The organism is Pseudoalteromonas 'SMAR' (assembly GCF_048515945.1).
Taxonomy (GTDB): domain Bacteria; phylum Pseudomonadota; class Gammaproteobacteria; order Enterobacterales; family Alteromonadaceae; genus Pseudoalteromonas.
This window is the reverse complement of sequence record NZ_JBLWMW010000018.1, coordinates 1-57,671: the sequence shown is the minus strand read 5'-3', so window position 1 is coordinate 57,671 and position 57,671 is coordinate 1. Positions and strand designations below refer to the sequence as shown.

Sequence of the window (57,671 nt, the reverse complement as noted above, 5' to 3'; positions counted from 1 at the left end):
CAAGCACTTGATTTAGAAAGACTTAATAAATTTTCATTTAGTTGTAAAAATATCGAAACATTAACTAAACTTAAATTTACTTTCTACTTCTCCCTACAGTCTTAGAAGGTGTTTTTAGTTAGCGCACGGCTCAGCTATGAGCCTTCCCTAGGCCCAGAGTTTAGCAGGTAAGCTCTGGGCACTTTTTTATCTAAACTTCGACATTCAGTAACCGCTATTATGTTGCCGCTTCTAACTCGGTAATGATTGCGAACGCCTGACTATTGCTGTCACCACATACGTCTTTCATGGCTTTAAACTGCAAACACACCTTAGGTCGCTCTGGTTTACCAAATAAACGACATAAATTATTGTCATTAAGTTGAACACAACGAACACCAGCGGGCTTACCATCGGGCATACCGGGTATCGGCGTGGAAATACTTGGTGCGATGCAACAGGCACCACAGCCTAATCTACAGTCCATAATTACTCTAATTAGGTGCTTTTACGCTAGTGTAACGAAAAAACATGGCAGCGTAAAAGAACATAATCGGAACGGATGTTTCAAACCAAGCCGTTATGCAAAGCTTTGTTACAACTTGCCTTGGCTTTTAAACACCTCGACATAACTATTCGCGTATCCTTACCCTATCAACAATTAAGTTTCGTCGACTTAAGTTAGAAAATCATTCAACAGGAAGGATTTGCACGTGGCTAGTAAAAAACAAATTATTCTCCCCATTGCGGTATTGAGTGTTGGCATCGCAGCAGCCGTTGCAATGTCTGCAATGAAAAAACCACCTGAAGTTAAACCTGAAGAGGTAGTTCACCCTCTGGTGCAGGTAAAAAGCGTCGAGGTCAAACCCATTCGTCTTGATGTCTCTTCATACGGTGTGGTTAAACCTAAGTACAGCACTGAGTTAGTAGCACAAGTAAGTGGTCAAGTTATTTCGTTGTCAGATAAGTTCGTTAAAGGTGGCTTTGTCAATGAAGGCGAAGTGCTGGCACGCATCGACCCCAATGATTACGAAGCAGCGTTAATTGAAGCCGAAGCGTCCTTAGCTCAAGCCAGCTCGGATTTAGAAATCGAGCAAGCACAAGCTAAGGTAGCCAAGGCACAGTGGCAGCAAATCACCGAAAGTGCCATTGAAAAAATTCCTTCCGAGCTTTACTTACGCAAACCCCAATTAGCCGAAAAGCTAGCTCGGTTTAAAGCAGCGCAAGCCGCCGTTAAGCGCGCTAAGCGAAACCTGGAAAGAACCTACATTCGAGCCCCGTACGATGCCATTGTTGCGTCACGTGAGATCAGTTTAGGCAGCGTGGTAAATCCTGGCAATGGCTTTGGCACCCTCAACTCAGTGTCGGTGGCTGAAGTACGACTGCCCGTAGCTGACAAAGAGCTACAATATTTACCACAACAAGGGGTGGGTACTAAAGTAACCCTAAGCGCCGAAGTGGCAGGTAAAGCCGTTAGCTGGCAAGGCACTGTGGTGCGCAGTGAGGGCGTAATTGATGAGAGAAGCCGCATGACTTACTTGGTGGCGCAGGTCAAATCACCGTATCAAGATGCTGCCAAAGCACTACGCTTTGGCGCTTACATCAACGCCAACATTCAAGGCAAGCTGATCGCCAATGCAGCAGTGGTTCCGCAGCACTTAGTTAAAAACGGCCGCATCGCCACTTTGGATGATAATCAGCAATTGAACTACCAAGAGCTTAATGTCATTCGCCAATATGACGGTCATGTGGTGGTTGATCAAGGCTTGGAGTCGGGCCAACAATTGATCACTTCCGCTCTGGATTATCCATCACAGGGTATGCAACTAAGACTGGACTCAGAATCCACGTCGCAAGCAACGACTCAGTTAGCACTTAAAGAGGAATAAGGGTATGCAAACACGAGAAAAAGGCTTAATTGCTTGGTTTGCACGTAACCCCGTTGCTGCAAACCTATTAATGATATTCATTATTGTCGGTGGCTTACTGACTGCGTTTTCTATTCGCAAACAGATGTTCCCACAATACAACAGTAATTGGATCAGTGTTCAAGCCGTCTACCCAGGTGCAGCACCGCAAGAGGTAGAAGAAGGCATTACGATTAAGATCGAGGAGTCCATGGAAGGCCTCGAAGGGATCAAAAGGCTGATCACCTATTCCAACCGTGGATACTCACAGACTTGGATTGAAGTTGAAGAAAAGTACGACACCAAGGAAGTATTAGACGAAGTTAAGATGCAAGTGGACGCAGTCTCCACGTTCCCATCGGGTATGGAGCGCCCAGTGGTTCGTCATGAAAAAGCCACCCAAGAAGTCATGTGGCTGTCGTTAAATGGCGATCTCAACCCCTATGACTTAAAAGAGCTTGGCAATCGCATTCATGAAGAAATGCTGTCGTTGCCAGGCGTCAACTTAGTGCGCTTTGACGGCGGCTTAGATTATGAAATTAGCGTTGAAATTAGCCCAGATAAAATGCGCGAGTATGGCCTTAGTTTCCGAGATGTTGCCAGCGCGGTACAGAGCTTTTCAGCCAATATGTCTGCCGGTCAGATCCGTTCAGAAAATGGCTATATTTCAATGCGGGTGGAAAACCAAGCCTACCGTGGTGATGAGTTCCGCCATTTACCATTGTTGACCTTAGCCGATGGCGCACAAATCCGTTTAGGCGATGTTGCTACCATTCGAGATGGCTTTGAAGAAGGACTGCAATATTCCAAGTACAACGGCAAGAACTCTTTGGTGTTTGAAGTCAGTGCCTCCAGAGATCAAGACATCACCAAAGTCGCCAACGTCATTAAAGGCTACCTAGACAGTAAAGCCGATACCCTACCGCAAGGCGTACAGTTAGAACCCTTTATTGATCTTACCTACTACTTAAATGGTCGCCTTAATATGATGTTAGAAAACATGATATGGGGTGGTATTTTAGTGATGTTAATGCTGGCCATGTTCTTACGGGTAAGATTGGCATTCTGGGTGATGATGGGCTTACCAGTGAGCTTTTTAGGTGCCTTTCTGATGATGCCGGTGGGCTTTTTAGATGTCACCATTAATTTGGCTTCACTGTTTGCCTTTATCCTAGTGCTGGGGATCGTCGTCGACGATGCCATTGTGGTGGGGGAATCCGCTCACAGTGAAATAGAAAAACACGGTCATAGCCTAGATAATGTTGTGCGCGGAGTGAAACGCGTTGCCGTACCCGCCACTTTTGGCGTGTTAACAACGGTAGCGGCATTTTTACCGCAAACCTTTGCAACTGGGCCAACAGCGGCTTTCTCTAAAGCCATTGGTGGTGTCATTATTCTGTGTTTGCTGTTTTCTTTGGTCGAGTCAAAACTGGTATTACCGGCGCACTTGGCGGCCATGAAAAATAAACCGAGCAACCCGAAAAACCCATTCCACCGCTTGCGTGAGAAAATGGATGGCGCATTGCAATCTTTTGTGGAAAACCAATATCGGCCATTTATCGCTCGCTGTCTTCACTATCGTTATACCGTGATCGTCGGCTTTTTAACTATTTTGATTGTCAGCGGCGGAATGTTCGCAGGCGGCTTGGTGAAGTTTGTTGCCAACCCGAAAATTCCCCATGATTTCCCGCGCATTGCCATTGAGATGAACTTGTCCTCGTCTGAGAATGCCACTCTGGAGTCGATTCAAAAAGTCGAACAAATGGTGCTCGATGTTGATAAGCAAATTGAACAACAATATGGCCAAAAAATGGTTCGCGACTACATGGTTAATATGAATGGCCGTACCAATGCCAATATCATGGTGATCTTAGTCGAACCAGATTTACGTCCAATCGATACCTTTGCCTTAAGTGCCATGTGGCGAGAGCAAATGCCACTATTACCAGGCGTTAAGTCGCTCAACATCCAAGACAGTATTTCTAATAATGGACGCGATGATGGCGATATTAGCTTTAGGCTAGAGGGCAAAGATAAAGCGGAATTACGTGAAGTGGCCGCGCATTTAAAAGAGAAACTAGCAAGCCTTGAGGGAGTTGGTGACATTAATGATTCAATGCAGTCAGCAACGGATGAAGTACAACTGGAACTAAAACCGCTTGCTTACAGCCTTGGTTTAACCCTAGCGGACGTTGCTTCGCAAGTGAATTTCAGCTACTACGGGTTGGAAGCACAACGTATCTTGCGTGACGGTGAAGAAATCAAAGTGATGATCCGCTACCCACAAGATCACCGCGATAGCATCAGTGATATTCAAGATGTGCGCATTGTTACGCCACAGGGCGCAGAAGTGCCGCTAGTCGAAGTGGCCGATGTTAAACTGGTGGATGGCGTCAATCGCATTCGTCGTGAAAACGCAAAACGCACCTTAAATGTATGGGCAGCAGTCAACACCGATGTCGCTCAGCCATTTGAAATTGCCAAACAAATTCGTGATGAATATTTACCAAGCCTATTAAAGAACTATCCTGGGGTACAAAGTGCCATTGCCGGGCGAGTACAAGAAGAGATGGATAGCGTGGCTGAGCAAATCCGTGACTTTGCCTTGTCATTAATGATCATCTTTGCCCTACTGGCTATTCCTTTGCGCTCTTATTCACAACCATTACTGATCATGTCGGTGATCCCATTTGGTGTGGTCGGTGCGGTATTCGGACACATGGTGCTTGGCATGACCATGAGCAGCCTATCTTTCTTCGGTATTATTGCCGTGGCTGGTGTGGTGGTCAATGACTCACTAGTGATGGTTGACTTCGTCAACAAAGCAAGAGCACAAGGTGTCAGCATTAAAGATGCCGCAGTAGAGGCCGGTTGTAAGCGCTTCAGAGCGATTTTACTTACTTCACTAACCACCTTTATCGGTTTGGTGCCCATCATCTTAGAAACCAGTCTGCAGGCGCAGATTGTTATCCCGATGGCTGTTTCTTTGGCCTTTGGTGTGCTGTTTGCCACGGTGATCACCTTGGTACTGATCCCATGCCAGTACGTGGCCTTAGAAGATGTTAAACACCTTGGTCGCAAATGGTTTAAAAAAGGTGAAAGCGAGCAGCCAACTGAGGTGGTAACCAGCAATTCAATTAAGTAATTAAGTAATTAAGTTACTAGCCCTAGTAAAAAGCTCGGCCTTGCAAGGTCCGAGCTTTTTTTTATGTTGTCACCTTTACTTTTTCCGGTTCGGGCAAAGGTATTGTGAAAACCAATACCGCTACTGGCGGTAATGATCAAAGAAGTGCTTAATGCGCTCCATAGCCGGTGCCAAATCATCTTTGTGAGGTAAAAACACCAAACGGAAGTGGTCGGCACTAGGCCAATTAAAAGCACGACCATGAACGAATAAGATCTTTTCTTCTTTTAGCAGGTCAAGCACCATGCGTTCGTCGTTTTTAATATTAAAGCGTTTGGTATCCACCTTAGGGAAAGCATAAAGTGCCCCTTTGGGTTTGACACAACTGATCCCCTCAATGGCATTTAAACCTTGATAAGCAATGTCTCGCTGTTGATATAAACGTCCGCCGGGCTCAATCAACTGATCAATTGACTGAATGCCTCCCAGGGCCTGTTGTATCGCAAACTGCGCTGGGACATTAGCACAAAGCCGCATTGAGGCCAGCATTTCCAGCCCGGTGATTAAATCCAGCATGGCTGATTGCTTACCGCTCAGTACCATCCAGCCCATTCGAATGCCTGCGGCACGATAGGTCTTGGCTAAACCATTAAAGGTGATCACTGGGATATCGTCACAAAGGCTGGCGATTGAGAAATGCTCAGCGCCATCATAAAGAATTTTTTCGTAGATTTCGTCGCTAAGCAGTAAAAGCTGATGTTCTCGAGCAATATCAATTAAGGCCTCTAAGAGCGCTTTATCGTACACCGCTCCGGTTGGGTTATTGGGGTTAATTAACACCAAGGCTTTGGTCTTACTGGTGATCTTACTTTTAATGTCTTCTAAATCAGGAAACCAATCTTGCTGCTCGTCACACAAATAATGCACAGGATTGCCGCCAGAAAGCTTAACCGCAGCAGTCCAAAGTGGATAATCTGGCGCAGGGATCAACACTTCATCACCATCATTTAACAACGCCTGAGTGGTCATTTGAATCAGCTCACTGACGCCATTACCGATGAAGATATTATCAACACTGATATTGGGAAAAGCTTTTTGCTGGTAATATTGATACACCGCGACCCGCGCAGAATATAACCCCTTAGAGTCACAATAACCTTGTGCTGAATAGAGGTTCTTAATGATGTCACGGTGCATATCTTCAGGCATATCGAAGCCAAATGCCGCTGGATTACCAACATTTAACTTCAGCACTTTCATGCCTTCGTCTTCCATTTTTTTCGCTTGCTCTAACACTGGGCCACGAATATCGTAGCTCACCCCATTTAATTTATTACTTTTTGTTATTTGTAGCATTTCACCCCCTCATTCATGCTCCCAGCATAGCTTACATCTAAGGCGAATTACTAGCGCTAATCTTGACCACATTTGCGTAAACACAACTCAGCACAACTGCTATCAGCAACTGCGCTAAGTTGAAAAAAATTAATCTAACTTGGGGTGTAAAAAACTGGCAGGAAATTAATGACAGAGCTGGCTAAAGCGTATGCAGACGGGGTTAAGCCGCTAGCCATTGTTGCAGTCTAGTTTTGGAGCCTGCAACTTGGTGTGCCAGCTTATCAAGGGCTTCTGTGGTGGCGGCTTCATCGCCCGAAGTAAGGCCATGTTCGATAGTCCGGGCCACCTCGCTCAAGCTTTTAGCGCCAAACTGTAGAGCATTGGACTTTAAGCTATGAGCATGACGAATTGCGGCTTCTTTGTCTTTGTTTAAATTCAGCATCAATTCTGATTCCAAGCGCTCAAACTCAGAGCAACAGAAAATCACGGTTTCCTCGAACTGCTCCCCAAGTAACATTTTCATGTTCTCAAGTGCTTCTTCATCAATTTCGATGTACATAACTGTCCTTATGGCTTTGCGCTACATTAATGCTAGTAAAGTCACCAGCAAGTGCAAAGTAATATGCTGGCATATATGATAATATGCAGCGAAATGAATAAAATTACCAGTGTTATGAAGCGTCCGGTTTGTCCATCTTGTGATTTTCCTGTTACGACTTGTGTCTGTAGTTACCTAAGCCAACCCCTTAATAACCACATTGAAGTGGTGATTTTGCAGCACCCCAGCGAAACCAAAGTAGCAAAAAACACCGCAAAATTACTGACGTTACAGTTACAGCACATTCAGCTAGTCGTCGGTGAAACCGCCGCAGATTTTAGCGCTGTGCAAAGCTACCTTGCTAACCGCAAGGCGGCGTTACTTTACCCCAATAAACACGCACAAACACTCGCTGCAGGCGCGGCTGAAAAGCTCGAGCTGGATACCATTATTATCTTGGATGGCACCTGGAAAAAAGCCACTCGGCTGTATCAAAGTAATCACTGGCTGCATGATTTACCCAGCTTTAGCTTCGCGACTCATGATCAAAGTCTCTACACCATTCGTAAATCTAAGCATGAGTTTAGTTTATCCACATTAGAGGCCTGTGCACGCTTTTTAGAGCTGGTCGAAGGCTGTGATGTCACCTCGTTATTGACGCTACAGCAAGGCATGGTGGAACAACAAATGAAATTTATGACACCCGATGTCCGTAGCCGCTATCAAAATAAATAATGAAGCTTCCGAGAATACAACGCGGCTTTAAACGCCATGGGCCAGACTACCGCTTTGGCGACCAAGTGGATTTTGCCGAAATAAAATACACTTTTGGTTTTAAAACCATGACCATAGGTCATTGGGTGAAGCCAGAAGAAAAACACATTTCTGCCAATTTAATTTATGATGCGCTGGCCGATTTGGCTCAAATACTGCAGCTGCCACCCACAACCATTGGCCTACGCAACACCCTAAACTTTGCCTTTGGCAGTGGCGGCCAGCCTGGTGTGCAAGCCCACTATTGTGCCAGCTCCAATACCTTAGCATTAGCAAAAAACGCCGGCGGTGGCGCTCTAGCCCATGAATGGTGGCACGCCTTTGATCACTATATTTGTCAGCACCTGATTACCAAACCCAGTCATGGCTTTGCTTCCGCGGCCTGGCTTAGAGCTAAACAGGTAAAGCCTCACGCACTAAATCGTTTGCTGGATAACTATTTTAGTAACACCTTTTTACAGCCCGATAGACAACGACCCAGTGACTTTTTTAGCGTGGCAAAAGTAGCCGATCAAGCCAATAAGCAAATTTACTACGCCATGCCCGAAGAGCTCAGCGCACGGATGTTTGAAGCGATCATTGCCTATCATGGCGATATTTCCAATGACTTTCTGGCCTCGGGAATTAAACACTCGGAGCTTGAACGCTTGGGGCTTTATCCCAGCCAAAAGCACTTGGCACGTTGTGCAGCCCCCTTGCTGGGGTACTTTAACGAACTAGGAAAGATTTTATATCATCAGAATCACTGACCTTGGTCAGCCAGCTAATATATTCATTAAAGGGCAATGGCCGCGAAATAAAATACCCTTGGGCGTAATCACAGCCATAGGCTTGTAAACGAATATAGCTATTAACGTCTTCCACCCCTTCAGCCACGACTTTAGAGCCAAGGTTATGGGCCATATCGCAAGTCGCCTTACAGATGGTCTGATTGCTTTTAGAGGTTTCAATATCCATGACAAAGCTTTTGTCTATTTTCAATTCATCGAAACCAAGCTTACTCAAATAAGCAAGCGAGGAATACCCGGTGCCAAAATCATCAATGGCCACCTTTACGCCAATGGAGCGATAGTCGTCCAACACCCCTTTTAGCTCAGCTTCTTTGCCTATGGTTACCGACTCGGTGATTTCTATCATGATTTGCGATGGCGCTAAGGATAACTCATTAATGAGGGTGATCAATTGCACTGAAAGCTCTCTGCGGTTTAAGTCACGACCGGAAATATTTATCGAAATAACGTGATCGGGCATCACTTGAGTGATCTGCGCTTGGTAATGCAAGGCCTGCTCTAACACCCATTCGGTTATTTCAAAAATCTGGCCTGAGGACTCAGCGATGGGAATAAACTCATCCGGAGGAATATACCCAAAATCAGGGTGCAGCCAGCGCAATAACGCCTCTGAACCAAAGACTTTGCCTGTCGTAAGGTTCACTTGTGGCTGAAAAAACAAACTAAATTGATTCTGCTCAATGGCCCCTTTTAAGTGCGAACTCAGTTGCAACTGACGCTCGGAAGACATTGAGTTTTCAACGTCAAATAAATGCCAGCGTTGACCATTTTGCGATTTGGTACTGAGAGCCTGCAGTGCTCGTTGCACTAATTTTTCAGTCGTTTTAGCATGCATAGGGTGATTGGCTACCCCAACTTCAAGGCTATCTACTATTTTGGTGTCTTTAAAACCCACTCCTTCTTCAAATACTGAACAAAGAATACAGACATATTGCTCGACCTGACTCACTTCAATCTTACCATCGAGGATAATGGCAAATACATCCTCTTCTAAGCGATAAATCTCTGTGTCGACCGGATTGGCGATCGCCGCGTTACCATAAGTATTGATTTGCTGAGAGACCTTTTTGAACAATTTGTTGATGTATTGATTGGCAAAGCTCAGGCCAAAGTTCAGTTTGATGGTAGGCAGTATCAGCGGTTTAAATAACAGTAAAGTATGCGCTTTATTTTTAAGCTCCAGCTCTTCCAGTGCCGTTAACAGGGCAAACTTATTGGGCAACTCAGTGTCTTTATCCACTCGAGTATATTTAATAAAGTTCCTGCGACTTTCACTGTCGTGCCAAACCACAAACCCTAACAATAACACCAAGTGCGATGACACCAATAGATGTGTCAAAGAAGTGGACAACAGCATGGTTCTGGTTAATTGTCCCACGGCAAAAAGCCCCATCAGAAGCAGAATTGGCATCCACACTACCCCACAAAACCACACTTCTTTGCGATTGCCTTGCTGTTGTTGCAACAACACAGCCATGGCAACGGCCAGCGCCACCAAAACCAATACCGCTTGCACTGCAAACGCGAGCTGACCGGCACTGAACACAATGACTGCGGCCACCAACAAGTAACCATAAGCCATGCTTTGCGTCATGGTGTTGATGGTGCCAGTTAATCGTCGTCGAACTAAAAAGTGATAGAAAAATAATAAACAACAACCCAGCGCCGCAGCCAATAAACTGCTGCTGTACTGCATAATCGCGAGACTGGTTTGATAGCTAAAGAAAACGTCTGTCAAGCCTTGATGAATAATATAAAACCCGCCTAATGACAAGATGTAGCCTGCAATCGAGAGTAGGCTTGCTCTTTTTGACAATAGCCCAGTGGCGAACATGTAAACGCTCAACAGCAATAACACCCCAGAAAACACCCCACTGGCAAACAGACGGTTGTCGACTTGACTATGATAGTTAGCGTAGGAAGTAAGCGAGATCTGCGACTGCGATCGATACGGAGAAGTGATCTTGATGTATACGTGTTGCAGTCGCTTCGGCTCGTGTACGATTAAGTGGGGTGAGAAGTGACGTAGCGATGTGGAGACGTGTTCGCCATCCAACGGGGATAAGCTTCCTGCGCTATCGCGGTGATAAAACGCAACCTGACCTAATAATGGCCGCTCCACAGTAAGGACAACGTCTTCGTTTAATCTGGTCTCATTGATGTTGGCTTTTAGCCAAACTGCTTGCGCTTTGGGCACGTAAAACTGGCTTTCAAGGGGCGCAAATTGTGCATTACTTAACTCCCCGTACGCAATAGCAAATGTCGCCACAGGGGTATTTATCTGTTGTGTTTTATTATCATCACTGGCAACACCTGGAAAGACCATGGCAAGTAAAGCACCAGCTAAAAAGACTGCTATTAGCGCCTGCCTTGCTACGCTCAGCCACATACCCTATCTCCTTGAGTATCGCACCTTACCACTAACACTAACAGGTTAATGGCATTCGCTATTATTTACCTAAAAAACAAACAAGCCCAAATCGGCTTGCTGTTTAAATAATACATTCTCAAGTATGGTTGCTATGTGAATAAAACACAACTCGCTGGCTGTTTCATGATGTAACAGGAGATTGGACAGGGTGTTCGCGGACAATAGAGAAAACTCGCCAACCTAGTCGTTGACGAGCATGGTGTTTAACTGTCGTCGCTAATTCGAGAAGCGATGGCGCCGCTTTGATCTTTGTATTTGGCGTCTTTGCGTTCGTTGTAAGGAAACTCAGCGACACTGGTCATGGTTTCAAAACTCATCGCACCAATTTTCATGTTTGGTCTCAGTGCCAATGGCAGCTTTCCAGAATTATAAAATTCCAACACGATATTGCCCGACCAACCTGGGTCGATACGATGCGCCGTGACATGCACCATTAGACCCAAACGAGCCAATGACGAACGACCATCCAACCACCCGACTAAATCGGCAGGTAAGGTGACTTTTTCATAGGTCATGGCTAACGCCAGTTCACCGGGATGAAGAAAAAAAGCTTGGCCTTCATCTAACACAATCTCATCACTCATGATGGATTCCATGGCGGCATTGATTTGCTCTTTCGGGCCACTTAAATCAACGTAGGGTGCTGCGTGGTCTTGAAACACGCGAAACTTATTACCTAGCCTAAGGTCCACCGTCACGCCAGAAATCATTTCTGGCTTTGGCGTCGGCTCTATTACGATTCGTTGCTGCTCTATTGCTTCTCGAATATGGGTATCCGATAATCTCATTGTTAATCTTCCGTCATCACAACCTCAACACCCGATGTTGAGTCTGATTGATAATATAACATACTGGCCACCAGTTGGGCACAATCGACATAATGATCCGCCACCTGATGGGCAGCATTTGCGTCCCCGGATTGCTGCGTGGCGATAATATTGTCACCCGACTCGGTGGCGTTGCGAATGCTGTCGTGTAAAGGCACTTCAGCCAACAATGGCGCGCCATAACGGCTCGCCAGTTCAGTACCTTGAGCGGCACCAAAAATATCATTGCGACCACCACAGTGGTGACAGTTGAAATAGCTCATATTTTCAATCAAACCTAAAATCGGCAACTGCACCTTTTCAAACATGGCAATGCCTTTTTGCGCATCGGCCAAGGCCAGAGTCTGAGGTGTTGTGACGATAACAGCACCACTGGCCGGCACTTTTTGAGTCATGGTTAATTGAATATCGCCAGTACCAGGGGGCATGTCGACAATCAGATAATCTAACTCGCCCCAATCGGTTTCATTTAATAGCTGTGTTAATGCCTGAGAAGCCATAGGGCCGCGCCACACGGTGGCATCTTCTGCTGCCACTAAAAAGCCGATTGACATCGCTTTAATGCCATGACGTTCAATCGGTAATAATGTTTTGTCATCTTTTGCTTGCGGTTTTGCATTACCCATGGCCATCAAGCTTGGCAAAGACGGGCCATAAATATCGGCATCCAACACCCCCACTTTGGCGCCTTGCGCAGATAAACCATATGCGAGGTTAATCGCAGACGTCGACTTACCCACGCCGCCCTTGCCCGAAGCCACCAAAATAATGTGCTTAATGGCTTTAAATTTAGGGCGTCCAACCACCACCACTTGAGTGTTTACTACCACTGGTTGGTCGAGTTTATTACTGAGAAACTCACTGAGCTGTTGCTCACAATTAAGTGCAAAAGGCAGGTTAATACTGACTGTCAGCGTGTCTTTATTGTCTGCAACCTTGACTATCCAATTACTATCGATCCCCACAGGCAAAACGGCACTGCGGTATCCCTTTAGAAGTTCTGCAACAACTTGTTTGCTGTTTTTTCCTTTAGCGAACCACTTTTCCAGTCCAAACATAAAAATTAAACTCCTAAGGATGATGAAAATAGCCTCGGAATTATGTAACATTCACTTCATTAAAACCAGTCAATTCGCGGTTCACGATATATTCGGTGGTGAGTTCTCATTTTTGTAGCCAGGCTTTTGCTGGTGATAAAGCTGGCCACTGACATTATCAATAAAACAACAAATCGCGCCAAATTCATGGAATCGTTATGACGAAGAGAAAAATTCTCATTACTAGTGCACTACCCTATGCCAATGGTCCTACTCACCTAGGCCATTTGCTGGAGTACATCCAGACCGATATTTGGGCCCGCTTTCAAAAGCTCCAAGGTCATGAAACTTACTATGTTTGCGCCGATGATGCCCATGGCACACCGATCATGCTCAACGCGCAAAAACAAGGTATCACGCCCGAGGAAATGGTGAAGCAGGTCAGTGTTGAACGCCAACGCGATTTTGCCGATTTCAATATTGAATTTGACAACTATCACAGTACCCATAGCGAAGAAAACCGCGAACTAAGCGAGCTTATCTACACTCGCCTTGATGATAAAGGGTACATTAAAAAGCGCACTATCTCGCAGTTATTTGACCCTGAAAAGCACATTTTCTTACCGGATCGCTTTGTCACTGGCACCTGCCCAACCTGTAAAGCCGAAGAACAAAACGGCGACAGCTGTGATGTCTGTGGCGCAACCTACAGCCCAACTGAGTTGATTGAGCCAAAATCAGTTATGTCTGGTGCTACCCCCATCTTAAAAGACTCAGAGCACTACTTCTTCGACTTGCCAGCATTTGAAGATATGTTGAAGTCTTGGTTGCGCTCTGGCAGCTTGCAATCAGAAATGGCTAACAAACTCGATGAATGGTTTGCCGACGGTTTGCAGCAATGGGACATTAGCCGTGATGCTCCCTACTTTGGTTTTGAGATCCCAGGCGCACCGGGGAAATATTTTTACGTTTGGCTAGATGCACCAATCGGCTACATGGCCAGCTTTAAAAACCTATGCGATAAGCAAGGTCTTAATTTTGAAGAGTTTTGGGCTGAAGGCTCTGATGCTGAGCTGTATCATTTTATTGGTAAAGACATCATTTATTTCCACAGCCTATTTTGGCCTGCAATGCTTGAAGGCGCGAACTTCCGTAAGCCAAACAATGTTTTTGCTCACGGCTTTGTTACCGTTAATGGCGCCAAAATGTCTAAATCTAAAGGCACCTTCGTTAAAGCACGCACGTATTTAGAACACTTAGACCCTGAGTATCTTCGTTATTACTACGCGGCGAAACTAAACAGTGGCGTGACCGATCTGGATCTCAACTTAGAAGATTTTGCACAACGAGTAAATTCTGACTTGGTTGGTAAGGTGGTGAATATTGCCAGTCGCTGTGCCGGCTTTATCACTAAGAAGTTTGACGGCAAGCTGAGCAGCACCATTATGGATGAGGCCCTGCTGAAAAGCTTTAGCGACGCCCAAAACACCATTGCTGAGCATTATGAAAATCGTGAATTCAGTCGTGCTGTGCGCGAGATCATGACTTTAGCTGACAAAGCAAACCAGTTTATCGACGCCGAGGCGCCATGGGTACTGGCTAAAAACGAAGACACCCTAGAGCGGGCGCACCAAGTTTGCTCATTAGGGCTCAACCTATTCCGTGTCTTGATGACTTACTTAAAACCCATTCTGCCTGGTATGGCCGCCAATGTTGAGGCGTTCCTGAATACTGAGCTGCAGTGGTCTACTCTTTCAAGCCCATTGGTTGATCATGACATCAATAAGTTTAAGGCACTGATGCAGCGCGTGGATATGGATAAAGTCAACACCATGATTGAATCCTCAAAAGAAAGCTTAGAGAAAAAAGTCGGTGGTCAATCAAGCCCAGCCAAAGACCCAGACAGTCCTTTAGTAAAAGAGCCCATCGCCGCTGAAATTGAATTTGATGACTTTGCTAAAGTTGACCTGCGCATTGCCAAAATCGCCAATGCAGAGCATGTTGATGGCGCCGATAAGTTGTTAAAGCTGACGTTAGACCTAGGTGGAGAAACACGCCAAGTGTTTGCGGGCATTAAGGCCGCGTATGCGCCTGAAGACTTGATTGGCAAACACACCGTGATGGTGGCCAACCTTAAACCGCGTAAAATGCGCTTTGGTTTATCTGAAGGCATGGTTTTAGCTGCAGGACCTGGTGGCAAAGAAATTTACATCTTAAACCCTGACGAAGGCTCAAAGCCGGGTATGCGGGTAATGTAAGAGTTTAAGTTGGATTGTGCAGCAATGCTGCTGCACAATCTGGCTTGCTTACTGTTTGACAATTTCACCGTTTTTCATCACAAAGCTGACCTTTTCCATTACCCTAATGTCGTTTAACGGATCACCCGAAACGGCAATAATATCGGCCAACTTACCCACCTCCAATGAACCTAGCTGCTGTTGTTGTTGCAGTAAGGTCGCGGCATTAATAGTGGCCGCTTGCAAGGCTTGTAATTCAGTCATACCAAACTGCACCATACGACTAAATTGTTTGCCATTGTCGCCATGAGGGTAAACACCGGCATCTGAGCCAAACACCATCTTCACGCCGGCCTCTAATGCCTTAGTAAAGCTAGCACGCTGGGTTTTACCCACGGTGCGCTCTTTGTCTAAGCTTTCTTGCAAAATCCCTGCTTTTTCGCCCTCGGCAAGAATGTATTCGGTGGTGTAAATGTCCATTGAGAAATAAGTGCCCTGCTGTTTTGCCAACTGAATCGCCTCGTCATCAACAAAGCTGACGTGCTCAACAGAATCCACACCGGCACGAATGGCCGCTTTAATGCCTTCGGTACCATGAGCATGGGCAGCCACGGTTATTCCCCTAAGGTTAGCTTCAGCGACCAGTGCCGTCATTTCTTCTTGAGAGTATTGCTGCGCCCCAACTTTAGTGCCTTTTGACAACACACCACCTGTGGCACAGAACTTAATAACATCGGCGCCATATTTAATGTTCTCGCGCACTTTCGCGCGTACCGCCCATGGGCCATCGGCAACCCCAGCCGCTTTTACTTGGTGTTCATGGGTCAACAGATTATTGTCGCAATGGCCGCCGGTGATCCCAAGCGAGGGTCCTGAAGCGTTGATCCGCGGCCCAGTTACATCGCCATCACGGATGGCGTCACGAAGAGCAAAATCGGCATAACCTGCTGCCCCTAAGTTGCGCACCGAAGTAAAGCCCGCTTGCAGTGTTCGCTGGGCGTTTCTCACGCCAGTAATGGCAGCTCGAGGAGCTGTGCGCTGCAGCCTTTTGTAGCCGTGCACTTGGGCATCTGAAGTAAGGTGGACATGCATATCATAAAGACCAGGCAATAAGGTTTTGCCTGGCAGATCGATCACCTTCGCCCCTTGAGGGTACGCCATGCGATTGGATTTCGTTAATGAGGTGATTTTGTTGTCAGTGACAATTAATGTCGCTGGCGAAATCACTTTGCCGCTGACCACATCGAGTGCCGCTTCAGCATTAATGACGTAACTTTCCGCCTGAGCGTAATGACAAAAACACAGAGCAATGGTTGTGAGTATTCGTTTGTTCATAACTTCTCCTTTTTTGCCAGTGTAGGAGCTAAACCATTCGCCAACAACTAATCACGACCAACTGAGGTAACACGCTGTCTATTTATCACACCATTGAGCCACAATAATGCAATGGCGGTGCAAGCGGCAATCACAGCAAATAACCCCCACATCAGCTTAGGCTGCGCCATCTCTTGCACCAATACTTTATAGCTCCAACCGGATAAAAATCCCGCAAACAAGAACCCCAGTGCCATGGAGACAAAATAATAGCCCATATACAGCGCCGTCTGAGACTTAGGTGCGATACTCGCGACAAACTCTTGGCTCTTTGGCGAAGCCAACATTTCCCCTAAAGCAATTAAAATAATCACGCTTACCACCAGTTGCCCGCTGATCCAACTGGCCCCCATTAGCAGCAATAAAAACGCCGCAACAATGACCACTAACCCAGATACTAAAACATAAAAAGGCTTAAACCTTTGACACAAAATGCTGACAAGGATTTGCGCCAACACAATCATGATAAAGTTTAAATTGATCAAATACTCTGGGTTAATTTGCCGATATTGCACCAGCCCATGAGCCATTTCATTGGCTTGCGCTAAGCTCAGCGACTCACCAAGTTGGTGTGTGTTGGTCAGGGAGCTGACCAGTAACTCAAGCTCGGTAATGGGCACATTGACTTTCAAATGCACCCACTGTAGGCGTAACGCTTCCAGGTTAAGCACTTCCTCAGCTTGGATCCGGGCAAACAGTGCGATGATTTCGTCTGCTAATGCAGCGACATTGACGTGAGCTAAAAACTCAGTTGCAGCAGGACCAAACCACCTTAACAGGTCTTGAGTGTCGGCATAATCGCGAATATATAACGGCAAGGTATAAAATAACTGATTATAAACGGTCCAAAAGCCAGCCAAAATCAACAAATACAACGCAAAGGTTGGATTACTCACCTGAGTTGGTTGTCGCCACCAGCTTGATGCGTTGAGTGCCGAAGCGCGCAGATAGTTATCCCAAAGCCAGTTTGTCAACAGCCACAGTGCAATCAAACTAAACGCCGAGGTATAACTGATAAACTCAACCCCAGCCGACATCAGCAGTGCCAACGAACAAAACAGTGTCAACGCTAAACGGCCATTACCTAAAACCGACTGCGCCGATTTAAAGGTGTCGCGTAACGACAGCTGGCTCTTTTGCGTATGGTCTTGGTAAAACAACAGGGTAATAAAATTCAGTAGGATCCATCCAGCTGACATCAAAAATACGGCATCCCAACTAATGGCACGCATGTAGCCTGCAACCAAAGGCCCAATAAAACCGCCAATGTTGACCATGGTGTAAAAAATACCAAAGCCTAAGGCACGATTACCATCGTGGGTGCTATGGCTTACCGTCCCCACAACCACGGGCTTAAAACAGGCAGCACCAAATGCCACGGCACTTAACGCGGCAAAAAAGCTCCAAAAACTTTGTGCTTGACCCAATAAGTAATAGCCTGGAGCCATAATAATAAATGCCCATAAGAACATTTTTTTGTAACCCACGCGATCACCAACGGCACCGGTGAACACCGGCAATAAGTAAAGAAAAAACGGGATGATCCCTTGCACCGCTCCTCGCTCTATGTCGCTAAAGCCAATGCCGCCTTGTGACTTAGGTGTGGTCATGTAAATCGATGACACCGCAAAAAAGCCATACCAGGCGAGGCGCTCGAAAATTTCCATGATATTGGCAATATAAAAAGTGCGGCCGAAGGCAAATTTACCTTGCCTTAGCATGGCCATGTCAGTGTTTACCGCTGTGCCATTTTGTTGATTATTCATAATGACATTCCATTATTTTATTGTTAGATTATATTGCATACAATATACATAAATTAAAGATAAGAGCAAAACATAATGTCTTTTCAACCTCTTCTTCACCTTTTGGGGCTTGCCTCAGCGTACCCTAAACAAAGGCTACGCCTGCTGTGCCGCCTGTTTTCAGTCGTTACTGCTATATTTTTAAGTGGCTGTGGGATCACCGCAACCAAGCCTTCGAGTATTCCAAGTCCTTTGCAAATGCGAGCCGATGTTCAAGTCAGTGGTCGCGTAAGCACACTGAACCACATCGATATACAGCATCTTGGTAAACGGATCCCCGCCACTTTCAGCGATGGCAAAATTCATAACTCGAGAGGTTATGACTGGTGGATAAGTAAACACTTCGCGCTAAAAAGTGATTTACCCGAGCGCAAGGTCAGGCTTTACTTAGAGCTGCTGGAGATGTCTTACCCCCATTATGTTGAGTTGTTTGGCAAGGCACCTGCAGGGATTGATAAAAAACGTATTGCGGTTGTTTATGGTAGCTCTCGAGAGCGCACTCGCGAAGCCATGCTCGACGACGGTTTTACTCGCGGTGTGCATCAACATGCCGGAGGAGAAACCATGTTTTACAACCGTGCCGGCTATAATTTTCCTAGCCATCGCCACCATCATCAAAGATATATCGTGATCCACGAAACCATGCATGCCTTTCATATGGCCTTATCGGGTCATTCAACGTGGGCGCCAAACTGGATCACTGAAGGCATGGCCGATGCCATTGCCAGCCATGTCTATTATCCCAACACCAACCAGCTGGCTGTTATGGTGTTTGACCGCGCTCCAATGAACTACCTACTCTCAGGCTTATATCAATACCACCAAGCCGGACAACCCACTTTTGAGGAAATTAATGACGACCCCGCGCTTAAGCGTGGTCTCAACTTTCTCATTATTCATTTCTTGCTGACAGATCCACAGCGTTACCACTACTTTAAACGCTTTATTAGCGAGCTTATGGTTGCAAATCCGCACTCAGAAGCGACCCTACCTACAGCAAATGCCTTGTTAAAGTCGACCTTTCCCAATTGGCAGCAGCTTGAAATTGATTTTGCTGACTTTGTTAACACCGCCAAACCCAGCTTTTATATTGTTAATGGCCCGTGGGAGCAAAGTGGCAACGCCTATTGGCTACGCAATAGCAGCAGCAACAAACTACAACGACTTGATATTGAGCCAAGCTTCGGTGAAGTAAACCATGCTGTTATGGACTTCCCTGCACCACCTTACAATAAACTGATTATCAACCAAGACAAGCAAGGCATTGCCGCCCTAATACAATTTCAAAGTGAGCAACTCCATCGTGGTGACATAGGCATGGCATTGCAGCTGCAACAACACAGCACTAGCGATGAAGTAAAGCTTGGTAAACTGGAAGCCCAAGCCGCTGACTTTAGCCAAGATAATTTGCTGCAGTTTGTGATTGTTGATGGCGTTAAATTAGAAGTCAGCAGTAATCTTAACCTTTTTCCCACCCAAGTGATGGCATTGCAACCAGAGCTGCTCAAAGAAATAAAACAGACTCTGCAACTGGGCATTAACTTACACCAAAGCAACGAGGGTCTCGCCATTACCTTAACCAGTGAACATCATCAGCAACAGGCACGGTTTGATCACCCAACTCTGGCACTCGATGAGCTAAACCTGTCTCAGATAAGTTTATTAGGGCGCAATAATAATCACAGCATTACCCCATACTTTGCCGCTCACCGCTCGAGCGCTGCAAAAACTCATACAGCGAACCCTTGGTTATTTGCCCATGCTCCACTACTAAACCAGCTGTTTTCAACCTGTGTTTCTTTTGCGTCTGAACTGCCACAGTGTCAATCACAGCTTAGTGATTGGTTTAATAAACTGAGCTACAACCGCATCAATAATAATGACGTCAACAGCATGACTACTACCCTTAAACGTTGGCGCACTCATCTGGGTGATAAGGCATTGTTAGCACTCAGTGGAATAGATGTTCGGACATACTTTCATCAGGGACGCCATTATCTTTACCTTAATAACCCCAGTCGTCACACCGCCACTGTGACACTTTCCAGTGTGTCTGAGGCGCTACAACTGGCTAGTGGCGAACATAGAATAGAACTTCCTGACGCCGCAGCACACAATTTGGCCATCAGCTGGTTGGGTCTAAATCATCGCACCGAGCTTGATACTCAAGCGCCGCCATTTGATGGGGTAAATATGGCCATTAACATTGGCGAAACCATCACCTTCGAACTGTCGGGTCCCTACTCTGGCGACTCTTCGGGCCATGTAACCGTCAACTTTATTGCTTATCAAGACTTCAGCAACAAACAGCCATTGTGGCAAAAAGCTGTCAGCTTTTCGCCCTACCAACAGCTCAAGTTTGCTGTTGCAGCACCAGCCAAAGCAAAGTCTGGCCTGATTGAAGTGATTGCCGAAGTTAATGTTGATGGTGAACCCATCAGACTGGTGGAGCGCCGTAATTGGTAACAATGGCACTAAGGATGTTAAGCGGCGGTGAGTCGCCGCTCATGACTGCGCCTTTGACAAGGCTTGCAAACACCGTAACGCTTGCTCAGCATGGTTTTCGGGAACAAAAATATGATCGTGATAAAAGCCTGCGATGACATTGGCACTGATGTTCTCAGCGGTTAATGCGCGAGCAAACGCGGCGGTTAAGCCCACGGCCAGCAAGCTCGAGTGTACTTCTAAGGTGATCTTGTGCATGACACAACTGTATTCCAGCTGGTGTTTATCGGCACATGCTTTTGTCACCACCAGAGTCAAGCCTTCCTTTTCAACCATGGTGGCGATGGGCTCATAGTCGAGACAGGCACTCAGGGGTTTATCTAAGGTGCAAAAAACCACCGGAGTGCACTCTAAACGTGGTGAGATATCTTGCAATAAACAGGCTAAATCGGTTTCACCGCTCATTATTTACTCCCGTGGTTGTGAGATCTCTTGATGGCTCAAAAGCATCGTAGCGAGGTAATACCGCATCGAGGTCATCCCAGTTGGCTTTTGATGACACAAAGTTATGCGACAGTGGTCGCTCTGCAATATCTGAATCTAAAATGCCTAAACGCAGCCTTAGCCGTGCCGGATCGCTTGCGTTGGCGCTGTAGATGGGACTGGCACAGTGCTTACAAAAATAGCGAGTGCGACCGGGCTTAAATTGAAACGAGCCCAGTGACTCTAATCCCGAGACGATAGTGAAGTCGGCCGTTTGCACAAAGCCGTTGGTGGCATACGCCGTCCCTGATGATTTCCGGCATAAGGAACAATGACAATGAATAATGTCACTGATAGGGCCGGTGATTTCAACTTTTACAGTGTTACATAAACAGCTCGCTTGATAGGTCATCATACTCCTTATTTGTTTTGCGCTATCCACTTATCTAGCTGATTAGCAAAATTTTGTTTATCTGCTTGTGACAATGGCGGCGGACCTTGAGTTTGTACGCCTGAGGCACGCATGGTGTCCATAAAGTCTCGAATATTCAGCCGCGACTTTATATTTTCTTTGCTTAGCAATTCACCGCGGGGGTTGAGCGCCGTGCAGTGTTTATCAATCACTTCATCGGCCAAAGGAATATCTGCGGTGATCACCAAATCACCGGCTCCTACGCGTTTGACAATTTCGTTGTCGGCTATATCAAAGCCTTTTGGCACTTGCAGCTTTTGAATAAATGGAGATGGCGGAGTTTTTAAGTACTGATTAGCCACCAAGGTAACGGTGACGGATGCTCGTACCGCGGCACGAAAAAGCATTTCTTTTATCACCACCGGACAGGCATCGGCGTCGACCCAAATTTGTTTTGTCATAGTCTTTCTTTACTGTATTTCTTATGGCTAAGATACTGGAATTCTCATCCTACTTCACCCTTTATGTGGCATTGCTGGAAATCTTCACAACAATGTAAACTTAAGCTCGCACGTTAACGGACACTGAGCACGAAGTTCAGATGCCAATCATAAAGATGCGAGCCCTGTTTGCAGCCCTCACTTCACCTGCAATAAGCCTTTGTTACTCATCAATAAAACAAACCCCTTTGGCATACAGTACCCCAAAGCCTGAGATCACCACCTGCTGCGCTGTTACTTCACAAAACAACTCCCCTCCCCGTGTCGAAGCTTGCCATGCACGAAGCTTGTTGCGCCCTAGCTGCTTTGCCCAATATGGCGCTAATGCGGCGTGAATGGAGCCGGTAACCGGGTCCTCATCGCTGCCATTGGCAGGCCAAAAATAGCGGGAAACAAAGTCATATTCCTGTCCCGGTGCCGTAATGACGACATCATAGGGTGCCAACTGCTTAAGGTCATCACTGCGATACTGACATTGTCGTACACTGTGCTCATCCGCTAAGACGACAACGTAGGCTTGGCGATTTTTCAATACCTTCAACGGTGTTTGATCTAAGCCAGACACTAACGCTGCAGGCGGGTCAACGGGAGTTGGGGCGAGATTAGGAAATTGCATGGCAATACGGCCATCTGATTGCTGCTCTACTCGAAGTGTGCCTACGGCTTTGGTTTCAAAGGTCAGCGTACCTTGGTTATTTTTGCAGTTGAATAATACGTAAGCGCTGGCCAAGGTTGCATGACCGCAAAAGTCAATTTCGCACAGCGGTGAAAACCAACGAATATGGTAGCGATTTTTCCCATCAGGTTTGATAAATGCGGTTTCCGATAAGTTGTTTTCGGCTGCAATATTTTGCAATATCGCATCATCCGGCCAATGCAAAAATTCGACCACAGCGGCACTGTTACCAGCAAAACGCTTGCGTGTAAAAGCATCCACCACGTAGTAGGCTATTTCCATCTACTTTCCTCCTTTTAGAAACGGCTAAAGTCACGGTATAATGCTTTGTAATCTAACGCAAATGTATTTGGTTATACGCAGTTACCTGATCCCTTTCAGCCGCTAACTCGTAAACAATTTATCAATAAAACAGTCGAGGCTTATATGTTCACTGAAGTGTTCCTTTCTCTTTTATGTTTGTATTCATTGGCACTTTTTATCACCAGCTTGCTAATGATCCTAACCACACCAAAAAATGACAAGGATAAACACAAGCAAACCGTAACCGAATACACCATGTTTGCCATTGCCTCCGTTGCGGTGTTCCTCGTCGCCTTCTTTATGCGTTAGTCAACCAGCCGAGCCGCTCTAACTGGCTCGGCATGTTCAATTCAACTGTAAGACAGTGTCGTTTTTATTCAATTTTTACTGAGTAAAGCCAGGTTGTGCCCACAATTACAGGATACGTTTTCAACCTGGCGTATACCGCTATTTAAGTGCTAGCCAACATCCTTTGCTGCAACCTGAACTGCTAAAAAAGGTGACCAAGCAAATGCAGGTGCAACCATCTTTGGCAAACCTAGAACAACTGTTAACGCCCTACATGAACTTTACCTCCCCGCCAGCAGCAATGACTCAGAGCCAACGCTTTATTCAGCGCATTACCGCTATGGAGCTGCTGCCATTAGCCTATCAACATACGCCATTAAGCCAACGCCAATTAGAAAGACAGGTCAAAAAGCAATGCGGCCTGACGCCAAAGTGCTTAGCGCGTATTTATCGCATACGTAAGGTGAAAACCATACTTAAGCAACACCCCCACGCTTCCCTCGCAGACGTTGCACTGGCTTGTCACTTTTCCGATCAAGCCCACTTACAGCGCGAGCTTAAGGCACTATTAGGTATAACGCCAAAACGCTACACCGGCCTTATTACCAGTCAGGCTAAGGTGTTGCAATGCACTATTTCTGTTTGTCATCAAGATGACAAGTGTTAAGCAAGGTGGTTTGTAAAAAATCATGCACTTGAACTTGCACCGCTTTATTAAAGCTGTAATGCCCAGCTTCTAATGCTAGGTGCTGAAATGGCTGCGCAAAACCGCTCTGCTGTAAATGTTGTTCAATGTTTTGTGCCATTTGATAAGAGGGCCACACCTCATCCTGTTTTGCCGAGACCAGCATCACCGGACCATTGGTTTTCTCCACCGCGATTCGAGCTTCGGCGATATCATCCGCTGATGCCACTGCAAGCGCCCTTGTAAAGGCTGGTGTAAATTCACCGGTAAAATTGCCCTTTTGCATTTGCCAAGACAGCAAAGGAGCATTGACATAATCCAAGGCTTGGTTATCAAGTACCCAGCTTGCACGAGAGGTTACAGTCTTTACGGCATTCCAACTAACGTGTGTAGGCATAATGGCGACCACATGATTAATGGTTTCAAAATGAGCGCCTAACAACAGTGCCAGCTCAGCCCCTTTAGAAAACCCAACCACAGCAACGCACTGAGGATTCACTCTGGGATCTTCCGTGAGCGTCTTAATGCGCTCAGCAATCGAATTCAGCGACAACTCGGCCGCACTGGCGGGAGTTCCGCGAGAGCCATAGTAAGCCAGCGCCGCTACCTGAGTGCCTATATGATTAAAACCATCTAAAAACGGCTGCCAATGCGGCTCGGCCAAGGTATTGCCCCCTTCACTTCCACCTAGCACAACCACCAGTGGACGCGGCTGGTCACCTTCAATAAATTGCTGTTTAACATCCGGCACATTTGGCTTTGAACAAGCCGCAAGGGCCCCTACCATCACTACTGGCATTAGTTTCTTTGTCATTTTTATTACCTTTTGATTATTAGAGATTGAGTCGCTGTTTAAGCAATCTCGCCCCGTTACGACTGGTGATCACTTGGATCTGACATTGCTTAAATTTCAGCAGATAGCCGCCACTGGGCCAACGCTGTAAATCAGTTATCGCCGCTTGATTCACCAAGGTGTCACGATGCACCCGCAAAAAAGGCGAAGGTAGTTTTGTTTGCAACGCATCCAATGAGCCTTGCAATGGGTATCGCTGATTGTTGCAATAGGCAATGGCTTGACCATACTCAAGCTTAACTACTTCGATGTCCGCAACATTTATAAAGGCGGTTTTACCTGCTAATTTACTCGGTAAGCTCTCTGACGTGGTGCCTGCTTGGGGGCGTTGCGCGCGAGACAAAGCCAGTGCTAAGCGCTCATCCGTGTACGGCTTTAATAAGTAATCCACCGCACCTAAAGTGAAGGCATCGACGGCAAACTCACTGTAAGCGGTGGTAAAAATCACTTTCACTTGGGATTGCATCCGGTGTAACGCTTGAACTAACTCAATGCCATTTATTCCTGGCAAATTAATGTCAATTAAAACAATATCCACAGCACGCTGTGGTATGGCCTGCAATAACGTCTCACCATCACCACAACAGTAACTTAGCTGGTACTGGGGTAAGCCAGCGAGCTGCTGCTTTAGTTTTTCTAAAGCGGGGAGTTCATCTTCAACAATGGCCAGCTTAATCATTTACCACCTCCACAGGAAGCATGAAACTGACCTCTGCACCACCATCGGGGCGGTTGCCTATGGCCAAGTTCGCTGCGGCTTCAAGCTGAAGCCGTGAACGCGTAATTGAAAGACCATAACCTGAACGACCAACCTCAGCTAACGCCTTGTCACTAAAGCCAATACCATTATCCATCACAGTAAACTGCGCATGTTGCTTTTGCTGTTGCACAGACACGGTGACATGCAAAGGTTTGTGCTTAGCATGTTTAATGGCGTTTTCCACAATTGGCTGCAGCATCATCGGGGGAAGCATTAAATTTAGTAACCTTTCGTCAATATCAAAAGTAACCACCAAGTCTTTGCCAAAGCGACATTGCTCTATTTCACACCACTGATTTAATGCCACCAGCTCATCGGCCAAAGTCACTTGGGTCTGAGCCTTGGCAGCGGTTGTTGAATACTGCATTGAATAGCGCAATACCGCCGCCAAGTTATGAACTAATTTTTGGGTCGTGCTTGGCGAAGTGTCAGCAAATGCGGCAATGGTATTGAGGCTATTAAACATAAAGTGGGGATTAAGCTGGCTGTGTAACAACTTAATTTCGGCCAGTTGGCGCTGCTGTTTTTCTTGTTTAAGACTTTGCTGCGACAGGTAAAACGTTACTATCAGATAAATACCACTTGACCAAGGTAAGGCAATACCTAGGGCTGCAAATAAACCCAGCTCCTCGGTGCCGAGTAAGTGGCTGCGAAGCTGCCCCCAGCACCAGCAACCTATCACCATGGCAATATAAAAGGTGAGCAACTGCAACAACCACAAGCGCAGTTTGAGCCTAACGATTGTCACATAGGCAGTGATCATTGGCAGCCAATACAGTAACACTACCGCTGCCAGCGCCGCGGCAAATAAATTCGCCGATATAACCATGCCGCGCTGTAGCCAATCTGTGGCACTAATCGCAAGGCTGACCATGCCAACCAGCAGTAAAATAGTCAGTTGCTCTGTTCGATGTAAACGCAATTCCATAATATTTACAAGTTGTTACCCATAGCCTGAATAGTACAGCTGGCAGCTAAAAGATCATCTAATTATGCGCTTAATGGTCAATTTTACTGTCTCAATGGTCATCTTAAAAATCTATCTAGGGCTTGGCTTTCAATTCCTAAGCATTGCGCAAACAAAAAAGCCAGTTACCTATAACAGTAACTGGCTTTTCGGTGTGTAGCGTTTAGCTATTACTTGATTTTACGGCGTCTTAGCGCTGCAAAAGGAGCTGCAAGCAAGGCTAACCAAGCCAGTGAACCAGATGAATCAGACGAGCTATTATCCGGCTCAGGTGAAACGTCTGGAGTCGGTTGTGGATCAGCAATGGTGTCATTAACCGTAACCGTAACCATGGTTGGCTCTGACGTTAAACCCGAAGCTTCACGAACCGTGTAAGTAAAGCTGTCTTCACCAGCAAAACCAGTATTCGGTGTATAGTCAATAGTACCATCTTCCTTAACAGTCAGTTCACCATTTGCTGGTGCATCAACCACTTTCACTGTTGAAGCTTGTAAACTGCCTTCAACACGCACGCCTTTGTTTGCAATGAAGGCTTCCGTTGAGGTTTCAGAGGTTACTTTAGCATTAAAGCTAAAGCGTGATTCACCTAAGTCATTGGCGAGCACTGCAATGTTAACGGTTTCTTCTTCATCCGTGGTGACGACATCTGCAGCTGTATAATGGCTCTTATTATTTGCCACCACTTGGTAATCGATATTTACCTTACCACCAGCAACTTGGTTAATCACATAGCCTTTTGCAAGACCAAGCCCTTGTGGCGCCGTAATGGTGTCTCCTAAAGTACCATCAACACTTTCTACACCTGCTGTGTAACTGGCAGGCAGTGCTGGCACATCGATGTAATTAAAGCGGATCTCATCAGTTCCTTCCTTAATCACCACTTGGAAAGTGTACTCCGTGCCATCGCCGCCCCAAAGCTGTGCTTTATGCCACTCAACGATGTGATATGTATTATCATCGGCATCGCTTAGTGCCCCGATGTATAGCTCACCGCCACCGGTACCACCAACCAAATCAAAGTCAGCCCAAAGTGGTGCAATTACACCATTAGGTGCTTGCATATCTGGCATCGCTTGTGGTGCGTAAGAGCCATTGGTATCGACATCAGCGCCTACGGCAATAAAGCCATTATCTGATACAGTGAATGCAGAATACTCTTTACCAGCAAACTTAAACGGTGCATTCACAGTAAAGGATACTTCATCACAGGTGTCCGTACACTTCACTGCTGGGATATCAAACTGAGTCAGTGACAAATCCCCCAAGAAGTCATCTTCTGTAAGAGTTAATGAACTCTGTGCCACTGACCCTTTCCAGAGGATAGTATTGTTGGCTTTATCAACACTAAGCTCACCACTACCAGCTGTAGCTGTGTCAACTACAGGCGCGCCTTTCAGTAACTGTGCCCCTTCACCCAGTTGAATCGCGACTTCAAACTCGTCAGCAAACGCCATGTTATCAAATTCAACCGACATACGTGCTGGTGTGTAAGAGTTAAGCGTATCGGCATCAACATTGGCATTCAATACTGTTGCATCAGAGCTATCCTTATCGTAAATAGCGTACGGAAGGTGCGCTACTTTACCTGAACTATGGGTCCACACCACGTGACCAAAGTTCCAGCCTTTATTAACATTGAAGGTGGTGTCAATATCTAGGTTAAAGGTTGCTGATTCGGTTTCAGAGCCATGCGCACCTAAAGTTAGTGTTGCTGGAGATAATGATACTTCTGCACCATCCATATCAGTAACAACAGTGCCCGTCCACTCACCTTCTTCGTCAAGCATGTTAGTGGCAACGTTTTCAAAGCTGCACACCGTTAAGCAACTAGGATCGGCATATGAGCCTTTGCTGAAAGTTAAACTCGCCGCTAGTGCACTTGGAATATCAAGTCGACCAGCACCGACATCAAATGCATCCGCCTTGGTAACTAGGTCTTCTTTGTGAAGGCCTGACATCTTTGAGGTACTCATTAATGCCGTCTTGATTTGCACTGCACTCCAGTCTGGGTGATGTTGCTTCATAAGTGCTGCAGCACCTGCCACATGTGGGCTCGCCATACTAGTACCAGTAATCGCATTAAACGTTAAACCATTTCCTTCATCTGGTGAAAAAGCAGAAAGAATGGCTGTACCTGGAGCGGCAATATCAGGCTTTAAGAAGCTCGGCTCACCGTTAGGTCCACGAGAGCTAGATTGATTAACTGCATCGGTGTACTTCTCCAATACCGTGCGTTTAATGCTTGGGTCTAAAGTAGCAACTAAGGCATCTTCAGCCTCTTCCAGAAGCGCGAGTATAGCTTGGCCATCTTCAAGGCTAACTGAAGATGCTGGGATAGTGGCGCCATCCATGCTCATGCCCATTGCGCCACCAGCACCATTATTATGAATAATAATTGCTTCAGCACCAGCTGCCGCCGCTTTATCTGCTTTTTGCTCAAAAGAGCATTCACCGCGAGAAACAAATGCTACAGAATCAGCGAAGCTAACCCCTTCACTGTAGTCGAAACACCCCTCTTTGTTCTCTGGGTCAACATGATGCGCAGCAACTAAAGGGAGTTGCATAGTACTTTCTAGTAAGCCGTTGCTGCCCTCTGTACTGATAAATGATTGGCCTGCCACTTCAATAGTTTGTGAGAAAAAACGACCAGTTTGAGTATTAGCAACGGTCAGTCCCGACTCGATACAACCTGGACAACCTATGGTTTGAGGGCCATTACCATCATTACCTGCAGCAGTTACCACCACAACACCAGCTTCTTCAGCTGCTTTGAACAACTCACCATAGGCACTGGAAGCCGGGTTTGCACCAGCTCCACCACCCCAAGAATTGTTGATGACATCAGCGCCATCAGCAATGGCCGCTTCTAATGCTGACATTAATGCCGAAGTAGTACCACTAGCGCGGCCATCCGCTTTATGCCATAGCGCTTTATAAGCCAATAGTTGTGCGGCAGGTGCCACACCTGAAAGCTCAACATCATTGCCTTGATAGGTGATCTCAATAGGATTACCCACGGCGGTACCGGCTACGTGAGTACCGTGTGCATCGAAGCCCAGTGGCGACATGTACTCATCTGGGTGTACACCACTTGGTAGTGGGTAGAACTCACGAGCGACGATGAGTTTGTTATTACAAAAATCCTCATCCCCGGCATCGGCACGACAGTAGTCAGGATTTTGTTCAAGATGCGCCAGCTGCTCCTCAGTAAATTCCGGCGCCGACAGTCCGATATCCGAGAACATCGGGTTTTCAGGACGAATACCAGAGTCAATAATCGCCACTTTTACGCCTTTACCAGCCTCTGATTGGCCACCAGATTTCTGCCATGCTTCTACGCCTTTAACGATGTCAATCGAGGCATCCATCACTGCGTGAAATTCTGTATCTAGGAATACTTTTTTAACACCTGGTAATTTAGCTAAGGTTTCAAGCTGTCCACTTTGCCCCTCAACTACAATACCATTAAATAAGGCACTAAATGACGTTCGAACCTGAGTACCTGTGGCTGCAGCAGCACTTGAAGCTAGCTGTTTTTGTTTTTGTTTCAGATAAGCACCGTATTGAATTGCAGGCTCAGAACGCAAATTAAGCTTGCTTTCGCCCGTGGCAGCTGCTGATGTTGCTTCATACCCTGGCACACCACCACTGTAGGTTGCCAATGGCTCATCTTCAAGCTGGATAATGTAACGGGTTTTGGATTCAATTTGTTTTTGTTGCGAGTAGCTGGCTTTGGATAAGAGTTCTGACTGAACCGCTTTTTCAAACGTTGGTGCAGCCACTGCGGCTTGAGATACTACAGCAAGGCCAACGGCAGCTGCTACAGTAGACATTCTTATTGTTTTAGACATGTTTTCCCCTGGGGCATATTAACTATTGCTTGTTGCTATTTCCGTTACGGAAACAGAACCGTCAATATAATGTAATAATTCCCAAGCAAGCAACACAGTAAATACATAAAATGGAAACAGCCTTAACAACCACCGACAATTATAAGCCTAAACCACTGTAATAAAAGGACATTCCCTTTGTGAAAGAACGTAAACAACTGACTACTTTATGTCCGAGAGAATGGCAGCTAGCACAATAAATACGCAAATAAGAGACTTGCCAATAGGTTAACTTTTGCCATCAGCGTTAATTAACACAATAAGTTTGTTAACCTTATTACTTCATTGCCATACTGAAGCCGTAAAGATTAGGTATTGTCTACTGGCTCACTGGCGGTATTGCACACCTGCGAAACAGGAAGCGTAATAGTAAAGCAAGTACCTACCCCCATCTCGCTCGCAACACTAATGTCGCCACCAATTTCACGGATAATATCGTAGCTAATTGATAAGCCAAGGCCCGTGCCTTGACCCACGGGTTTGGAAGTGAAAAAGGGATCAAAAATTTTATTAATCACTTTATCATCGATACCAACGCCATTATCGGCCACGTTAATAACCACCTCTTCACCGACTAACTGGGTGGATATCTTAAGTTCCCCTTCCTCAAACATTGCTTGCGCTGCGTTAACAAACAGATTGGTGAACACTTGTATTAGTTTGCCAGTATTGGCTTCCACGGCGGGTAACTCAGTTAAATCGGTTATCACACGAACATGGTATTTAAGCTCATTTTCCACTAGGTTCAAGGTGATTTTAATGCAATTGTTAATATCACAGGCTTGCCGTTCATCCACATCGGCACGGGAAAATTGCTTTAAGTCTTTGACAATCGCGGTCACCCGCTGTAGTCCTATCACCGACTCTTGTAACAGCTCAGACGTATCTTGGTTGATATAGGTGAAATCTTTTTCTTTTAGCAAGGTGTGCAGTGCCTGCTGATAGTCGCTCGCGGGAATTTGCTGTTGCGCTTGTTGAGTTAACGCCATGTACTCTTGATGATAATGCTGCATCACCTCAAGATTACTCATAACAAAACCCAGTGGGTTGTTAATCTCATGGGCAACACCAGCAGCCAATTGCCCCACAGACGCCATTTTTTCGGCGTTGACAAGCTGTTTTTGCGCCGCTGCAAGGGCTTGGTTTCGCTGTTCAAGTTCGAGGTTTTGCTGCTGTAACTCAGCGGTTCTTTGCGCAACTAAGCGTTCTAGGTTAGCATTTAATGACTTCAGTTCCGCCTCATATTCAGCACGCCGCTGGTGCTCTTCCGACAGTGTTTGCGAAAGCTCATCAAAGGCATTTGATAACTCTTCCAGTTCATCTTGACTACGTATTGCAGACCAAGAGAAATCGAACTTCCCAGCATTAATATTATTCGTAATGCGATGAGCTTGGGCTTTTAATCGGTATAAATTTTGGGTTAAATAAACGCCTAATACGTAGGAAAACACGGCAACAAAAAACATCTCAATTAAGGCAATTGAAATTGTCCAACGTTTTAATTTCGCCAGTAAGGAGTTAATTGCACCGATATCAATCCCAATTTGCACACTGCCGAATTGAGTGGTGCCTTCAGAAATTTCGCCTTTGACATCAAATACACCGTCGCTAACCGTTTCGACTAAGTTATCCTCATTAAATTGGCGCTGCAGGTAGAGTTGCTCCCCTGCAAAAGACATGATTTGTTTATCTGTGTTGAGGACTTTTACGTATAAAATATCAGGGTTTTGCAATAACTCTTGAGTAAATGAGTCTAGGGTAGCTAAATCAAAGGATAACAAAGCATCTTTGGTGGCACTGGCGAATAATTGCGTGGTGGTGGTCGCCCGCTTATTCATGGCATCGTTGGCCGATTCCATCATAAAATCAATCACCACAAAAATCAGTACCGTCAACAACACAGCCTCAATCACAGCGGTGCCTATCATGGTTTTAATTCTTAATGAAACTTTAGCCATCGATGTTAAGCTCCATACATACTAGTGCTTGATACCAATGAGCGTGTCAATGCCTAAGGATTTAACGTCTGACCAGTCTTCATTCGTTGCTGGGCTAATACCGTTAAAGTTAACCGCTTGCAGTAGTGCTTTGCCCTGCTCAGAGTCATTTAAAGACAATAGCGCGGCAAGTAAACGCGCTTTGGTACTCTCGGGTACGGTGCTTTTCGCAGCAAAAGCGTGTGGTGTGAAGCCTTTGCTGGTCCACAGTACCCGCAACTTATCACGAACTGCCGCGTCGGTATTGTTGAACGTCCGCATCACGCCGCCACCTGCCGCCGCGAATCCTTTGGCGACATTTAAATAGACCGAATCATGAGATGAAACATACCTTGGTTGAAAAGCAACACCTCTGGCACTGAGCTCAGTTCGAGTCAAGATGCTCGCAGCAAAGGCCGCCGGCGCTGGAAACGCAATAACATTATCTTGTAGTTGCTCTAATTGTGTAATGCGTGCGTCTTTTGCCACCACAATGATGCCTTTGATACGCTTGTCTTTTTGTTTTGCTATCGCTTGATAACCAGCATGCTCGTTAAAGACCACAAAATGATATGGATTCATATAAGCGATATCGTATTCACCGGCCAACACTCTTGACTCGAAGGTAGGTATATCTTTGGCCGTTTTAAACACATAGTGATCGCCAGTATGGGCATTAATATAGTCAATAATGGGTTGCCAATTTCTTGCTAATTTCGCTGCAGATTGCTGTGGCACAAAGGCAAAACTCAATTCGGCTGCCGTTGTAAAGAAACTAGCCAGAGCGCACATGAGTAGTAGTAGCTTTTGCATAACTGCCTTCCAAACCTATGGATTTATACCAATTCGCTTAATTAATTGGTCTTATTACTTTTTTACTACTTCAATCCTAGACAGGATTATTGCTATTGCAAAGGTTTATACGAATAAAGAAAGGATTTCGACTGCCGCATTATGCATTAAGGGTGACTAGCTTAACGCCGTCAAAGTACCAGCCTTTTGCTGGTACTTTGTCACCCTTGAGATATTAAGGGGAATATTAATATTTAGAGGAATTAAGTTTGCTCAATGCGCGGATTGAAACACGTTCAAATGCTTGACCAAACTGCAGTCCTAACTTTTCTGCCACCCCTTGTTTGGCTTTATATTTCACTTTGTAGAGCTGATGTTCTTGGTTTAATGAAAGTAACAAGTCATCGCTGGTCGATACTTCATCCACTAAGTTAAGCGACATGGCTTGAGTACCAAACCAGTGCTCACCAGTTGCTACTTGCTCTATAGCGACTTGGCTGCGATTATCAGCAACAAACTGCTTAAACAAACCATGGGTTTGCTCTATTTCTTCCTTAAACTTTTCTCTGCCTTTATCGGTGTTTTCACCAAATAACGTCAGTGTGCGCTTGTATTCACCGGCGGTGACCATTTCAAAATCAACGTTGTTCTTTTTCAACAAGCGATTAAAGTTAGGAATTTGTGCTATCACACCGATGGAGCCAATGATCGCAAACGGCGCAGCAATAATTTTATCTGCCACACAGGCCATCATATATCCGCCACTGGCAGCGACTTTATCAACACAAACGGTAAGTGGGATCCCCGCTTGCTTAACTCGAGCTAATTGCGACGCACCAAGGCCATAACCATGAACAACACCACCGCCACTTTCGAGTGCAACTACCACTTGATCTTTGTCTTTATCCGCAATGGTTAAAATGGCATTAATTTCTTCTCTAAGGCTGCTGACTTCATGGGCATCCATGCTGCCATTAAACTCAATAAAAAAGACATTTTGCTGTGAATCCTTTTCTTTGCCTTTTTCTTTGTCTACTTTTTGTTGTTCTTTGTTCAGCAGCTTCAAGGCTTTTTTATCCAGAGTTTGTTCCAGAAAGGTTTGTTTTGACAAGTTCAATGATTCGCTTAAGTCCGTGACCTCAATCTCACCTTTCTTCGACTTCGGTTTTTGGCTGGCGCCAACAATTAAGACAATCACAGCGGCGATGCCAAATACAATGGTGACTGTTTTGGCCAAAAATAGCCCATATTCAAACAAAAATGCCAAGTCGTTCTCCTCACTTTGGTCAAGACATAAAAAAGGCCGCTATTCGCGGCCCTTTATGTTGTCGAAATTTAACTTAGTTTGCAACTACGTCTGGGTTTGAAATGGGCAATAACAACCCTTTTGATTTCAAGAAGGTTGCAACTTGTTTTTGCATTTCCATTGACGCTGCTGCGTGTCCGGCTGCAGTGCCACCTGCTTCCGCTTGGAAGCCTGTAGTTAAAATAGAACTGTGGTGGCCTTGTGAAAACTTAACCACATAGCTGCTTGGCGCTTGCGTCATTTGAGTTTCACTAGCTGGTTGTAAGCCCATCACTGCCGCCAAAGGTAAGCTTCCCGATAAGGCGCTACGCTCAGTGGTTGGTGGGATCACTAAGTCAGGTGCGTTGCCGTCAACACCACCAGTTACCACACTCATGTAAACAGGCGTTTGCTGGGCACGAACCATAGGTGCATAGTTAAGAGGATCGGCACTGCCTAGAGTGGTTTGCGAAGCAAATGCAAACTGATTAACCGTGGCATCAATTGCCGCCAGTGATGCCGTGTCTCCAGCCGTCTCTAGGCTTGCTTCAAAGCTTGTGAATGCGCAAGGTAAGTATTTGCTTGGATCGGCAGCCACCGCACCACAATCCGCTACAGCACCTTCTTGCAAGTAGGCGTTGAATGCGTTGGAAATAAGGTTTCCTGCTGCACTCAGTACCGAGCCCTGAACAAACGGACCAAACGACTTAGATTCAATTAAGAAGTTAGCAATACCAGAGCCACCACTAGCAAGTGCCGCTGACTCTACTTTAAAGAGTGGGTCAAGCTGCGGATCCAGCGGTGCATTAGCCATGGATAGGAAACTTGGGCCAACAATCGAACCCAGTGAGTGACCAATAAAGCTCACCGATTGGGTATTAAAGTTAACTTGACCACCCGAGGCTTGGTTAATGAAATTTAGCCCTAAGCGTAAGCCCAATAAATCGGCTGCTGACTGTTTAAGATTATCACGCGCAACCAGCAGTGAAGTGAGGTTCATGTAAGACAGTACACTGCCGTCTGTTGCATTAAAATCATCCGTGCCATCACCGTCAACGTCAATGCCACGAGCCCCATGCATTGGGTGGTCGATTGCCACGGTAGCGAAACCTGCTTGAGTCAAAGACAGCGTTAATCCTAACATGTCCTCTTTTTCACTGGTGATACCGTGTTGCATGATCACTACAGGCCAACCTCCTTCAGGGCGCGCAGATTCATCTGCTGGCATAGTGACTTGCACCGGCACATTGGCAAGCCACTGCTGTTTCGGGAACGGGTTGTATTTAGTAATAAAGCGCTTATCGTCAACACCAATGCTTCTAAAGCCATCCACCGGTAGTTGCGAACATGCTTGGTCATCGCCTTCGGCAACTGGCGGCAGCTGACCACCTTGAGCTACGTAACCGGCTAAGGTCACTGGGCTGTCGCAAAGCGCTTGCCAATAAGTATCGGCTAGAGCTGAAATATCTTTGTTTTGTGGTTTAGCTAAGTACTGCGGTAATTGGATTTGCCCTTGCAACAGGCGCACACTGCGAAATGCGGGTAATATAGCATCAGGCACCTGCCCGGAAAGTGCATCGGCCACAGTAATGGCTGGCTGTTGTGGCACTGTAAGTACTGGGTTTTGCTGGGTTGCAGCAGATTGCGCCAACAGCGCTTTAGCACCGGTGAGGCCAGCGCCCGTTGACTGTGTGGTCATCGCCGCGCTGTAAATTATTTCTTCTTTGGACACCGAACCAAAAGCAGCCACCGCCGTTTCATAGCTGCCAATCACCGCCTGTAATGACTTTTGAGTATTCGTTACTAACGACTCAGATTGGCGCAGTAAGGTATAAGTAGACGACGCTTCAACGCTTTGTCCGCTTGAATCTTTTAAGCCATTGGTCAATACCGTAATGTAAGTGGTGTCCGGCTTAAGTGGTTTAATCAGCACGACAACAATGCCATTACCAGCACCGTTTGCCATGGCAACAAAGTCACCTTCAGGACCAAACTCAAGCTCTGCCACTGGCTTACAAGCAATGCCTGACGGAATACCGGCACAGTCTGCATCGGTTTGTAACGGACCGCCCATTTCTACTTCAAATATTCTAACGGAGCCTGGTGTCATCACACTTTGCGGGTCAATACTGAGACCATTTGGCGTAGTGAAGTCAATCGCGTATGGCATTTGCGTAGACCAACCGTCTAATGCACCAAGTACAATGCCCGGATCGGCATAACTTGCTCTGGTTACCAACGGATTACCATCACCGTCAGTTTCTCCTAAGCGTTCATCAGGTAGATTTAAGGTGCCATCTTGGGTGCCGGATAGTAAGATATCATTGGGTACAGAGATCACCCCAGCTGATGGGTCAAACTTAACCGACATGGTTGGGGTAACAGGAGTTGATTCGTTCTTTACGTCTTCTAACGTTTCACCGCCTCCACAGCCAGCTAGCGCCGCTGATACTGCGAGTGAGAGTAGCATTTTTTTCATTTTATAGGCTCCGACATAATCTTATTATTATTGTGATAATTCTCGTTAAATCTATGTAATTGCATTTTTAATAAGACATTAGACCAGTTAAACTTAACTCAAACTTTGTTATTTCGCCAGCCATATTTACAATAAATTCGCTAACTTGCCATAGCGTTGTGATAAAATAGTCAAAAATATTAATCGGAGTCCAGAATGCAGACTTATCAAGCGCCCGAAAACGCTCTTGCAAATAAAACCATTTTAATTACCGGCGCCGGTGATGGTATCGGCCGTGTTGCCGCATTGACCTACGCCAAATATGGTGCGACGGTTATCTTACTCGGTAAAACCACCAGCAAACTCGAGGCCGTGTACGATGAAATAGTTGCTGCCGGTTATCCGCAGCCTGCCATAGTGCCAATGGATTTACGTGGCGCCACTAAACAACACTACCGTGATTTAGCCGCTACGGTTGAGCAGCAGTTTGGTAAACTTGATGGGCTGTTAAACAACGCTTCTATTCTTGGCTCGCTGGGTCCTTTAGAGCACTTTTGCTCATCCACCTTTGAAAACATCATGAAGGTGAATGTCACCGCACAGGCCATGATCACCAAAGCGTTATTTCCAGTGATGAGAAAAGCGCCACACGCGTCTATTATTTTCACCTCTTCCGGCGTTGGCCGCAAAGGCCGTGAGTTTTGGGGCGCGTATGCAATTTCGAAGTTTGCTACTGAAGGCATGATGCAAACCTGGGCTGAAGAAGTGGGCAAAACCAATATCCGTATTAACTGTATTAATCCTGGGGCTACTCGTACTAGCATGCGTGCTTCGGCTTTCCCAGGTGAAGATAAAGAAAAGTTGAAAACGCCTGAACAATTAATGCCGACGTATTTGTATTTAATGTCGGATGACTCCATTGCCGTTAACGGTGAGTCGTTAGACGCGCAAACCTACTAAGCTTGCAGGCAAAAAAAACGTCAGCTTGATGCTGACGTTTTTTTATGCCTCAAAATGGTATTACTTACGCTTTGGCGTTTTTACCCTTTGATTGTGTTTTTTCACTGCCTTGCGGATTTTATTGATTTTCGCCCGCTTATCTTTGCGTTTTTCAGGCATGACTGACAACTTAGTTTGGGTCTCAGGACGCAATGACACTGACTTTCTTAAATAGTTTACGTCTTCCAGTTTCAGCTCTTCCCAGCCCCCTTGAGGTAGACGCTTACTAAGCTCTAACTTGCCATAGCGAATTCGAATAAGGCGCGATACTTCCACTTCTTGCGACTGCCATAAACGCCTTACTTCACGGTTACGACCTTCAGTCAGTGTCACGTTAAACCATTTGTTTAAGCCCTCACCGCCCATGGGTTTAATTTTTAGGAACTTTGCAGGTCCATCATCTAATTCAACCCCCTTGGTTAGGGTGCGTAAAGTTTGGTTGGTCACCTCACCAAATACTCGCGCCGAGTATTCGCGTTCAACTTCATATTTAGGGTGCATTAAGCGGTTCGCCAGTTCACCATCGTTGGTAAACAATAGCAAGCCAGAGGTGTTAATATCTAGGCGGCCAATGGCAATCCAACGATCGCCTTCTAATTTTGGTAAGCGATCAAATACTGTTCTTCTGCCCTGTGGGTCTTTGCGTGTACAAAGCTCCCCTTCTGGCTTGTGATACATCAGCACACGACAAATACGCTCTTGCTGTTGCTCAATCTTAACAATGTGGCCATCAACACGGATCACCGACGTTTCTTCAACTCGGTCGCCTAACTTGGCCACTTTACCATCAACACTGACGCGATTGGACTCAATGTACTTTTCCATTTCACGTCTTGAGCCAACTCCAGCTCGTGCTAATACTTTTTGTAACTTTTCACTCATTCAGATGGTTCTCTCACAGAAGGATCATTTAATAACTGGTCAATTTTTTCATTATGTTGCTCAGGTAAGTTTGGCAACTCCCCCAGCCCCGTCAATGAAAAATAATCTAAAAATTGTTTTGTTGTTGCATACAATGCTGGTTTTCCCGGTACCTCTTTGTGCCCCACTACTTTTATCCACTCGCGCTCGGTAAGACTTTTGATAATATTTGAACTGACGGTTACTCCCCGCACTTGCTCAATTTCGCCCCGAGTGATCGGTTGACGATAGGCTATTAAGGCCAGTGTTTCCAAAGTGGCACGCGAGTATTTCGGTGCTTTTTCATGCCATAACTTACTCAGCCAAGGACTCAAACTAGGACACGCCTGAAAGCGATACCCAGTGCCCACTTCAACCAAGCGTACCCCGCGAGTTTGATAGTGATTCATTAAACGTCCTAGCGCAGCATCAATTCGCTGTGCGGATGCGCTTATATCGGCAAGTACGGTGTCTTTTAGGCGTTTTTTTGATAATGGCTTGTCGGCAACAAAAATAGCAGCTTCAATAAGCTCTTCTAATTGCTCATCGCTCACTCTTCTTTTCATCGGCACACATTGACTATGCAAAACATAAGGGGCGATTGTATCAGAGCCCCCCGCTATTCCCTAACCTTTTAAATGCAGGTAAAGCGCGGCGCCTGCTTGTTTGCTTTCAATTTCACCGTGAATGCAATCAATCAGTTGCTCTTTAATAAGCTCGAGCATGGCAATAAAGGTCACCACTACACCACTGCGGCCTTCTTCTAGGGTAAATAATTGTGCAAATTGCACCGGCTTACCGGCCTGTTTTAATGTTTGCAAAATCGTGGTCATGCGTTCGCGCGTAGATAAGGCTTCTGCGCTAATGTGGTGATGCTCAAACGTTTTTGCCCGAGCCATCACTTCAGATAACGCCACCACCAGCTCTTTCAGTTCCAGCTCAGGAGGCGTTTCAGAGGTATCCAGGCGCTCGTCCACTAAGGCATGGGCAACAAAAATATCCCGCTCTACACGAGGTAGCTCGTCGAGGCGCTCCGCGGCTTTTTTGAATTGCTCATACTCTTGTAATCTTCTGACCAGCTCGGCGCGAGGGTCTTCTTCTTCCTCAAGCTCTTCGTGCTTAGGCAGTAACATTCTGGACTTTATCTGCGCAAGCAGTGCCGCCATCACTAAATACTCACCAGCCAACTCCAACTGCATGTCTTTCATTAGCTCGACATACTTAACGTATTGCTGGGTTATGCTGAAAATGGGCAGCTCTAAAATATCCAGCTTATGGCGCTTAATTAAATACAAAAGAAGATCTAGTGGGCCTTCAAAGGTATCGAGAATAACCTCTAAGGCTTCAGGCGGAATATAAAGATCCTCCGGCTTTTCAATCATGGCCTCGCCATGCAGAAAAGCCAACGGAAGCTTCTGTTGCGCCGCATCACTCATGGTTTTTTGTCACAGCGTCAGTTATTCAAATGGCGTGATATCACCACATCCGCGACGCAGTACCTGTGGCTCATCTTCAGATAGGTCCACCACTGTGGTGGCTTGTTCCATTAAAATACCACCATGAATGATGAGGTCGACCAGTTTGTCTAGGCGCATACGAATGTCGTCAGGATCCGCTTCGGTGAATTGCTCATCGGGTAAGATCAGTGAACACGACATCATAGGCTCGGCCAATGCTTCTAGCAAAGCGCAAGTAATGGGGTTGTCAGTCACCCGGATGCCAATGGTTTTTTTCTTCTCATTCAGCAACCGCTTTGGTACTTCTTTGGTGCCTTTGAAAATAAACGTGTACGGTCCTGGGGTATTATTTTTAATCATCCTGAACATTTGGTTATCGACTCGAGCATAGGTCGAAAGCTCAGAAAGATCGCGGCACAATAAAGTGAAGTTATGGTGTTTTTCAATGCCACGGATCCGCTCGATGCGCTCTTTCGCTTGTTTATTGCCAAGTGCACAGCCAATGGCATAGCCGGAGTCCGTTGGCAACACCACCACGCCTCCTTGTTCAATAATGTCGGCCGCTTGGCGAATTAATCGCGGTTGCGGGTTATCTGGATGAATATGGAAAAATTGACTCATAAAACTACTCCTCTGTGCCTCCCCAATGGCGCCATACCCCTTGACAATCTTTGGGTAAATACAGGTTGCGACCGAGGTCGACCCATGGCATTGGAAAGTGAAAATCAGACCCTTGACTTGCGAGTAACTCGAACTCTTGACTTAAGCGTCCTAAAAACTGCCGTTCCGTTGGTGGCTGCTGTGGCTGTGCCACTTCCATTGCCTCACCACCCACTGCTTTAAAATGGCTCAGTAACTTTCTCAGCCATTTGTTTGACATCTTGTACCTTGCTGGGTGCGCCAACACCGCCACTCCCCCAGCCGCCTGTATTGCGCCTACCGCAGTGGCAATATCGCACCAATTACTTGGGGTATAGCCTGTTTTTCCGCGAGCTAAAAACTTCTTAAACACCCCTTGAATGTTTTTTGCAACGCCACGCTCGACTAACACTTGGGCAAAGTGAGCGCGGGTGATCTGTGCGCTCTTGGCTAATGCTTGCGCATCTTGATAAACATTGTCATAGCCATTTTTGGCTAACCGCGCACCAATCTCTTGAGCTCTGAGCTCCCTTTTTTGCTGTTGCTCGAGCAATAAAGACTGCAACACAGGGTGCTCGGGATCGAAATTTAAGCCGACAATGTGGATCTCAAAACTTTCCCATTTGGTTGATATTTCAACGCCATTTATAAGCTCTAACGCTAGGTCATTATTACCAATATAGTCACGCGCAGGGGCAATAGCCGCAATGGTATCGTGATCAGTAATTGCTAATATATCAACACCTTTTTCCGTTGCTCGCTGCAACAGTTCAGCGACGTCTAAGCGGCCATCGGAAAAAGTAGTATGGCAATGAAGGTCATATTTAATCAAAATTTATTAACTATCTCTCTGAATTGTAGGCAATTTGATTATACCACAAGTTATTAGTTACGACCTTAGGTTATTTTCTGATATTTGCTCTTGACAGTGTCCCCCAGAGTGCGGTTTACTGTATCCACTTTAGATTCAACAACGAAATTTTCACAAATGAATAAACAACAGCAAACAACAAACATTTGGTGGTGGCACTCGAGTTAAGCGGGTGTGATTCGTTGTATCTACGATTTCTAAACCCGCGCTATGCCGCGGTTTTTTTATATTTAAATTTAGAGGTTTTTATGCGCAATACTGTTTCTCTTCATATTTCTTGGTGGTGGCTGCCCTAGCGGGACGGTATTGTTGTGCTTGAACAATAGCCCCCGCGAAGCTGTGCTTTTCGGGGGCTTTTTATTTGCTAAAAAGATTGAGGAATGAGGTTTGATTTTTAGTCATATAACGACCACACCAGGTGAGGTCACCAGCATCAGACAGCGGCGTGATTACATTGCCAGCCCACTGTCATTGTATGCTGGCTTAGACAAGCCCAATTCACTGCTGCTTGAATCAGCAGAGATTGAGTCCAAAGACAACGTAAAAAGCATTGTCTTGGTCGACAGTGCCATTCGTTTTGAATGCAATGGTGATGAGGTAGTGGCTACAGCGTTATCGAATAATGGTGCGCAATTGCTACCTTATCTTGGCCAAAAAGTGCAAAACTGTGATGCACAATTACAAGGTACAACACTGTTATTAAGGTATAACTCAGCGGCCGCAGACATTGATGAGTACAGCAAGCTAAAAGCCGACAACGCCTTTAGCGCCCTGAGAACGTGCATCAATGAAATACAAAGTAACTCAGACACGCCTTTTGCGGTTTTTCTTGGCGGTGTGTTCGCCTACGACATGGTGGCAAACTTTGAAACCCTACCAGAAGTGCCAGACGGCGATAATGACTGCCCTGACTATGTGTTTTACCTTGCTGAAACCTTAGTCGTTATCGATCACCAAGCGCAAACCACCGAGCTCATTGGTAATGTTTTTAATGGGCCAGATGTCCATGCCAATTGCTTTGAAGTAGGCAAACAACTCGAGGCCCTTAATCAGCAATGCGACAGCGTGCGTCCTTTTCGATTTGAGCGCAATCATGGCCAGGCGGAGGTAAAGGTAAACATCAGTGACGCCCAGTATTGCCAACAGGTCGAACAGCTGAAAGAAAACATTATCAACGGCGATATTTTTCAAGTTGTGCCATCTCGAACGTTTTCCTTGCCCTGCCCCGACTCACTGGCAGCGTATCAACAACTCAAGCAACAAAATCCCAGTCCGTATATGTTTTATATGCGTGATGAGCGTTTTGTGTTGTTTGGAGCATCACCTGAGTCGGCACTAAAGTACTGTGAGCAGAGCAACCAAGTTGAGGTATATCCCATTGCTGGCACTCGGCCACGGGGTAAATTCAGCGATGGCCAAATTAATCCTGACTTGGATAGCCGTATTGAATTAGAACTGCGCAACGATCAAAAAGAACGAGCCGAACACCTGATGCTGGTTGATTTAGCCCGCAATGACGTGGCTCGCATTAGCGTGGCAGGCACGCGCCATGCCAAAGAGCTATTGAAAGTAGACCGTTACTCGCAAGTAATGCATTTGGTCTCCCGTGTGGTAGGCCAGTTAAAACCCGACCTTGATGCCCTGCACGCTTACCAAGCTTGCATGAACATGGGCACCCTAGTCGGCGCACCGAAAGTTAAGGCGGCCGAATTAGTCAGAGCCACTGAGCAACAACGCCGTGGCAGTTATGGTGGCGCAGTAGGCTACTTAATGGGCAATGGTGCCATGGATAGCTGTATCGTTATTCGCTCAGCGTTTGTTAAAAACAATATTGCTTACGTTCAAGCCGGCGCGGGTGTGGTGTTTGATTCCGAGCCCCAAAGTGAAGCCGATGAAACTCGGGCCAAAGCCATGGCAGTGATCAAAGCCGTGCAATCAACTTTTGTGGAGTACTGCGATGACTAAAGTCTATTTTCTCGATAATTTTGACTCCTTTAGCTACAACTTGGTGGACGAACTGACCATGCTCGGGCTAGAACTGATGGTGTATCGTAATAACATTCCAGCACACACTATTTTCGACAAAATGTGCGCAGAAACCGTTCCCGTTATCTTAGTGTTATCGCCAGGTCCAGGTTCTCCGAGTGATGCCGGTTGCTTACTGGAGCTCATTGAATTGTGTAAAGGGCGCTTTCCAATGCTGGGCATTTGCTTAGGGCAACAGGCTCTGACCCAGAGTTATGGTGGTGAAGTGGGCCGTGCAGGCGAGACCGTTCACGGCAAATCCTCGCTGATTGAGGTGGATGAACACCCTGTTTTTGCAGGGCTTGGTAAGCAGTTCCCAGTGGCGCGATACCATTCTTTAATGGCCACGAAAGTGCCCAACTCACTGCAAGTGATAGCCCGTTATAAAAACATTCCAATGGCGGTTTATCAGGGCCGCGACCGCATCATTGGCTACCAATTTCATCCAGAATCCATTCTTACCCCCAGCGGTGCTCAGCTGTTAAAGCAAAGCATTGCCTATTTGAGCGCATAGGAGACCAACATGGAACCGTTACAATTACTGCTGCAACAACAACACCTCAGCTTTAGCCAAGCGCATTCCCTGTTCTTACACATCATGCGTGGGCAACTTAGTGAGATTGAGTTAACCGCCGCCTTAATGGCGCTGAAGTTCAAAGGCGAAACTGCCGCTGAAATTGCAGGTGCAGCCCAAGCAATGCGCGATAATGCCAACGCCTTCGATACACAACAGCTTGAAGTTGCAGACAGCTGTGGTACCGGTGGCGACGGCAGCAATACCATTAATGTCAGTACCACAGCGGCCATTGTTGCCAGCGCCTGTGGCATTAATATGGTTAAACATGGTAACCGCAGCGTTAGCAGCAAGTCTGGCTCTGCCGATTTACTCAAGGCCTTAGGAGTTAATATTGATATGACGCCTGAGCAGGCGCAGCACTGTTTAACCGCAACCGGGTTCACGTTCTTATTTGCCCCTCATTATCACAGCGGCGTAAAGCATGCGATGCCAGTGCGCACAGCACTAAAAACCCGCACTATTTTTAATATTTTGGGGCCACTGGCTAACCCCGCGCAACCGCAAGTGCAACTGCTGGGGGTGTATGACCCCTCATTGTTGCTGCCAATGGCTGAAACGTTACAACAGCTTGGCACAGCACGGGCCATGGTAGTGCACGGCAGTGGCACAGACGAAATAGCCCTGCATGGCGATACCTTGGTCGCCGAGGTCAACCACGGTGAAATTAAACAATACACCCTCTCTGCCAGTGACTTTGGACTAGAAAACTATTCACTTGCCGCCATTGCCGGGGATACGCCACAATACAATGCCAAAGCCAGTTTAGCGATTTTAAATGGTGAAGGCAGCGCTGCACACAATGCAGCGATTATCGCCAATGTCGCGGCATTGCTGGTATTAAGTGACAAGGCCTCAGACTTTAAGCAAGCCAGTGAGATGGTGCAAGAGGTATTAATGACAAAACAAGCCATGGCAACATTGGCAAACATCGTAGAGGTAAGTAATGGCTAATGTGTTAGAAAAAATCGTTGCCGATAAGGCCGCAGAGCTTGAAATTAGAAAAGCGGCGCAACCTTTAGCAAGCTTTATTGATAAGGTGGAGCCCAGTGACCGCCATTTTATTGCCGCGCTGGCGAAGCCCGGAACGCAATTTATTTTAGAGTGTAAAAAGGCATCGCCATCAAAAGGCTTGATCCGATCTCACTTTGATCTTGATGAAATCGCTTCGGTGTATCGCCAATACGCCACTTGCATTAGCGTGCTCACCGATGAGAAGTATTTCCAAGGCAGTTTTGACTACCTTAGCACCGTGCGTCAGCAAGTTGAGCAGCCAGTTATATGCAAAGACTTTTTTATCGATGAATATCAAGTGTATCTGGCTCGCCTGCACGGTGGTGACGCCATTTTATTAATGCTCTCTGTTCTCACTGACGAGCAATATCAGCGTTTAGCGAAAGTCGCAAATGGCTTGAATATGGGTATTCTAACCGAGGTGAGTAACGAAGAAGAAGTCGCTCGAGCCCTCGCCTTAGGTGCTGAGCTTATCGGTATCAATAACCGCAATTTACGTGATTTGTCCACCGACTTGGCTACCACAGAGCGACTGCGCAAACTGATCCCTGCAGACAAAGTGGTGATTTCAGAGTCAGGTATTTACAGCCACAGCGATGTCAAACGCTTAGCCCCTTTATGTGATGGCTTTTTAGTCGGCAGCTCACTGATGGCAGAGCAAGACTTAACTCTTGCCTGTCGCCGCTTAATTTTAGGTGAGAATAAAGTGTGTGGTTTGACTCGCAGTCAAGATGCCGAGGCCGCCTATGAGTCTGGTGCCGTGTACGGTGGGCTGATCTTTTACCCCAAGTCCCCCCGTTATGTAGATATTGACTGTGCCAAAGGTGTTATTGAAGGGGCGCCGCTGAACTATGTTGGAGTATTTGTAAACGCGCCCATAGAGCAAGTCTCAGAATACGCCCAGCAATTAAAGTTGGCCGCGGTTCAGCTCCATGGCAATGAAGACGAACAATACATTGCTGAACTTAGAAAGCGACTGCCGCTGACCTGTCAGATCTGGAAGGCACAAGGCGTTGCTGCAGTGCTACCAAAAGCCATGGCGGGAGTGGATAAGCATTTATACGACACCCAAACCGCAGCTGGCTCAGGGGGGACTGGCCAAGTATTTGATTGGTCTTTACTGCAACAAACAAGCACACAGTATATTTTAGCCGGGGGATTAACTCCCGATAATCTTCAACGCGCGGCGGCCTTAGGTGCGGATGGCTTGGATTTAAACTCTGGTGTTGAGCAAGCACCAGGTAAAAAATGCGCAGAAAAAATCGCACAAGCATTTTCACAAATTAGAAAGTATTGAGGTGGACATGAGTAATTCAGCTTATTTTGGTGACTTTGGTGGCATGTATGTGCCCGAGTTGCTAGTACCTGCGCTGAAGCAGTTAGAACACGAATTTGAACAAGCACAGCAAGACCCTAGTTTCCATCAAGAGTTTCATCAGCTGTTGAATGAGTTTGCCGGGCGTCCGACACCGCTCACCAAAACCCGTAACCTGATAAAAAACCCTAAGGTGTCGTTGTATTTAAAGCGCGAAGACCTACTCCATGGCGGTGCCCACAAAACCAACCAAGTATTAGGGCAAGCACTGCTCACCAAACGCATGGGTAAAACCGAGGTGATCGCCGAAACCGGTGCTGGTCAACACGGTGTAGCCACGGCTATTGCTTGCTCATTATTAGGCTTAAAATGTCGCGTTTACATGGGTGCCAAAGACGTTGAACGGCAACAGCCAAACGTCTTTCGCATGCGCCTAATGGGCGCTGAGGTGATCCCAGTCACGGCGGGCTCAGGTACGTTAAAAGATGCGGTAAATGAAGCGCTACGTGATTGGTCAGCTAACTATAAAACGGCGCATTACTTATTGGGCACAGCGGCAGGACCGCACCCCTTCCCGACCATAGTACGTGAATACCATAAGATGATAGGCGAAGAGGCCAAAGAGCAAGTATTAAAAGCTGAGGGACGCTTACCCGACGCGGTAATTGCCTGTGTCGGTGGTGGCTCCAATGCCATTGGTATGTTCGCGGACTTTATTGACGATGACAGTGTCAAGTTAATAGGCGTTGAGCCTGCAGGTAAGGGCCTAGATACTAAAGCGCACGGGGCAACCTTGTGTAAGGGCTCAAAAGGCATTTTACACGGTGCCTATACTTATATTATGCAAACCGCCGATGGCCAAATCGAAGAATCGCATTCTGTATCAGCGGGTCTCGACTACCCTGCAGTAGGCCCACAACATGCGTATTTACATGAAACCGGCCGTGCTCAATATGTTGGTATTACCGATGATGAAGCGCTGGAAGCCTTCCAAACGCTTTCCAAGCATGAAGGCATTATTCCAGCATTGGAATCAAGCCACGCACTGGCCTATGCCATTAAGTATGCCGAACAACAAACTGAAGAAACCATTATTGTGGTGAATTTAAGTGGTCGTGGCGATAAAGACTTAGCCCACGTTCACCAAGTATTAGCAGAGCGAGGAGCGCTATGAAACGTTACGATGCCATGTTTGCACAGCTAAAAGAAAAAGACCAAGGCGCATTCGTCCCTTTCGTTACCATTGGCGACCCTGGTAAGGCGCAAAGTGTTGAAGTCATCAAGTCGTTAATTGATGGCGGTGCGGATGCCCTTGAGCTTGGCATTCCCTTCTCCGACCCCATTGCCGATGGCCCAGTAATTCAAGCAGCCAACAACCGCGCTTTGGCAGCAGGGGTTAACACTCAAGATTGTTTGGAGATAATCGCCGAAATCCGTCGCTATAATAGCGATATTCCCATTGGCTTATTACTGTATTCAAACCTGATTTTTGCCCGTGGCATTGAAACCTTTTATCAACAGGCAAAAGCCGCTGGGGTTGACTCAATTCTGGTAGCCGATGTACCACTTCATGAATCTAAAGTGTTCCGCCAAACCGCCATGGAGCACGATGTTGCCCCTATTTTCATCGCCACACCCAATGCCAGCGATGATACCTTACGCGAATGTGCGACTCGCGGCCGCGGCTACACCTACCTACTATCGCGAGCCGGCGTCACTGGCACCGACACTGCTGCGCAAATGCCCGCCAATGAAATAGTAACTAAGTTAGTAGAGTATCACGCAGCGCCAGCATTGCTTGGCTTTGGTATTTCTCAGCCCGAGCATGTCAAAGCGGCAATTCAATCTGGTGCCGCAGGTGCCATCAGCGGCTCCGCCGTGGTTAAGATCATTGAGCAACACTTAGATGAGCCAAAGACCATGCTGTTTGAGCTAAAGACCTTTGTCGAGCGCATGAAAGCAGCAACCCAAGTCTAAACGACCAAAAGGCCAGTTTTCTGGCCTTTTTATTATGCTTGTATTGCCTCTTTCAGGGCTTTGGCGGGTTTAAATAGAATCTTATTTTGCCCCTCAATAGTTATTTCTTCACCGGTTTGCGGATTACGGCCTAATTTCGGCGGATGGTAACTCAACATGAAGGTGCCAAAGCCATTAAATTGCATCTGATCCCCTTCGGACAGGCGTTTTTTTGTGGTATGCAAAATGGCATCCAGTGCAGCTTGGCAGTCTTTCTTGGTCAGTCCGCTGACGTTGGCCATCTTGGCTACTAATTCTTTTTTATTCATACCCTACCTCTAATACCAAATTTCGAGCGCTGCAGGCTAGGTGTTTCGGGCCTGAAAGTCAATCTTGATGTTTTAAGTTCACACTGCTAAAGCCACAATGTGCAATTGTGTTGCATATCCTTGTCATCTCAAGCTGCTATAGTGATGGTTAGCCGGTTTTGCAACAGACTCAAAGGGGTACTCCAATTGAATGCTAGCCAATATCGTTGGTGTGAACTGCTGGTGATTTTTTTCATTCTCCCTATGGTGGCCTACCAATTCCGCGCTCACCTAAGCAATTGGTTATTCCCGGCGTTGATCATTTTAATGGCCATTTGCACTCACCTGCTGCTGACCGATCCACACTTTAAACGCTTTCGCTTAACCAGTTTGGGGGAGTTTTCAACGGTTAAACGCCGGTTGTTTACTACTTTTTTTGCCGGGGCGATGTTTTCCGCGATGTTTTACGGTTTGTTAAGCCAAGGCAATTGGTTTGCTCTCCCACTGCACTCACCGCTGGATTGGTTAATGCTGCTGCTTGCCTATCCTATTCTATCGGTATTACCGCAAGAGCTGATTTTTCGCAGTTATTTTTTCCATCGTTATAAACGTATCTTACCCAGTAAAAACCAACGCATCATCTTAAGTGCTGTGGTGTTTGCCTTGGCACACTGTGTGTATGATAACTGGGTGGCGGTGGCGCTATCTTTTGTCGGTGGTTTGTTGTTTGCTTATACCTATGCCCATAGCCGTTCATTGGCAGTGTGTGTATTGGAGCATAGTCTTTGGGGGTTATGGATGTTTACCATTGGGGTTGGTAGTTATTTAGACTCGGGAGTGCAATTTAGTTAGCAGTGACCCCAAGACAAGCTTGAGGTCACCAATAATCTAGAAGCCAAATAAGCTGATGGCAAAGTACTTAGTGGCGACGGTATTGACAAAGATCACCAACAAAATGACCGGAATGAATGTAGACAGAGAGAAGTTGATGTACTTTTCGGTAAAGCTACCAATGTAACCATCACACCCTTGTGCTAATTCTTCACTTAGCCCTGACTTTTTCCAGCGATAAGTAACAAATAAACACACCATCAAGCCATTTAGCGGCAAAATCGTGTCGTAAAAAACATCGTAAACTAGGTCAAAAAAGCTCTTTTGGCCGTCACCGTAATAAATAAAGCTGGTTAACCAATCCACCATACCAAACGACATAGTAGATAAAATGGTTAATAACCCGGTTGTGAGCGCCAACACGATCAGAGCTTTTTTACGTGAGATGTTTTTTTCATCCATTAACGTGGCCGTTGGTACTTCAACAATAGAAACCAGTGACGTGATCGCTGCAAAAAACACTAACATAAAGAAAATTCCAGCAACGATGGACGCGCCAACATAGCCAATGTCATTTTGTAAGGCTAATAACAGTTTCGGCAAATAATCAAAGATCATCGACACCGATGAGTCGGATAACTCGGTTGGGTCAGTATCTGGGTTAAAGCTGAAAATGGCCGGCAGTACCATTAAACCGGCAATAAAGGCCACTAACGAGTCGGTCACTGCAACCATCTTTGAGCTACCAACGATGTCGTCTTTTTTAGAAATATAAGAGGCGTAAGTGATTAAAATACCCATTCCCAGCGATAACGAGAAAAAGGCTTGGGATAAGGCGCCATTTAACACACTGGCGTCCATTTTAGAAAAATCAGGCACTATGTAGTAGCGTACACCAGCCATGGCGTTATCAAGCGTAAGCACATAAGCGACCAAGCCTAACAACATCACAAATAAGGCTGGCATCAGTAGTTTAGCGGCTTTCTCAATCCCTTCTTTGACGCCGCCAATTAGAATAAGATTGACGATTACGCCCACCACCAGCATGTACAAGAATACGGTTTGGTCATTGATGAAAGTGCCAAAGTAACCGGGCTGCGCCAGTAAATCGAGGTTCCCCATCAGCGTTTGCGTTAAGAAGCCAAAAATCCAGACGGTGATCACCATGTAAAAAACGGCAATCATAAACGGCGTGAGAACCGCTAAGAAGCCCGCTATCGACCACTTTTTATCGCGATTAGACAGTTGTTTATAGGCACCATAGGGATCTTTTTGGGCTTTACGCCCCATGGCCATTTCCGCCATCATAACTGGCAGACAGATGAACGCCACAAATAAGGCGTAAATTAGTAGAAATGCACCGCCACCATTTTTCGTAGCAGAGACAGGAAAGCCGACTAGGTTTCCAATTCCAACAGCGGAGCCTGCCGCTGCCAATATAAAACCCAATCGCGAGCTAAAATGCTCTCGGTTTGCACTCATTACAGTCAACCTTATTATTATTTTCTATAGATATCCGCTCGACTCTACCAGCCTAGGCGCGTGCTTTTCAAGTTTAAATGACCAATCACCACAAAAAGCCCAGCTCCATTTACTTTTGTATTTTAGCCGTTTTATCATATGGTCGAGAACGGGTAAGAAAATGCCCTTAAAATCGATAAAAATAACAACAAATACTTAGAAATCTATCGGGAACTAATACTAATGCTTTATATAATCTATTCCACGGATGCCGAAGGCAGCTTGCAACAACGCCTTGCAACGAGACCTGCACACCTAGCACGGTTACAAGAGTTAAAACAGCAACAACGCTTATTTGCTGCAGGACCCCTTCCTGCCATTGACAGTGAAGAGCCGGGGGAAGCTGGGTTTAGCGGTTCTTTGGTGATAGCTGAATTTGCAAACCTTGAAGAAGCCAAGCAATGGGCCAGTGAAGACCCCTACATTGACGCTGGTGTTTACACTTCGAGTGTTGTAAAACCGTATAAACGTGTACTGCCTTAATAAGGCTGAACAAGAAGTTCAGCAAAGGTTAATTACAAACGCACTACATTAGCCCTAAAGTTATGACGTTAACAAATTCAGTATCTATGAAACCGTGGAGCTTAACATGCGATTGCAACTCACTCTAATAGCGTTGGTCTTGGCGTTCTTTTCGAGTGTAGCAGACGCTGACAGCCACAATGACAAAGATCGAAAAGCCATAAGCAAAAAACAAGCGGTGTCACTGGCGTTGAAAGAGTATGCTGGTAAGACACTAAAAATATCAGAAGAAAGTCAATATTTTGTTGTCAGAATTCTACAGTCGGATGGTCGTATTGTGGATTTAAAAATAAACAAAACGACGGGCGAAGTTAAGAAGGACTAAGCATGCGTATTTTAGTTATCGAAGACGATATTCAACTAGCGGAAAACCTGCGCACCGCGCTGGAAAAAGAAAAGTACAGTGTTGATTTATGCCATGATGGTGAGTCAGGCCTGTTTCATTTAGAAGAATATCCTCTTGATATGGCGGTCATCGATTTAGGTTTGCCGAAAATTGACGGCATAGAGATTATCCGTAAAGCCCGAGCTCACGGAGTAAAAATCCCGATTTTAATCTTAACTGCACGAGACCGTTGGCAAGACAAGGTTGAGGGGCTTGATGCCGGTGCCGATGATTATCTTACCAAGCCATTTCACGTAGAAGAGTTAATTGCTCGATGTAACGCACTTATCAGACGCAGTGCTGGGCAAGCCAACCCTGAAATTTGCATTGGCCCAATCAAAATTCATACTCGCTCGCAACAAGTATGGGTGAACGATAGAGAGTTATCTTTAACTGCCTATGAGTACAAAGTGCTGGAATATCTGATGGTGAACCCACAAAAAGTGATTTCGAAATCGGAGCTGACCGAGCATATTTACGATCAGGACTTCGACCTTGACTCAAACGTGATTGAAGTGTTTGTCTTGCGCCTACGCAAAAAGCTCGACCCGGACGGCACCCTTAACCCCGTTGAAACATTGCGTGGACGTGGCTATAGGTTCAAGAGTCAGTGGTAAACAGCTCACAAATTTCGTTAAAAATAAGGCAAGGATTTATCCTTGTCTTTGTGCTTATAGTGGCATTGCCAGCGCTGTTCTTTTCGGTTGGCAGAGCCTATTACACCACCTTAGTAGAAACCACCGAAAAAACCTTAGAAGCACACCTTTATTCACTAATTTCAGAAGTCGAGTTTGTCGGCTCTGGCATCGAGATGCCACGTAGTATTCTCGCCCCAGAGTTAAACCGTCTCAACTCAGATACCTACGCCCTCGTGTATCAAGGGCAAACGCTGGTTTGGTATTCTGAGTCGGCTGTGAACCTTTCCATTACTCCGCAGTTTTCCCAAAGTCAGGCCGGTGCCTCAGAGTTTACTAAAGTGGAGTATAACGACGAATTGTACTGGCAGCTCAGTCTTACCGTTATTCTCGGCAACGCCGAACAGTCTCAGCAAGCGCGTTTTGTGTTACTGAAGAAAAATGATGCTTTAATGGCGTTAATGTCTGGCTTTCGTAATACCTTGGTGAACTGGATGCTGGTAATGGGCGTGGTCATTGCTGGTTTAATGGCATTTGGCTTTGTTTGGAATGCCCGCCCCTTGCAACGGCTAGATAAAGAAATAAAAGAAATTGAAGCCGGTGAAAGAAACCAAATAACCGGACTCTACCCGGTTGAGCTACTCACCATCAAATCGGATCTGAACTTGTTGTTGGAGTCACAAAAACGCCAAAAAGAACGCTATCGTTCTTCCCTGAGTGATTTGGCGCACGCACTAAAAACCCCTTTAGCGGTGATTAAGTCGAGCCCGCTAGCCACCGATGCCGATGCCCAAGAGCAGTTAGACCGCATCAATGTGATGATAGAACATCAGTTAAAACGCGCCGCCACTGGCGCCTCCGACACTTGGAAAAAGCAAACCATGGTGGCGCCAGTATTAAACTCTATTCTCAATGCCATGGGAAAAGTTTATCATGACAAGCACATTCAATTTAGTAGTGATTGCAGTGAGAAAGTTGCTTTTCTAGGGGATAAAACCGATCTCATGGAAATATTAGGCAATATTATCGATAATGCTTGTAAAGCATGCCGCAATCAGGTCGATATAAAAGTAAGTGCGCCAAAAAAACGTGTACTGCTTATTACTATTGCAGACGATGGTCCGGGCATACCTGAACATCAGCGTTCAGATTTGCTAACCCGAGGTACTCGTCTCGATACCTATGAAGCAGGACATGGTGTAGGAATGGCCATTGTGTCAGATTTAGTTGAATCTTATCATGGCAAGATGACCATAGATTCTGCTGAACTTGGCGGTGCAAAATTCACAATCGAGTTTAATCATGAAAAAAATAGCTAGTCGATTACTTTTTACCCTAGTCCTATTTCCATTTGCCGTAACGGCGGCAGAGTTGAAAGATTGCAGTGAGTTGCAGTCAACCCACCCAGAAAAAGCAAAAAAGTATTTGATGTGTCTTGATGGCAACATCAACCGTTTAGAGCGGGAGCGCCAAACTTGGATCAATAAGCTGGTACTCGATACTAAAAAGTACGAAGAAGACACGGGCAACACGCAGATTCTGCCGATAATGAAAAGAGCGTTTAGTCACCAGGAAGGTTACATGGAAGACAGCTGCCGTTGGCGTTACCTTTTAAGTATGCCCAATGCCACTCGTTCAGCAATTGCCTACAAAAACTGCAAAGTTAAGTTACTCCAAGCTCATATCGATGAACTCAGTACTGCTACCGTGTTAGGTAGCAGTTTATAACTCATCGTACAGCAGTGCTGCTTAGCAGCACTGCACCATCAACTAGGCTCGCTGGGCTGCTCTGAGCCCAATAAGATAGCCAGCCACTTACCATCTTCGCTGTTTTCTAGAGCAATTTTTACCACCATGGTGAGTGGCACAGATAACAACATGCCCACGGTGCCTAACAGCCATCCCCAAAAGATTAATGATAAAAATACCACCAAAGTGGATAGCCCCAAACCACGCCCCATAAAGCGTGGTTCGATAATATTACCCATAAGCGTGTTGATGCATAAGTAGCCTGCCGCGACCAAACCACTGACAAGCGGGCCTTGTGTTACTAATGCCAACAGCACTGGTGGTAAGGCAGCAATAATTGAACCAATATTGGGGATATAATTTAACAAAAAAGCCACCACGCCCCAGAGAATAAAGTAGTCAACATTCAAAGCCCAAAGCAGTGTCGACGCCACTACGCCTGTGGCCAGAGAGACCACCGTTTTAATCGCCAGATAACTGTTGATGGAATCTAAAAAGCGGTCAATCTCTTTCATTTTCATTTCTGGGTCATCAAGTGCTAAGTGCACTTTATGCCCTATGGCGGGCGCTTCAAACAGCATGAACACCACAATTAATAAAATTAAAAAGCTGTTGGCCATCACGCCACCAAAGCCGGTTAACATATTGGCGGCAACATCAATCAGTTTATTGGGATCCAACAGGCTGATCAGCTGTTGTTTATCCAATAGGATATTGTAGTTAGCAGCCGTGCTTGCAAGCCAAACAAACTTTTCTTGTAACTCTTGCTTGTATGCCGGTAACTGCTGTGTGAAATCATTCACTGATTGGCCAACTAAGCCGCCAATACTGGCGCCGACCAAGATAACCAGAGCAATAATAATCACAATCGCAATGCCTTTTGGTATCTTGAAGCGAGCGAGAAAACGCAGCATTGGATTGCAGATAATGGCAATAAACGCAGCGAGGATAAACGGAACCACAATTTCTGAGGCCAATTTAATGCCCCCTAACACCACAAACAGTGCGGCAAGCACCACAAAGGTTTTATTTATTCCTGTCACACTAGACACGGCACACTCCTTATTGTTTTTTTCTATTCTAAAACAAACCACCTATAATAGGAATGAGTGATCTAACTTACTGGCTTTACGTAAGTTTGGTATCGAATAAAGCAGGAATTAACGATGAATATATTTATCACTGGAGCAACCGGGCTGATTGGCAGTAAATTGTGCCAATTTCTAGTTCACAAAAATCACATCACGGCATTAACCCGCGCTCCTGAAAAGGCACACGCGGTATTACCTGCCAAGATAGAATGCGTTACTGACGTGGCTCAAGTTGATTTCAATGATATTGATATCGTTATTAACCTGGCTGGCGAACCCATTGCATCAGGGCGTTGGACACAAAGTAAAAAGCAAAAGATTTATCAAAGCCGTATCGGTATTACCGAGGCCATAGTAACGGCTATTAACGCTGCGGATACCCCGCCACATACGTTTATTTCTGGCAGTGCAATTGGTTACTATGGCCGCCAGCCCAGTGACTTGACCATTGATGAGTCGTTCGACCAATGTTTTGATGAGTTTTCACACCAGCTTTGCAAAGAGTGGGAAGAAACCGCACTTCGCGCCGAGTCTAGCGACACTCGAGTGTGCCTACTTCGTACTGGCATTGTGCTGGCTAAAAACGGCGGTGCGCTGGAAAAAATGCTACCACCCTTTCGTTTTGGGTTAGGCGGGCCAATCTCAGATGGTAAGCATATGATGTCGTGGATCCACATCGACGACATGGTGCAATTGATCTTGTTCGTCATCAAACATCAAGAAATTCAAGGCCCAGTTAACGCAACGGCGCCAAACCCAGTAGATAACACAACCTTTTCAAAAAGCCTTGCAGAGCAATTATCGCGACCTTGTATTTTTACCGTGCCCGCTATCGCCATGAAGCTCGCCTACGGTGAAATGGCTGACTTACTGCTATATGGCCAAAAAGTGGTGCCAAAAAAGTTACTCGACAACGGTTACCGCTTCCGCCACCAACGCATAAACGATGCCTTTGAGGCGCTCGGACTTTAATTAGGAATAGACCCCAAAGGATCCGCATTCGTTTTGCAAAGGCTTGCACAACATGGTGCAACTACTTAGTTAAGCGAGTGATTTCTTTATTGCGGTCTGTTTCTATTTTATAGGCTTTAAACTCTTGATATAAAGCCTTTTGTTCATCCGGCGCTAACACAATTTGGCTGCTGTTGATAAGCGCTTTAAACAAGCTTTTACTCTGCTCAGAGGGCAATGTGGTCAAGGCACAAAAGTAGTCTTTGCCTGCTATCGCAATGATGTCTGCTTTCAATACCCGAGATGCAGCTAAGTGCTGCTGGATTAATTGCTGAGACGTGGAACTAAAAGTAGCTTCAGGGCGCTTTTGCGTGTCATTATCGCCTAAACTGGCGTACGCTTTATCGAGCTTAACTACCTGTGATGCTAGTCGCTTGGCGAGCACTTGATTTGCGTTTGCGACGGCCATTTTTTGGTCGTTAAAGATATTTCCCGAGTATTCCACGCAGTCAGTGGCTGACACTCCACCCGCAACGTAAGGATTCACCACCCAATCAGGAATATCTATATCTGGGCCTGCTGAAGCAGGATTACTGCTCGAGCTGCAAGCACTTAAGCTCACAATCACCATAACCAATAAGCCAAATTGTTTCACTGTCATATGGGTTCCTTAATCACGCCGGCCCGAAGTTCAATTTAGCAAAGAACGCGCGACTAGATAGTAATAAAGTGTAAAATAATTCCAGCGGTTAAATGGTTTTAGATTTTTCGGGCTGCCAAGGCAGTAAACGGTTGATATGGCACTCTGGCTTGGCTAGCTCCTTTAACCTCATACACACAATCGGCAACATGACTGGAACCAATTAAATGTTAACCGGAGAAATAAAACTTAAGAAATTGATTAAATTGAAGATTTAAATTAGCAAAATACGCAAAGGGCGAGGGCGTTCAAAATTCTGTGTCAGATAATAACGCCTAAATATCCAAGTACCC

51 protein-coding genes are annotated in these 57,671 nt (G+C 46.1%); 22 read left to right on the top strand and 29 right to left on the bottom strand.

All coding sequences use genetic code 11. From position 1 onward, the window contains the following. Positions 1–217: 217 nt before the first annotated feature. Complete coding sequence (locus ACNKW2_RS09510) at positions 218–466, bottom strand: YkgJ family cysteine cluster protein (RefSeq protein WP_419148344.1); 249 nt, start codon at positions 464–466, stop codon at positions 218–220. 226 nt (positions 467–692) lie between these two features. On the opposite strand from ACNKW2_RS09510, the gene ACNKW2_RS09505 reads away from it, so the two are divergent. Both ACNKW2_RS09505 and ACNKW2_RS09500 read left to right on the top strand, forming a co-directional pair. Further along, positions 693–1,868, top strand: a complete 1,176-nt coding sequence (locus ACNKW2_RS09505; RefSeq protein WP_419148343.1) for an efflux RND transporter periplasmic adaptor subunit — start codon at positions 693–695, stop codon at positions 1,866–1,868. Between the two features lie 4 nt (positions 1,869–1,872). Beyond that, positions 1,873–5,031 (top strand): efflux RND transporter permease subunit, encoded by a 3,159-nt coding sequence (locus tag ACNKW2_RS09500; protein WP_419148342.1) that lies wholly within the window; start codon positions 1,873–1,875, stop codon positions 5,029–5,031. Between the two features lie 120 nt (positions 5,032–5,151). Here ACNKW2_RS09500 and ACNKW2_RS09495 read toward each other — a convergent pair whose 3' ends face one another. Beyond that, positions 5,152–6,366, bottom strand: coding sequence for a pyridoxal phosphate-dependent aminotransferase (locus ACNKW2_RS09495; RefSeq protein WP_419148341.1), 1,215 nt, complete (start codon positions 6,364–6,366; stop codon positions 5,152–5,154). Between the two features lie 202 nt (positions 6,367–6,568). Next, a complete protein-coding gene (locus ACNKW2_RS09490) occupies positions 6,569–6,907 on the bottom strand; it encodes an Hpt domain-containing protein (protein ID WP_419148340.1) in 339 nt (112 codons plus the stop codon). A 93-nt stretch (positions 6,908–7,000) separates the two neighbouring features. Between ACNKW2_RS09490 and ACNKW2_RS09485 the strand changes: the two genes are divergently transcribed. Together ACNKW2_RS09485 and ACNKW2_RS09480 are read left to right on the top strand one after the other, a co-directional pair. Then, positions 7,001–7,621, top strand: a complete 621-nt coding sequence (locus tag ACNKW2_RS09485) for a tRNA-uridine aminocarboxypropyltransferase (protein WP_419148339.1) — start codon at positions 7,001–7,003, stop codon at positions 7,619–7,621. Further along, the gene (locus ACNKW2_RS09480; RefSeq protein WP_419148338.1) at positions 7,621–8,409 is read left to right on the top strand and encodes a CLCA_X family protein; all 789 of its coding nucleotides are present in this window, start codon (positions 7,621–7,623) and stop codon (positions 8,407–8,409) included. Before ACNKW2_RS09485 ends, ACNKW2_RS09480 begins: the two co-directional genes overlap by 1 nt. On the opposite strand, the gene ACNKW2_RS09475 is transcribed toward ACNKW2_RS09480, so the two are convergent. The 3 genes from ACNKW2_RS09475 to apbC form a co-directional block, all read right to left on the bottom strand. Continuing rightward, positions 8,369–10,840, bottom strand: coding sequence for an EAL domain-containing protein (locus ACNKW2_RS09475; RefSeq protein WP_419148337.1), 2,472 nt, complete (start codon positions 10,838–10,840; stop codon positions 8,369–8,371). The two genes, ACNKW2_RS09480 and ACNKW2_RS09475, sit on opposite strands and share 41 nt — an antisense overlap. A 245-nt stretch (positions 10,841–11,085) precedes the next feature. Further along, positions 11,086–11,670, bottom strand: coding sequence for a dCTP deaminase (gene dcd, locus ACNKW2_RS09470; protein WP_336566126.1), 585 nt, complete (start codon positions 11,668–11,670; stop codon positions 11,086–11,088). 2 nt (positions 11,671–11,672) lie between these two features. Beyond that, positions 11,673–12,767, bottom strand: a complete 1,095-nt coding sequence (gene apbC / locus ACNKW2_RS09465; protein WP_419148336.1) for an iron-sulfur cluster carrier protein ApbC — start codon at positions 12,765–12,767, stop codon at positions 11,673–11,675. Between the two features lie 197 nt (positions 12,768–12,964). Between apbC and metG the strand changes: the two genes are divergently transcribed. After that, positions 12,965–15,004: a methionine--tRNA ligase gene (gene metG / locus ACNKW2_RS09460; protein WP_419148335.1), complete on the top strand. Its 2,040-nt coding sequence runs from the start codon at positions 12,965–12,967 to the stop codon at positions 15,002–15,004. 48 nt (positions 15,005–15,052) lie between these two features. On the opposite strand, the gene ACNKW2_RS09455 is transcribed toward metG, so the two are convergent. Both ACNKW2_RS09455 and ACNKW2_RS09450 read right to left on the bottom strand, forming a co-directional pair. Further along, positions 15,053–16,318, bottom strand: a complete 1,266-nt coding sequence (locus tag ACNKW2_RS09455) for a Xaa-Pro dipeptidase (protein WP_419148334.1) — start codon at positions 16,316–16,318, stop codon at positions 15,053–15,055. Between the two features lie 47 nt (positions 16,319–16,365). Then, positions 16,366–18,123 carry an MFS transporter gene (locus ACNKW2_RS09450; RefSeq protein ID WP_419148333.1) on the bottom strand — a complete coding sequence of 586 codons (1,758 nt, stop codon included), beginning with the start codon at positions 18,121–18,123 and terminating at the stop codon, positions 16,366–16,368. Positions 18,124–18,198: 75 nt separating this feature from the next. Here ACNKW2_RS09450 and ACNKW2_RS09445 point away from each other — a divergent pair, with 75 nt between their 5' ends. Then, on the top strand, positions 18,199–20,628 hold the full coding sequence (locus ACNKW2_RS09445; protein WP_419148332.1) for a hypothetical protein: 2,430 nt from the start codon (positions 18,199–18,201) through the stop codon (positions 20,626–20,628). A gap of 39 nt (positions 20,629–20,667) precedes the next feature. On the opposite strand, the gene ACNKW2_RS09440 is transcribed toward ACNKW2_RS09445, so the two are convergent. The 4 genes from ACNKW2_RS09440 to ACNKW2_RS09425 all read right to left on the bottom strand — a co-directional run bounded on the left by ACNKW2_RS09440 (position 20,668) and on the right by ACNKW2_RS09425 (position 22,960). Next, positions 20,668–21,072, bottom strand: coding sequence for an ACT domain-containing protein (locus ACNKW2_RS09440; protein WP_419148331.1), 405 nt, complete (start codon positions 21,070–21,072; stop codon positions 20,668–20,670). Beyond that, positions 21,062–21,502: a GFA family protein gene (locus tag ACNKW2_RS09435; protein WP_419148358.1), complete on the bottom strand. Its 441-nt coding sequence runs from the start codon at positions 21,500–21,502 to the stop codon at positions 21,062–21,064. Before ACNKW2_RS09435 ends, ACNKW2_RS09440 begins: the two co-directional genes overlap by 11 nt. An 8-nt stretch (positions 21,503–21,510) precedes the next feature. Further along, entirely contained in the window at positions 21,511–21,963 is a 453-nt protein-coding gene (locus ACNKW2_RS09430) for a YaiI/YqxD family protein (RefSeq protein ID WP_419148330.1), read from the bottom strand. A 202-nt stretch (positions 21,964–22,165) separates the two neighbouring features. Beyond that, positions 22,166–22,960 (bottom strand): PhzF family phenazine biosynthesis protein, encoded by a 795-nt coding sequence (locus ACNKW2_RS09425; protein WP_419148329.1) that lies wholly within the window; start codon positions 22,958–22,960, stop codon positions 22,166–22,168. A gap of 144 nt (positions 22,961–23,104) precedes the next feature. Here ACNKW2_RS09425 and ACNKW2_RS09420 point away from each other — a divergent pair, with 144 nt between their 5' ends. Together ACNKW2_RS09420 and ACNKW2_RS09415 are read left to right on the top strand one after the other, a co-directional pair. Then, positions 23,105–23,290, top strand: coding sequence for a hypothetical protein (locus tag ACNKW2_RS09420; protein ID WP_419148328.1), 186 nt, complete (start codon positions 23,105–23,107; stop codon positions 23,288–23,290). 202 nt (positions 23,291–23,492) lie between these two features. Further along, complete coding sequence (locus tag ACNKW2_RS09415) at positions 23,493–23,936, top strand: helix-turn-helix domain-containing protein (protein ID WP_419148327.1); 444 nt, start codon at positions 23,493–23,495, stop codon at positions 23,934–23,936. On the opposite strand, the gene ACNKW2_RS09410 is transcribed toward ACNKW2_RS09415, so the two are convergent. From ACNKW2_RS09410 to ACNKW2_RS09375, 8 genes are all read right to left on the bottom strand, one after another. Further along, the gene (locus ACNKW2_RS09410; protein WP_419148326.1) at positions 23,902–24,768 is read right to left on the bottom strand and encodes an acyl-CoA thioester hydrolase/BAAT C-terminal domain-containing protein; all 867 of its coding nucleotides are present in this window, start codon (positions 24,766–24,768) and stop codon (positions 23,902–23,904) included. The genes ACNKW2_RS09415 and ACNKW2_RS09410 overlap by 35 nt on opposite strands. A 19-nt stretch (positions 24,769–24,787) precedes the next feature. Beyond that, the gene (locus ACNKW2_RS09405) at positions 24,788–25,486 is read right to left on the bottom strand and encodes a LytR/AlgR family response regulator transcription factor (RefSeq protein ID WP_419148325.1); all 699 of its coding nucleotides are present in this window, start codon (positions 25,484–25,486) and stop codon (positions 24,788–24,790) included. Continuing rightward, on the bottom strand, positions 25,479–26,495 hold the full coding sequence (locus ACNKW2_RS09400; RefSeq protein WP_419148324.1) for a sensor histidine kinase: 1,017 nt from the start codon (positions 26,493–26,495) through the stop codon (positions 25,479–25,481). The genes ACNKW2_RS09405 and ACNKW2_RS09400 overlap by 8 nt, the downstream gene beginning before the upstream one ends. Before the next feature lie 209 nt (positions 26,496–26,704). After that, positions 26,705–30,385 carry a S8 family serine peptidase gene (locus tag ACNKW2_RS09395; RefSeq protein WP_419148323.1) on the bottom strand — a complete coding sequence of 1,227 codons (3,681 nt, stop codon included), beginning with the start codon at positions 30,383–30,385 and terminating at the stop codon, positions 26,705–26,707. 347 nt (positions 30,386–30,732) lie between these two features. Next, positions 30,733–32,382, bottom strand: a complete 1,650-nt coding sequence (locus ACNKW2_RS09390) for a sensor histidine kinase (protein WP_419148322.1) — start codon at positions 32,380–32,382, stop codon at positions 30,733–30,735. Positions 32,383–32,403: 21 nt separating this feature from the next. Further along, the gene (locus tag ACNKW2_RS09385) at positions 32,404–33,213 is read right to left on the bottom strand and encodes a phosphate/phosphite/phosphonate ABC transporter substrate-binding protein (protein ID WP_419148321.1); all 810 of its coding nucleotides are present in this window, start codon (positions 33,211–33,213) and stop codon (positions 32,404–32,406) included. A 226-nt stretch (positions 33,214–33,439) separates the two neighbouring features. Then, complete coding sequence (sohB, locus tag ACNKW2_RS09380; protein ID WP_419148320.1) at positions 33,440–34,459, bottom strand: protease SohB; 1,020 nt, start codon at positions 34,457–34,459, stop codon at positions 33,440–33,442. Positions 34,460–34,532: 73 nt separating this feature from the next. Beyond that, entirely contained in the window at positions 34,533–36,956 is a 2,424-nt protein-coding gene (locus ACNKW2_RS09375) for a VolA/Pla-1 family phospholipase (RefSeq protein WP_419148319.1), read from the bottom strand. Between the two features lie 195 nt (positions 36,957–37,151). On the opposite strand from ACNKW2_RS09375, the gene ACNKW2_RS09370 reads away from it, so the two are divergent. Next, positions 37,152–37,895 (top strand): YciK family oxidoreductase, encoded by a 744-nt coding sequence (locus tag ACNKW2_RS09370; RefSeq protein ID WP_336566102.1) that lies wholly within the window; start codon positions 37,152–37,154, stop codon positions 37,893–37,895. Positions 37,896–37,955: 60 nt separating this feature from the next. On the opposite strand, the gene rluB is transcribed toward ACNKW2_RS09370, so the two are convergent. Genes rluB through rnm form a run of 5 tightly spaced genes read right to left on the bottom strand, consistent with a single transcriptional unit; the run spans position 37,956 to position 41,762 of the window. Continuing rightward, positions 37,956–38,816 (bottom strand): 23S rRNA pseudouridine(2605) synthase RluB, encoded by an 861-nt coding sequence (rluB, locus tag ACNKW2_RS09365; protein ID WP_336566100.1) that lies wholly within the window; start codon positions 38,814–38,816, stop codon positions 37,956–37,958. After that, positions 38,813–39,400 carry an SMC-Scp complex subunit ScpB gene (gene scpB, locus ACNKW2_RS09360; RefSeq protein ID WP_419148318.1) on the bottom strand — a complete coding sequence of 196 codons (588 nt, stop codon included), beginning with the start codon at positions 39,398–39,400 and terminating at the stop codon, positions 38,813–38,815. The genes rluB and scpB overlap by 4 nt, the downstream gene beginning before the upstream one ends. 60 nt (positions 39,401–39,460) lie before the next feature. After that, a complete protein-coding gene (locus ACNKW2_RS09355; protein WP_419148317.1) occupies positions 39,461–40,270 on the bottom strand; it encodes a segregation and condensation protein A in 810 nt (269 codons plus the stop codon). A gap of 21 nt (positions 40,271–40,291) precedes the next feature. Next, positions 40,292–40,912 (bottom strand): L-threonylcarbamoyladenylate synthase, encoded by a 621-nt coding sequence (locus tag ACNKW2_RS09350; protein ID WP_419148316.1) that lies wholly within the window; start codon positions 40,910–40,912, stop codon positions 40,292–40,294. A 4-nt stretch (positions 40,913–40,916) separates the two neighbouring features. Then, entirely contained in the window at positions 40,917–41,762 is an 846-nt protein-coding gene (rnm, locus tag ACNKW2_RS09345) for an RNase RNM (RefSeq protein ID WP_419148315.1), read from the bottom strand. Between the two features lie 426 nt (positions 41,763–42,188). Here rnm and ACNKW2_RS09340 point away from each other — a divergent pair, with 426 nt between their 5' ends. From ACNKW2_RS09340 to trpA, 6 genes are read left to right on the top strand one after another with little or no spacing between them, the layout of a single operon-like run. Further along, positions 42,189–43,766, top strand: a complete 1,578-nt coding sequence (locus ACNKW2_RS09340; RefSeq protein WP_419148314.1) for an anthranilate synthase component 1 — start codon at positions 42,189–42,191, stop codon at positions 43,764–43,766. Next, positions 43,759–44,340, top strand: a complete 582-nt coding sequence (locus ACNKW2_RS09335; RefSeq protein WP_419148313.1) for an aminodeoxychorismate/anthranilate synthase component II — start codon at positions 43,759–43,761, stop codon at positions 44,338–44,340. The genes ACNKW2_RS09340 and ACNKW2_RS09335 overlap by 8 nt, the downstream gene beginning before the upstream one ends. 9 nt (positions 44,341–44,349) lie before the next feature. Beyond that, the gene (gene trpD / locus ACNKW2_RS09330) at positions 44,350–45,354 is read left to right on the top strand and encodes an anthranilate phosphoribosyltransferase (RefSeq protein WP_419148312.1); all 1,005 of its coding nucleotides are present in this window, start codon (positions 44,350–44,352) and stop codon (positions 45,352–45,354) included. Then, the gene (gene trpCF, locus ACNKW2_RS09325; protein WP_419148311.1) at positions 45,347–46,711 is read left to right on the top strand and encodes a bifunctional indole-3-glycerol-phosphate synthase TrpC/phosphoribosylanthranilate isomerase TrpF; all 1,365 of its coding nucleotides are present in this window, start codon (positions 45,347–45,349) and stop codon (positions 46,709–46,711) included. The genes trpD and trpCF overlap by 8 nt, the downstream gene beginning before the upstream one ends. Positions 46,712–46,718: 7 nt before the next feature. Further along, positions 46,719–47,903 carry a tryptophan synthase subunit beta gene (gene trpB / locus ACNKW2_RS09320; protein ID WP_419148310.1) on the top strand — a complete coding sequence of 395 codons (1,185 nt, stop codon included), beginning with the start codon at positions 46,719–46,721 and terminating at the stop codon, positions 47,901–47,903. Further along, the gene (gene trpA, locus ACNKW2_RS09315) at positions 47,900–48,706 is read left to right on the top strand and encodes a tryptophan synthase subunit alpha (protein WP_419148309.1); all 807 of its coding nucleotides are present in this window, start codon (positions 47,900–47,902) and stop codon (positions 48,704–48,706) included. Before trpB ends, trpA begins: the two co-directional genes overlap by 4 nt. A gap of 32 nt (positions 48,707–48,738) precedes the next feature. Here trpA and ACNKW2_RS09310 read toward each other — a convergent pair whose 3' ends face one another. Continuing rightward, complete coding sequence (locus ACNKW2_RS09310) at positions 48,739–49,014, bottom strand: HU family DNA-binding protein (RefSeq protein WP_419148308.1); 276 nt, start codon at positions 49,012–49,014, stop codon at positions 48,739–48,741. A 186-nt stretch (positions 49,015–49,200) separates the two neighbouring features. Between ACNKW2_RS09310 and ACNKW2_RS09305 the strand changes: the two genes are divergently transcribed. After that, positions 49,201–49,845: a CPBP family intramembrane glutamic endopeptidase gene (locus ACNKW2_RS09305; RefSeq protein ID WP_336566087.1), complete on the top strand. Its 645-nt coding sequence runs from the start codon at positions 49,201–49,203 to the stop codon at positions 49,843–49,845. Between the two features lie 36 nt (positions 49,846–49,881). On the opposite strand, the gene ACNKW2_RS09300 is transcribed toward ACNKW2_RS09305, so the two are convergent. Beyond that, complete coding sequence (locus ACNKW2_RS09300) at positions 49,882–51,306, bottom strand: sodium-dependent transporter (RefSeq protein WP_419148307.1); 1,425 nt, start codon at positions 51,304–51,306, stop codon at positions 49,882–49,884. A gap of 222 nt (positions 51,307–51,528) precedes the next feature. On the opposite strand from ACNKW2_RS09300, the gene ACNKW2_RS09295 reads away from it, so the two are divergent. The 5 genes from ACNKW2_RS09295 to ACNKW2_RS09275 all read left to right on the top strand — a co-directional run bounded on the left by ACNKW2_RS09295 (position 51,529) and on the right by ACNKW2_RS09275 (position 54,615). Further along, positions 51,529–51,828: a YciI family protein gene (locus tag ACNKW2_RS09295; RefSeq protein ID WP_419148306.1), complete on the top strand. Its 300-nt coding sequence runs from the start codon at positions 51,529–51,531 to the stop codon at positions 51,826–51,828. A gap of 106 nt (positions 51,829–51,934) precedes the next feature. Next, a complete protein-coding gene (locus ACNKW2_RS09290; protein WP_336566084.1) occupies positions 51,935–52,192 on the top strand; it encodes a PepSY domain-containing protein in 258 nt (85 codons plus the stop codon). Between the two features lie 2 nt (positions 52,193–52,194). Further along, the gene (locus tag ACNKW2_RS09285; protein WP_336566083.1) at positions 52,195–52,869 is read left to right on the top strand and encodes a response regulator transcription factor; all 675 of its coding nucleotides are present in this window, start codon (positions 52,195–52,197) and stop codon (positions 52,867–52,869) included. After that, a complete protein-coding gene (locus ACNKW2_RS09280; RefSeq protein WP_419148305.1) occupies positions 52,863–54,206 on the top strand; it encodes an ATP-binding protein in 1,344 nt (447 codons plus the stop codon). The genes ACNKW2_RS09285 and ACNKW2_RS09280 overlap by 7 nt, the downstream gene beginning before the upstream one ends. Beyond that, entirely contained in the window at positions 54,190–54,615 is a 426-nt protein-coding gene (locus ACNKW2_RS09275; protein ID WP_419148304.1) for a hypothetical protein, read from the top strand. The genes ACNKW2_RS09280 and ACNKW2_RS09275 overlap by 17 nt, the downstream gene beginning before the upstream one ends. A 38-nt stretch (positions 54,616–54,653) precedes the next feature. Here ACNKW2_RS09275 and ACNKW2_RS09270 read toward each other — a convergent pair whose 3' ends face one another. Next, entirely contained in the window at positions 54,654–55,688 is a 1,035-nt protein-coding gene (locus tag ACNKW2_RS09270) for an AI-2E family transporter (RefSeq protein ID WP_419148303.1), read from the bottom strand. A 114-nt stretch (positions 55,689–55,802) separates the two neighbouring features. On the opposite strand from ACNKW2_RS09270, the gene ACNKW2_RS09265 reads away from it, so the two are divergent. Next, on the top strand, positions 55,803–56,699 hold the full coding sequence (locus ACNKW2_RS09265) for a TIGR01777 family oxidoreductase (RefSeq protein ID WP_419148302.1): 897 nt from the start codon (positions 55,803–55,805) through the stop codon (positions 56,697–56,699). A gap of 61 nt (positions 56,700–56,760) precedes the next feature. On the opposite strand, the gene ACNKW2_RS09260 is transcribed toward ACNKW2_RS09265, so the two are convergent. Beyond that, complete coding sequence (locus tag ACNKW2_RS09260; RefSeq protein ID WP_419148301.1) at positions 56,761–57,339, bottom strand: hypothetical protein; 579 nt, start codon at positions 57,337–57,339, stop codon at positions 56,761–56,763. Positions 57,340–57,671: the final 332 nt, after the last annotated feature.

Coding starts and splice junctions, on each gene's coding strand:
- ACNKW2_RS09370 (WP_336566102.1), top strand. CDS start 37,152: ATGCAGACTTATCAAGCGCCCGAAAACGCTCTTGCAAATAAAACCATT.
- ACNKW2_RS09275 (WP_419148304.1), top strand. CDS start 54,190: ATGAAAAAAATAGCTAGTCGATTACTTTTTACCCTAGTCCTATTTCCA.
- metG (WP_419148335.1), top strand. CDS start 12,965: ATGACGAAGAGAAAAATTCTCATTACTAGTGCACTACCCTATGCCAAT.
- ACNKW2_RS09265 (WP_419148302.1), top strand. CDS start 55,803: ATGAATATATTTATCACTGGAGCAACCGGGCTGATTGGCAGTAAATTG.
- ACNKW2_RS09405 (WP_419148325.1), bottom strand. CDS start 25,486: ATGATTAAGCTGGCCATTGTTGAAGATGAACTCCCCGCTTTAGAAAAA.
- ACNKW2_RS09375 (WP_419148319.1), bottom strand. CDS start 36,956: ATGAAAAAAATGCTACTCTCACTCGCAGTATCAGCGGCGCTAGCTGGC.
- ACNKW2_RS09495 (WP_419148341.1), bottom strand. CDS start 6,366: ATGCTACAAATAACAAAAAGTAATAAATTAAATGGGGTGAGCTACGAT.
- scpB (WP_419148318.1), bottom strand. CDS start 39,400: ATGAAAAGAAGAGTGAGCGATGAGCAATTAGAAGAGCTTATTGAAGCT.
- ACNKW2_RS09480 (WP_419148338.1), top strand. CDS start 7,621: ATGAAGCTTCCGAGAATACAACGCGGCTTTAAACGCCATGGGCCAGAC.
- ACNKW2_RS09350 (WP_419148316.1), bottom strand. CDS start 40,912: ATGAGTCAATTTTTCCATATTCATCCAGATAACCCGCAACCGCGATTA.
- ACNKW2_RS09400 (WP_419148324.1), bottom strand. CDS start 26,495: ATGGAATTGCGTTTACATCGAACAGAGCAACTGACTATTTTACTGCTG.
- trpB (WP_419148310.1), top strand. CDS start 46,719: ATGAGTAATTCAGCTTATTTTGGTGACTTTGGTGGCATGTATGTGCCC.
- trpCF (WP_419148311.1), top strand. CDS start 45,347: ATGGCTAATGTGTTAGAAAAAATCGTTGCCGATAAGGCCGCAGAGCTT.
- ACNKW2_RS09420 (WP_419148328.1), top strand. CDS start 23,105: ATGTTCACTGAAGTGTTCCTTTCTCTTTTATGTTTGTATTCATTGGCA.
- ACNKW2_RS09455 (WP_419148334.1), bottom strand. CDS start 16,318: ATGAACAAACGAATACTCACAACCATTGCTCTGTGTTTTTGTCATTAC.
- ACNKW2_RS09435 (WP_419148358.1), bottom strand. CDS start 21,502: ATGACCTATCAAGCGAGCTGTTTATGTAACACTGTAAAAGTTGAAATC.
- ACNKW2_RS09425 (WP_419148329.1), bottom strand. CDS start 22,960: ATGGAAATAGCCTACTACGTGGTGGATGCTTTTACACGCAAGCGTTTT.
- ACNKW2_RS09355 (WP_419148317.1), bottom strand. CDS start 40,270: ATGAGTGATGCGGCGCAACAGAAGCTTCCGTTGGCTTTTCTGCATGGC.
- apbC (WP_419148336.1), bottom strand. CDS start 12,767: ATGTTTGGACTGGAAAAGTGGTTCGCTAAAGGAAAAAACAGCAAACAA.
- ACNKW2_RS09445 (WP_419148332.1), top strand. CDS start 18,199: ATGTCTTTTCAACCTCTTCTTCACCTTTTGGGGCTTGCCTCAGCGTAC.
- ACNKW2_RS09395 (WP_419148323.1), bottom strand. CDS start 30,385: ATGTCTAAAACAATAAGAATGTCTACTGTAGCAGCTGCCGTTGGCCTT.
- ACNKW2_RS09390 (WP_419148322.1), bottom strand. CDS start 32,382: ATGGCTAAAGTTTCATTAAGAATTAAAACCATGATAGGCACCGCTGTG.
- ACNKW2_RS09410 (WP_419148326.1), bottom strand. CDS start 24,768: ATGACAAAGAAACTAATGCCAGTAGTGATGGTAGGGGCCCTTGCGGCT.
- ACNKW2_RS09385 (WP_419148321.1), bottom strand. CDS start 33,213: ATGCAAAAGCTACTACTACTCATGTGCGCTCTGGCTAGTTTCTTTACA.
- trpD (WP_419148312.1), top strand. CDS start 44,350: ATGGAACCGTTACAATTACTGCTGCAACAACAACACCTCAGCTTTAGC.
- ACNKW2_RS09500 (WP_419148342.1), top strand. CDS start 1,873: ATGCAAACACGAGAAAAAGGCTTAATTGCTTGGTTTGCACGTAACCCC.
- ACNKW2_RS09335 (WP_419148313.1), top strand. CDS start 43,759: ATGACTAAAGTCTATTTTCTCGATAATTTTGACTCCTTTAGCTACAAC.
- ACNKW2_RS09450 (WP_419148333.1), bottom strand. CDS start 18,123: ATGAATAATCAACAAAATGGCACAGCGGTAAACACTGACATGGCCATG.
- dcd (WP_336566126.1), bottom strand. CDS start 11,670: ATGAGATTATCGGATACCCATATTCGAGAAGCAATAGAGCAGCAACGA.
- ACNKW2_RS09285 (WP_336566083.1), top strand. CDS start 52,195: ATGCGTATTTTAGTTATCGAAGACGATATTCAACTAGCGGAAAACCTG.
- ACNKW2_RS09490 (WP_419148340.1), bottom strand. CDS start 6,907: ATGTACATCGAAATTGATGAAGAAGCACTTGAGAACATGAAAATGTTA.
- trpA (WP_419148309.1), top strand. CDS start 47,900: ATGAAACGTTACGATGCCATGTTTGCACAGCTAAAAGAAAAAGACCAA.
- ACNKW2_RS09415 (WP_419148327.1), top strand. CDS start 23,493: ATGCAGGTGCAACCATCTTTGGCAAACCTAGAACAACTGTTAACGCCC.
- ACNKW2_RS09290 (WP_336566084.1), top strand. CDS start 51,935: ATGCGATTGCAACTCACTCTAATAGCGTTGGTCTTGGCGTTCTTTTCG.
- ACNKW2_RS09440 (WP_419148331.1), bottom strand. CDS start 21,072: ATGAGCGGTGAAACCGATTTAGCCTGTTTATTGCAAGATATCTCACCA.
- ACNKW2_RS09260 (WP_419148301.1), bottom strand. CDS start 57,339: ATGACAGTGAAACAATTTGGCTTATTGGTTATGGTGATTGTGAGCTTA.
- ACNKW2_RS09300 (WP_419148307.1), bottom strand. CDS start 51,306: ATGAGTGCAAACCGAGAGCATTTTAGCTCGCGATTGGGTTTTATATTG.
- ACNKW2_RS09430 (WP_419148330.1), bottom strand. CDS start 21,963: ATGACAAAACAAATTTGGGTCGACGCCGATGCCTGTCCGGTGGTGATA.
- ACNKW2_RS09485 (WP_419148339.1), top strand. CDS start 7,001: ATGAATAAAATTACCAGTGTTATGAAGCGTCCGGTTTGTCCATCTTGT.
- ACNKW2_RS09295 (WP_419148306.1), top strand. CDS start 51,529: ATGCTTTATATAATCTATTCCACGGATGCCGAAGGCAGCTTGCAACAA.
- ACNKW2_RS09310 (WP_419148308.1), bottom strand. CDS start 49,014: ATGAATAAAAAAGAATTAGTAGCCAAGATGGCCAACGTCAGCGGACTG.
- ACNKW2_RS09475 (WP_419148337.1), bottom strand. CDS start 10,840: ATGTGGCTGAGCGTAGCAAGGCAGGCGCTAATAGCAGTCTTTTTAGCT.
- rluB (WP_336566100.1), bottom strand. CDS start 38,816: ATGAGTGAAAAGTTACAAAAAGTATTAGCACGAGCTGGAGTTGGCTCA.
- ACNKW2_RS09510 (WP_419148344.1), bottom strand. CDS start 466: ATGGACTGTAGATTAGGCTGTGGTGCCTGTTGCATCGCACCAAGTATT.